We start from the raw sequence: 54,337 nt of genomic DNA, 5'->3' as shown, positions 1-54,337 counted from the left end.
GCGCGCGACTTGATGATCTTCCAGTCGATGCAACGCGGGAGCAGCGAAATCCTCGCGCTCGAACAGAACTATGATTTTTGGACGCTCGACCTGTTCGATCGAACCGAATTCCCGAAGCTGCACTTCATCGAGCACCGCTACGCCGACGATCCGACCAACTGGTGGATCCCGAACCGCGGCTGCATCGAGGCGATGCTGCGCAGCGCCGGCTTCCAGATCCTGCTTCACCCGGAAGACGAGGTCTACTTCTGCCGCGCGTCCGATGAGCCGGCGGGTGAAGGTGCGGTCTACCCGTCGAAAGGACGAAATGATGATTGAAGCCGCCATGATCTGGAACGAGCCCAACAACAAGTCGCATTGGGACCCAGAGCTCGATCCGGACTGGAGCCGCTTCGCCGGCATGACTATCCTGGCGGCGGACGCGATCGGGCTTGAAAACCCGGCGATCACCAGGGTGCTTGGCGGCATTTCGCCGATCGATGCCGGCTTCATGTCGCTGATCAAGGGATATGGTGTCCTCGACCATGTCGACGCCGTCGCCGTGCACGGCTTCCCACTCGACTGGAACCTTTGGCAGATCCATGAATGGCCGCAAAAGCTCGGCGAGATCGCCGAAGTCACCGATCTGCCGATTTGGATCAGCGAAGTCGGCGTGTCGAGCTTCGGCGCCGAGGAGGTCCAGGTCTGGGGCCTGCGGCGGACGGCGGAGCTTCTGCTTGGCAACGCGCCCCGCGTCCAATGGTATAGCCTTTATGATTTGCCGCATGCTTGGGGAGCGACCACACGGCATCGCGAGGTGGAAGGCTCCTCCTATTACCGTCATTTCTACATGGGTCTTCTGCGCGAGGATGGCTCGCCCAAGCCCGCGCTCGAAGAGTTCGTGCGGCACACTCCGGAAATGGGCCTCGTCCAGTGGTTCCATTTCGAGGACCACCGACTGGACGACGCCGTTGCCTGGATGAAGCGGCTGGGCGTCACCAGTCTGCGCACCGGCCTCTCTTGGGCCGACAGTTTCAGACCGAATGCCCTCGATTGGTTCGATCGCCAGATGGAAGCCCTGGCAGACTTCGACGTCACCATCACTTTCTGCTTCACGCCCGAGCACCGAGGCCTGCAGCCCCATCACACCAGCCCGCCACAGGCGCCCGAAGAGTTCGCCGAGTTCTGCGCGAAGATGGTGCGCCGCTACGCACCTGGCGTGCGCGACGCCGCGATGCCGATGCGGCGGGTCTCGGCCGCATGAGGTCACTTCGGCTCGATCAGCCATGACGCTTACCGTGCTCAACGTCGCCTATCCGCTTGCGCCTGTCGGCCTCGATGCGGTCGGCGGCGCCGAGCAGGTGCTGTCGATGCTGGATCACGCACTGGTCAGGCAAGGTCATCAATCCATCGTCGTCGCCTGCCGGGGCTCCAGCGCGGCCGGGACCCTGGTCGAGACGCCTGCCGAAACAGGCGCGCTCGACGAGACGGCAAAGAGCCGCGCCCAGGACGCGCACCGCGCGGCGATCGCAGCCGCGCGTGCGCGCTGGCCGATCGATGTCGTCCATCTGCATGGCATCGATTTCGATGCCTATCTTCCCGATGACGGCCCCACGCTCGTGACACTGCACCTGCCGCTTGCCTGGTATCCGGCCGGAGTGCTGAGCCCGGCCCGTGAAGACCTGTGGCTGCACGCGGTCTCGGAGGCGCAGCAAGAAACCGCGCCGGCCGGATCGGGACTGATCGCGCCCATCCCAAACGGGGTTGACGTCAATGCGCTTGCCGACCCCCGGTCGCATCGCAATTTCGCGCTCGTGTTAAGCCGAATATGCCCGGAAAAAGGCATCCACCTGGCGATCGACGCCGCGAAGCGCGCTGGAGTGCCGCTTGCAATTGGAGGGCAGATATATCCCTACCGGACACATGTTCAGTATTTCGCCGACGAGGTGGAGCCTCGCCTCGACAGGCGGCGGCGTTTCCTGGGACCGCTCGGGTTTTTCGCCAAGCGGCGGCTTCTCAACGCCGCCCGCTGCCTGGTCATTCCGAGCCTCGCCGCGGAGACGAGCTCGCTCGTTGCCATGGAAGCCCTCGCCTGCGGCACTCCGGTTGTGGCCTTCCCGAATGGCGCCCTGCCCAATGTCGTTGAGCACGGCAAGACCGGGTTCCTGGTCAATGATATCGACGAGATGGCGATAGCCATCGACGCTTCGGCCGACCTCGACAATGAAACATGCCGGGCCGAGGCGCGAGACCGGTTTTCGCTCGATCGCATGGTTTCGGCCTATATGGATGCCTATCGGGCATTGGCAAAGCTCGGCGATTCCCGAGCACGGTTGGGAGCCGCCGGGTGAGCGGCCTGCGTGCCGATGTCATCCGCGACCAAGAAGCGCTCGACGGTCTAGAGCAGCATTGGTGGCCGCTCTGGTCGCAATGCAGCTCTGCTACGCCTTTCCAGTCACCCGCCTGGCTCCTGCCATGGTGGCGGACATTCGCGCCGGGCGATCTCTCGGCGATCGCCGTGTGGAACGGAAACGATCTCGTCGGCCTGGCACCACTCTACCTCGAACGGCACGCTTCCGGTTTGCGCCTGCTTCCGATCGGAATATCGCTGAGCGACTATCTCGATATTCTTTGCGCACCCAAGTTCGAAGAAGCCGTCGGTACCTTGATTGCCGAGACTGTGCTTTCGCTCGAATGGTCGCAATGGATCCTGCCGGACCTTTCGAGTGAAGCCGCATCCCTGGAGCTTTTGCTGCCCGATATCGAAGAGAGCCGATCTACCGGCCATGCCGCCTGCCCCGTGCTTGCCTTGGCTGGCGACGAGACGCTTGCAGGGTGCGTTCCCGCGCGGCGAAGACGCCAGCTGCGTCGCGCGCTGCGAGCCGCGCAACGGAGAGGCCGGGTGACGATCAACCGGGCGGAGGCCGCGCCGGAGATATTTCTCGGTCAGCTGATCCGCCTGCACGACGCCCGCTGGGCCGGACAGGGCGGCGGCGTGCTGACCAAAAGCGCGATCGAGTTTCATCGCAATGCCTTGCCCCGCCTCGCCGCGAGCCATTTGGCGCGATGTTGGCTGATGGAAATCGACGGCGCCGTCGTCGGCGCCTATTACGGTTTTCATCACCGCGACCGCGCTTATGCCTACCTCGGCGGCTTCGACCCCTCCTATGCATCGGAGAGCCCCGGCGCCATTCTGATCGGCAAGGCTATCGCCGAAGCCGTTCAGGACGGCGCGCGAGAGTTCGATTTTCTACGCGGCCGGGAGAGCTACAAATACAGCTGGGGAGCAGAGGACCGATGGACGGTGCAAAGGGTCTGGACCCGGAGCGCCTCGCCATGACCACAGCAGAGCGAGTGAGGTCGACCGCGAGGCATATCCTCGAGAATTGCATGGCGACCGACCTGTCCGCCGAAGTCGCGGTCGCCAGATTGGCAGTCGAGACGGATATGCGCGCGCCAGAATTGGCGGACGTCGCATTGGACATGCGTACAAGCGCTGTCGAGCAAAGGGGCTGGCTCGAGGACATAGCCGTGCTTCTTTCAGGCAAGGCAGATGCCTTCGATAGTCTGAGGTCAACGGCAGCTTCGGTTTGTCATGACCGTCTGCGCGGCGAAACCGGTGAGATGACGATCCGCCGGCTGGCCGAGGGCTTTGACGAGGCGGTCGCCATCTCTCCGGCAGCCAGCGTCCAACTTTCGTCGCTTGGCGATGAGGAAAAGCTTTCGGCTGCAACGGCCGAAATCGTCGCTTGGCTGGAGCGACAGGATTTTACCGGCGCGGACAAGACAATACTCGATATCGGCTCCGGCATCGGCCGCTTCGAATGCCCGCTCCACGCCAGAGCTAAGCATATCGTCGGCATCGATATCTCGCCAAGGATGGTTGCCGTCGCGCGCCGACGCTGCGCCGGTCTTGGCAATGTTGAATTCCGCCGGACCTCCGGCCTCGACCTTGGCGAATTCGTCGATGCGGGTTTTGATGGCGTGTTGGCGGTCGATAGCTTCCCTTACCTGGTACTTGCCGGCGTCGCCGAGCGGCACTTTATCGAAGTGGCGCGCGTGTTGCGGCCAGGAGGGATGGTGGCAATCCTCAATTATTCATACCGGATGTCGCCCGCCGCCGATTCCTCCGACATCCGCCATCTCGCCCGAATATGCGCCATGGACGTCCTCATCGATGGCGAGATGCCTTTCCGTCGATGGGACGGCACCGCCTTTCTTATTCGTCGTACCGGCGGAACATAACCGACGGACCGAAGTTCGGCTCCCAGACCACTTGCGCAGAATCTGGAAGACCCAGGAGAAGAAGATGGCGTCCGGCGGTAAGAAACACATGGGACGCGGCAGTCAGGGCAAAGGTGCCGGGACCGGAGCGAAGACGACGGTTCCGAAAGACATGATTGGCGAAAATGACGTCCTGTCGAACCGGGATAAGAAGCAGCATACAAAAGAACGCGGCCTCGACAGCAATCGGATCAAGTCCGATCAGTATCAAGACCACGCGGCAAACCGGATTCCGGAAGACTGATCTTGCGGGGACTATCGCAAGACTTTGCCGGCTCGCAACGGATCAGTTCAGGCAAAGGGTTTTCGCTCCGCCACGATCTGCTGCGGGGCTGAAGCTGATCGGCGGCTGTAAGCGCCTTGCAAACTCCGGCCGTGTATGGTCTCAAGTGAATCTCGAAGGGGCCACATTTGCTAAGAGAATGCCATGTCTCGTCCGAGCCAGCGCGATCCCGTAAGCCAGGCAAGCCTGGGCATAGACCAAGAGATCGCGTCGTTGTTGACCGCCATTGAGCAGGAAAAAGTTCCTGATCGGCTGACCAAGCTCGCGATCGAGTTGCAGAATGCGCTGATCGAGAAGCGCCGGTGCAAAAAGGAGAACTGACGGCAAGCCTCATCGATGCCTGTCAGCGCTTCTGTCCCAGTGATCTTCCGCAACATGGTCGTGTCTTTCGACCAGCGCTTGCGATGAGCTTTCATCAAGGAATTCCAAGACGCTTGCACGCGCGCGGTTGAGACGGCTTTTAACGGTACCGACCGCGCAATCGCATATCTCCGCGGTTTCTTCATAGCTGACGCCCAGCACACCGATCAGCGTCAGCACCTCGCGCTGATGTATCGGAAGCTTCTGCATAGCGCGGTAGACTTCCTTGGTCCGAACGGACCAGTCCTGCGAGGCTTCCGAAATCGGCCGGCTGGAGGCGCAGTCAAGCAAACCGGGCGCCTCCCTAGCTGCCGCCTTGACCCGCGTATAATGCGTATTGCGCATGATGGTGAAAAGCCAGGACTTCAATCGCGTCCCCGGCTCGAACTTGTCCAAGTTCGCAAGCCCCTTGGTCAGGGTCTCCTGCACCAAATCGTCGGCATCATCGGGCAAGCGGCAAAAAGTGCGCGCAAAAGCACGCAAGGCAGGAATGAGGTCGACGACAGCGACCTCGCCCGGTACGCAGTCAGGCACGGCATGGCCTTTGGGTAACACGGTTCTCACCCCAGCAGAGAGAGTTGATGGGCATTGATTAGGGAGAATGCGTGACGATGATGATCGTTCCTGTTGTAAGCGAACTTGCTTGAACCTGGGCCAACCGATGGTGGCGTCGCGGTTCGAGCTAGAGGAACCAACTCCCACCAATCCCCTGGCGGCCGCAAAGATCACCGCGGTCGTACCCCCCGAACGATGTTGGTGTTCCCTATGACCTGGTCGGTCATGATCCTGCGATCGTTCGATCAACAGCAGCGGAGGAGTGGAAAAGCCTTGCACGATTCCAGCCCAGACCAGTGCCTGCATCGGATGTTGCGAAACGCTTGCAGGAGCCCGATTGCTACAGGCGAGAGCGCCGCGCGGCCTCGGTGCCTGCGCGCGCCAATCGCGCGACCGCCTCGATCAGCACTTTGGTCTCCACGGGCTTAGACAGCCTCGGCGAATCCCGGAACCGATCCGGAAAGACCGTCGCGCTGTCATAGCCGGTGAGGAAGAGGAACGGCACGTCTCGCGCGGCGAGGTGCTCGGCCAGCGGAAAGCTGCGTTCGCCCTGTAGGTTAACGTCGAGCACCGCGCCATCCAGCTCGACGCCATCGATCTGCTCGAGCGCCTGTTGGACCGAAGGCGCGGGCCCCACGACATGGCAGCCTGCATCGGTCAATTCGTCGGAGAGGTCGAGCGCAACCAGGAAAGCGTCCTCGACGACGAGGATTCGCAGGCCCGATAATGGAGCGCTCTTGTTCATGCGTAGCCGGGCAGCGGCTCGAAGGCTTCGGTTCGGGCAAGGGGGATTTCAAGCAGGCACTCCAGGCCGGTGGGCCGGAAGTTCAATTCGACACTCCCCCTCAGCTCGTACTCCAAACTCTGCTGGATGAAAGTGGTTCCAAAATTTCTGCGGGATGGCTCTTCCACGGCCGGACCGCCGAGTTCCTTCCAGCTGATCGAAAGCATGCCCGGCTTCACCACGTTCCAGGAGACCTCGACGCGTCCGGTCTCGGCGGAAAGCGCCCCATATTTGGCGGCGTTGCTGGCAAGCTCGAAGAACACCATGCCGAGTGCCGCCGCCGTTGCCGCATCGAGGTGGAACGGCCGGCCCTGAACGACTAGGTTCTGGCGTCCCGTGCTGCTGTAGGGGGAAAACGTCGCCCTCAGCAGTTCCTCGAGGTCGGCGTCGCCCCAATTGTGGGAAGACAGGACCTCATGCGTGCGCGCCATCGCGTGCAGTCGCTCATGGAATGATGTCGCGAATTCCCCCATTGAGCTTGACGAGCGGATCATGCGCGAGGTCAGTGCGGTGATCGTGGCTAGGATGTTCTTCACACGATGCTGCAGCTCGTGCAGCAGCCTCTCCTGAGCGCGCTCGGCCTCCTTATGGTTCGAGACATCGACCAGGGCCGCAATAGCGCCCCGAACCCTGCCGGACTCGTCAAACAGCGGATTGGCCGACATCATCACGTCGATGCTTGAGCCGTCCCCCTGCGCGATTCGGGCTTCGTAGCCGGGGACGGGCTTGCCCGTTCGCATCGCCTTCTGCAGCGGCTGCTCGTGCGTTTCCACCACGGAGCCGTTCACCATCAGCGGCAGGACCGCCGGCACAGTGCTGAGCTTGCCGTCCGCGGCGCGCCGGCCGGCGAGCTCGGCCGCGCGGCGATTGGCGCGGATGGCATCGCCGTCGTCGTCTTCGGCGATCAAGATGCCGACAGGCACAAGATCCAGAACAGTCTCCAGGCTTTCGAGGCGGTTGCGCAGGTCGTGCGACAGCGCGCCGATCTTTTCCTCCGCCTGCGCGATCTGGGTAATGTCGACGAAGGTGACGACGACGCCGGCGATGACATTGTCCACGGTGCGGTAGGGCATCACGCGCATGATGTAGCGCTTGGCGCTTTCGATGACTTCCACCTGCCTTTCTATCGTCCCCAGCCGCTGCAGCACCTGCTCCATGTCTGCCTGCAGCCGGTCCGCGGCAAAGCGCGGCCGCACATGCGCGAGCGGCCGGCCGACATCGCTTTCGACCAGCCTGAACAGGTCCCGCGCCGTCGGCGTGAAGTTCTTGACGCAAAGATCGCGGTCGAGGAACACGGTCGCGATCTGCGTGCTTTCGAGCAGGTTGGACATGTCGTTGTTGGCGCGGCTGAGCTCGTCGACGCGGATGTTGAGCTCGGCATTGACGGTCTGCAGTTCCTCGTTGATCGATTGCAGTTCTTCCTTCGAGGTTTCCAGTTCCTCGTTCGAGGACTGCAGCTCCTCGTTGATGGAGGACAGTTCCTCGTTGGAGGACTTCAACTCCTCGTTGGACGATTCGAGCTCCTCCGTCGTGATCTGGAGCCGCTCCTTGGTCTCCCGCAGCTCCTTTTCGAGCTGACTGACATTGGCGCTTTCGACATCGTCGGTCGTGTGGACGGGCTCGTCCTCGGTTTCCGCCTTGATACCGCCGATGTCCCGGAAGACCAGCATGTAGAGTGGGTCCGTCCCGCCCTCGGCCGGCAGCGGCTGCACGGCGAGGCTGATCGTCTGGCGGCCGCCATTGGTACCGACGTTGATCTTGTTCTGAACCGCCACCTGGCCGGTGCTGACGGCTTTGTGAAGCGCAGCCCTTAGATCCATGCGCAGCCCGCGCCGCGCCATGGAAAAAACGTTGTGGTCGGGAGCACCGGCCGCGAGCTCGAGGTATTTGCCCGTGCCTCCGGAACTGTGCATCAGTTCGCCCGCCGCGTTGATGACCACATAGGCCGGCGCATAGCGCTCGACGAGAAAACGCTCGGCGACTTCCTGCACAGTTCCTGTCGTCGTCCGTTGCCGCACGGCCGGCGCAGCCTGTCTGGCCGCGGCGGCAAGCGGGAATTCCGGCAGCCGTTGCGCAGCGACCCCGCTGCGCTTCTGGAAGATACGGCTCGCCTTGTCGACGGTCGAGAACAGGCGCGCATGGCGCGTGACGTTCTCAGAAGATCCGAGAAAGAGATAGCCGTTGCTGCGCAGCGCGTAATGGAAGATCGGGATGATCTTTTCCTGCAGTTCCGGCCCCATATAGATCAAGAGATTGCGGCACGCGACCAGGTCGAGCTTGGAAAACGGCGGATCGCGTAACAGATTGTGCGCCGAAAACAGGCAAGCCTCTCGCAAATCGGCGGAAACGCGGTAGGTGCCGTCCTCGCGTGAGAAGAACTCCTTTAGCCGCTTCGGCGCCACGTCGCTCGCCATCGTTGCCGGGTAGCGCCCGGCGCGCGCCACTTCCAGCGCGCGCTCGTCGATGTCGGTGGCGAAGATCTGCAGGTTGGGAGAAGCGGCGCCGCGCGGCGCGTTCTCCTTCAGAAGCATAGCGATCGAATAGGCTTCCTCTCCGGTGGCACAGCCAGGCACCCACACCCTGATCGTCTCGTCGGGCTTTCGGTTCTCGAAGAGCTTGGGGACGACGAAGCGTTCGAGCGCATTGAAAGCCTGCGGGTCCCGGAAGAAGCTGGTCACCCCGATGAGCAGGTCCTGGAACAGGAGATCGACCTGCTGCGGCTCGTCGCGCAACCTGTCGTAGAACGCGGTGGGATCGTCGATCTGGAGCACCTGCATGCGCCGCTGGATGCGCCTCAGGATGGTGTTGTCCTTGTAGCCGCTGAAATCATGGCCCGTGCGCACGCGAAGCAGCGCCGCGATGCGCGAAAGCTGCTCGGCCACGTCGCGCTTGCGTCGGTCGCGCTCACTTTCGTCGCGGGTGGCGTGGCTGAAATAACCAACCAGCTTCGTCGCCATTTCTTCCGCCGGAAGCACCATGTCGATCATGCCGCTCTGCACGGCGCTGCGCATCATGCCGTCATATTCGGCGCCTGCCTGCGCAAGCGTCAGCCCGCCGTGCTCCTTGATCGCCCTCAGACCGATGGTGCCGTCGCTGCCCGTTCCGGAAAGAATGATGCCGGCCGCATCCTCCCCTTGATCCTGCGCCAGAGACGTGAAGAAATCATCGATCGGCGTCCGTTTGGAGCGCATGGCGGCCATCTTGGCCACATGAAAATGCTGCCCCTCAGTGGTTACCGAGACACCGGGCGGCGTTACGTAGATGTGGTCGGGCTCGATCTCCAGGCCCTCGGCCGCGGTTTGCGTTTCAATCGCGGTGGAGCGCTGGATGATCTTGGCCAGAACGCTTTCATGCTCGGCGTCCAGATGCTGGATCACTACAAAGGCAAAGCCGCTGTCGGCCGGCACTTCCGGAAAGAACTTCTGCAACGCCGCGATGCCGCCCGCCGAGGCGCCGATGCCGATGATGGGGAATGGCGCGGCTTCCCTCGCGCCACCGCGTGAGCTAGCCTTCGCTTTCCTTGCCGTTGCCTTCGTCGCCGCCTGCGCCATTGTCTGGTACCCGTGCCCGCCTGCTTTCCAGGATGCGCTCGATCACAGCTGCATCCGCTTCGTATTCCTTCGCGCGCCGGCCAATTTCGCTGGCGAGTTTGGAGCGATTCTGCGCCTTTTCCCGCTCTGCTCTGCGCCTGGCAAACTCTGCCCGCTGCTGATGCGACCGCAGCAGGCTCCACAGAATCTCATCCGCCTCGCTGGCCTGCGCCTCCATCACCGCGTCGGCGGTGAAAGCATGCCCGGTATGGCACCGATAGCGCAGCATGTCACCGTCTTCGATCTCCCACAGCGGCCCATGGCATTCCGGGCATGTAAACACCGACAGTTCGCCAAGTCGATCTGGTTCTTTCATGGTGGAATGCTCCTGCGCGGCGATGGCCGCTTCCAACCGCACGCCTGACGGCGCCGGTAAGGTTTCGCCCGCCGGCTCGGCCGCCAGCTTCGTCAGCAGGCCGCCCAGTCTGGCGGCGGGTTCGCAATGATCGATTTCGACATAAAGCTGCGCGCTTTCCACCATGGACGGCACCAGCGCGTCTTTCGGGTGCTGGATCACCGCGAGACCGCCGACCGCCTTGATCGCCCGCAAGCCGGCGGTGCCGTCGGAAAGCGAGCCCGACAGCAGCACGCCAATGACGCTTGCGCCGAAGGTCAGCGCTGCCGAGCGGAACAACGGGTCGATCGATGGCCGGGCCAGGTTCTCACGCGGCCCACGCCGCAGCATCATGTGATCGCCGTGGAGGAGCAGGTGGAACCCGGGCGGCGCGACATAGATATTTCCCATCTTGAAGCACGCGCCGTTCTTGGCGACAGAGGCCTTCAGCGCTCCCGCGCGATCGAGGATTTCGGGCAGATAGCTGATCTGGCCGACATGAAGCACGATGAAGACGGCCGCCGGCAGATCGGCGGGAAGGTCGCTCACGATCTTCCTCAGCGGCTCGACGCCGCCCGCCGACGCGCCGATGACGATGATGCAGCGATTGCGCGCCTCTCCTTGCCGCGAACTCGTCTCGGCCTCGCGGGCAGGTGAGATTCGGTTTCGAAAGTCGGCCATGGCACCCCTATCGGGTCGCCCCCCGGCCCATAACACAATGGGCGAAGGCAGGACTCTGTTCCATGGGCGGCGCACGCAACGATCGCCGGATCGGCAACAGCACGAACGGGTCTCGGCCGAACATGCGCAATGGGGTGCCGGCCTGCTTCCCTCGGGCCTCCGCAAGGACCGGTCGCCTGTCCGGCTGTCATTCGAGCCCCACGGCGGAACATTTCCATGCCCTTCCGCCGCGCGAGATTTGAAGGAACCAATAACGCCAAGCATTTGTTTTCTCAGTTCAGGTTCGGCGGTGGGCTCCGCAACAAAGGGAGAGAGCCATGAAGGTCGGCAGTTGCATGACAAAGGACGTTGCCGTCGCGAATCCCGAACAGTCGATCCGCGAGGTGGCGCTGATGATGGGCAAGCTCGACGCCGGCGTCGTGCCTGTCGGTGAAAATGACCGGCTGGTGGGGATGATCACCGACCGGGACATGGTCATCCGCGGTATAGCGCTGGGCAAAGGTCCCGATACCAAGGTGCGCGATGTCATGAGCCAAGAGGTAAGATATTGCTTCGATGACGAAGACGTCGATCATGTTCTTGCTAACATGGGAGACTTGCAGGTGCGCCGGCTCCCGGTGCTGAACCGAGACAAACGGCTCGTTGGCATCATCTCCCTTGGAGACCTCGCAAGAAAGGGTGAGACACGGGACGCTGGAGAGGCTTTGAGCGGCATTTCGGCGCCAGGCGGTGTTCATTCGCAGACCGCCCATTGATGACAACGACGAAATCGAGGTCTGTTTGATCGTCGGTTGACGCCCGCCGGGCGTGACTGGGTTGCGGCGGCCACATTGCGGCTTCGCAACCTGATCACGTCCTGCGGACCGACCGGTGGCGATGTCAGCCTAAGCCAACGCTGTCTGGCCCAAAGCCTGATCTCTTTAGGCAGAGGGTCGCGCCTAGTGTTGCGTTCTCCGGCCATTGTTTGACGCTCACCTCTCCGTCTTTCCGACCTCCGGCTTCATAACCCGCCTGAGGTCGGCCCGGCTACCGCTGCTCACCGAATAGGCGCGCGTGATTTCGGCGCCGAACAGAAAGATCTGAGCCGAGTAGTAGACCCATAGCAGCACCACCATCAGCGCGCCGGCGGCGCCATAGGAAGTTGCGATCGAGCTGCTGCCGATGTACCAGCCGATCAGCGACTTGCCGATGGTGAAGAGAAGCGCGGTGACCAGCGCACCGACAGCGACATCGCGCCATTTGAGACTGCGGTCCGGCAGGACCTTGTAAATCGCCGCGAAGAGCAGCGCGATCAACGCGAACGAAACGATCGTATTGATCGAACTCACAATCAGTTCGCCGAACGGCAGGTGTTGGTTGATGACATCGGCCAACAGCGAGATGGCCGTGCTCGCCGCGAGCGACACGAGCAGCATGAAGCCGAGCGCGGCGACGAGACCAAGGCTCGCCGCCCTCGCCCGCACCAAACGCGAGAGCGACATGGCCCTTGGCTCGACCTTCCAGATCTCGTTCAGCGACTGCTGCATCTCGCCAAAGACGCCGGAAGCTGTGATCAGGAGCGTCACCAGCCCGATAATGGTGGCAAGCGCGCCGGACCAGGGACGCGAAGCGGTCTCGATCGTCGCCTTCAAGAGGTCGGCGCTCTGCGGACCCATCACGCCCGATATCTGGGCCGATAGCGCGAGTTGGGCGGCGTCCTTGCCGACGACGAGACCTGCGACCGCCACGACGATGAGAAGGATCGGCGCAAGCGAGGTGGTGGCATAGAAGGCAATCGCCGCCCCATGGCTCAGCGCGTTGTCATCCATATAACCGCTGACGCTTTCCTTCAGCAGAAGCCAGGCTTCCTGAAGCCAGCCGGTCTTCGATTTCCTGTCTTCCGCCATGCGCTCGACACCGAACTGAAGCGGGCCGGGTGGGACAAGAGCTCGACTGCCTTTTCGTTGGCCAGGATGTGAAGCCGGAAAAACCACCCTGTTCTCTTTGCCACCAGGTCCGGCTGACGCGGCCCGCAGAGATCAATGACGCCGCGGGCGGGAGGTTCCGATCTGTTCGATGTCTCGGCGGGACGTCACGCTGCTTGATTGCGATGTTCCACACTCGGACAGAAGTCGGAGAGGCTGACACCTCTAAACCTACGCTTTGCTGCATCATTTGATTGGGCCGGCGAGCATGGTCCCTTCCTTGCAGACCAGAATTAATAGCGCAAGTCCGGGCCAAGGTTGGCGAATCTAACGCCCTGAGCCGCCCGGTGCCATAAAGGTGGCGAAGTCACGTCCAGAGGACGGCAGGAAAATAGCCGGAACGCCTCGCCCGCCAGACCGTTATCGGCAATGGCCCTTGCAGATGACATTCAAATGGCACGACAGCACGTTCGACAAGGCCAGCGACACATCGCCGAGCAGCGGGGTCGTATTGCCGAACTGGAGCGCCTCGGGTTGTCGGCCGACAAAGCGCAAGAATTTCTAGAAGTCCTCGAAAGCTTACAGTCCTTCCACGACTTGCACCTGTCGAGGTTGCTGGAAACGGCACAAAGGGGTGGACGCAGCCTAGATGCGCCTCACTTCGTTGAGCCGTAGCCGCGCCTTCTGCTCTTCGGCGTAGCTGAGCGCATGGGCCTCCACATCAAAGGACCGAACGCGGTCACGCAGTCCCGTCTCTTCTATCAAAACGTGCCATTCGTCGCCGGCTTTCTTGATGGAAACGGTGCCGCGCTTGGCCCCGGGCAGCTTCGTGGCGAGTAGTAATTTTCTTGAACGGTCAATCGATGCTCTGGTTTGAGCAATCACGTTCCTGTCATGCTCGGATTGGAGCGGCCGTTCGTATATGGGATCGTCGGACATGGCAGGTCTCCGGCCTTTGCTGCAGACGGGAGCGCGGTAGCTGTTCTCTCAGGCCGGCTTCCTTTGCCAGTCGCCGGCGATGATTGTGATTATAGGAACGATGATAAAAAACGCCAAGGCCCTTGCTGGGCGGGACGCTGTTGCAGGCTGGTGGCCGACAACCGGTTTAATGAGCTCATGAAGGCCGCCGTCCTCCAGGAACAAACCCCGGATTGGTGCGTATTGGCTGAACAGCCCGGTCCAGATGGGGGCACAATGTCAACTCGCAAGAAGCGCCACACCCAAAATGCATTCTCGCTTTGTGGAGACTTGATGTTGGCACCCGCTGTCGTCGCCATGCGCCTTCCGCTGATTGCTTTGGATGCAAGCAGCCGCGCCCCGAAAGGGATCGAGGCAATGCTTGCGGTCAACGAGAAGGCGCTCGCCTTCGCCGAAGGCATGGCCGCCGCGCAATTGGTTATCTTACGATCGGCTTTAAGGTCTTGGCCTGAAGTTCTATCCGGCCGGAGCCCGTCTTTTCTAAGCGGCGGTGCGCTGAAAGAGTCCATGGTCGCAGCACTCAAACCTGCCGGCCGCCGCGTCCGAACAAATTTCAACCGGCTCTCCAAACCGGGCTGATTGGGGCCAGATTGATGTTCTGGCCCGAAGCGGTCGCGGACCGCCGGCAATCGAGCTTTCTGACGACGGCAGTTGAGGCTGCCGGCCGTGGCACACATGCCCGCATCGATCGGCGCTTGGAGTGTCCAGCCGTCATGTTGGCAATTGAAGGCAAGTTCGGCCTTTTGGCTGAATTTTGATTTATTAATAGATGCGCATATACTCGTTTGCCGGCATCGTGTTCCCTAAGCCCCTGCCGGCCAAGGCCCGGTGGCCACCCCATAGCCACCCAAGGCTACCGGGCCACCTGCCCCGTCCTCTAGGCGCCCAAGGCTGCCCTGCAATCGCCCTCGCTATGGCCAGCGAAATGGAAGACCCGGAACAACCCTCGTCGCTCCAAGTTCGGGTCGCTGTTTGGAGCGATCATGAAGACATACCGAGTTGAAGAGATGGCTGGCGACCAGGTGGTGGCTTATCACGTTGCCAATGCCCGTGCCCCTTGGGAGGCTGCTCAGAAAGTCACCGGCAAAGACGTCTTGGCGAGACGGGATGAACATTTCTGGGTGCGGGTGACCGATGAGGGAAACCGCGCAATTTATAAATATGCCTTCAGGCTTGACGCACCGGACTGCCTTTGAGGCTCCGTCCGGTCGGGCTTGGGAAAAGGAGGCGGCGCATTCGGGTCGGGGCAATCGACGCTTGGCACCTTTCCGCAGGGTGATGCGGGATCATTGCCCGCACCGCCATACCGCTCTACGAGTTTTGCAAACCCGTAGGCGAAGGCGGCGAGAAGCGCCAGGACAACCGCTATCCGAAAGGCCATTGGAGATTATACCCCGGTCGGCCCGCGGATAGTAATCACTACTGCTATCCCGGCGAGCCGCCGGCCAGGCTGAATTAGCCGGATCCGCAGAAGAGCCCGCCGCACCTCCTCCGCGAGCGGGCTCTTTGCGTCGGGGTCAACCCGACCAAGGCGCGCTCGACCGTCCCTGTTTGCCGGGAGCTGCGCCCAGAAGGCGAACTGCAGCGGCACAGAATTGTTCCAAGACAGACAAGAGAGCCCGGCCGCCTGGGGTCGAACGGGCTACGCCTCCGCGCGGCGCGGTGAACCTCGGCCGGAGACACACGCCGCGCGACCCAACCGGGACGATTGGCAGAATGTTCCCTTCCGCCGATGCGACAGAAGTCCGAGAGGCTGACGCTTTGGTCCCCATGCTGAAACTTAAGCCTCGCTGCATCATTTGAGAGAGCCGGTGAGGAAGTGCGTCACCTTCCTGGTCGGTAGCAGCTAGAGAGATGCCCGCCATTTCCTGCCTGGAGTGACGGGCATCGTCCTTATCGGGACGCTGCGCCGTTCACGAGCGAGACGACGATCACGGCCGTAACGGCGGACAGGCGGTCACGCTTGACTAGGACGGGCTTTTCATAAGTGCGCTTCATGGCGAATCCCCCTTGCTGAAGTTGGCTCGCCGATCTGGCTGAGGCAGCACCCGACCGTCATTTAAAAAAGATGTAGGTCCGGAAGTCGCGACGAAAGGGCCGAAGCACGAGGAAAGCGGCGCTGATCGACGACAAGGCCATACAGTCAAGGCCATAGAAAAGAAAAGCCCGCCGACCAAAGCCGACGGGCCATCTTCCCTCAAAACTGTGCGCCCCTTTCCCAGATGGTCCGCCCGATTCCGGGAACCCCGCACAAGCGTTTCCTAATACAGTCGCCCCCAAAGGGCTGTAGCCCAGCGGCAACAATGACGAACATTCACAAGGGGCGGGCGGCAGGCGGTCCAGTCCGTTCAGATCGTTACCTCCCTAAAGGTAGCCTGGATAGCGAAACCAGTTCATTCTCGTCCACAATACCCGCCATGAAGTTGGCGATGATGCGAGAGGCCAGCGCCTCACGCTGCTCCGTAGTTTGGCCATCATATTTCAACCGGTCGAAGACGCGGGCCAGAAATTCCAGCTCTTCCGGATCGAAAATTTCCGCTTCCAGTGCTCTTTGGCGGATCGCCATGGCGGTGAACTCCTATTCGTGCCTGGCTCTGCCGGCAGGCTTGCGCATGCGAACCCCAATGGGATACTCGACTTGATTCAATATGGAACTCCCGTGAGCGTTCCCTTAGCGCGAGATCTAAAAGAACGACCCGCCCCTGATGGGAGCCAGGGAGCGGGCCTGCGGAGAATGGGAGGCTCCGCCCGGCGGCTGTGCACGAGATCGGGAGGGAATTGCGCCGCCGCGCCCCAAACTTCTTCGAATGCGAGGTGTTCCGCGATGGCGGAACATTTTCTTGGTGATCCGTTTGTCTCGGGCAGGAGGAGTGTTTCCGTACCGGTTGTCATCGGCATAGGCTTTGCCATCGTTCAAGCCTGCGCACGCTGACACACCCCTGTTTCATTTCAGAACGGAATATGCTGGCATCAGCCTTGCAAATAGGATGATGCCGGTACCCTCCCGGGTCGGCACTCGTCGGGCTTGGGGCTGGGCTATGGGGCGGCGAGCCCGGCGAGTTCTCAAATACATTAGCAACTGCTTGTAGACAGAGCTGAACAGGCGGATAATCAGGCCACGCGCGTACGAGGAGCTTTGAGGGAGTTCCAGCCATGCGACCGATCCTGCTGATCGTCGCGGCCTTGCCGCGTTCTTCATCTGGGATGGCGTGGCGACCAAAGGCGCCGATCGAATCGCGCTGATGAAAAACATAGAGCAGGCCGAGCACTTCCAACGTCTAGTGCGGGTTTCTTTGAACCAATGATTTGAAAGCATTGTCGCTCCGGACGGAAGTCGGACATCCAAACGCATTGGTCCCGGTACTGAAACATTAAGCCCGTTCCGACATTTGGTAGGGCCGGCGGAATCCTTCAGTCGTCGGCGGAGAGAGGTCAGGTACCCGCCATACACTCCCCCGGGTGGCGGGTACCTGTTTGGTTTTGAACCCGCCAAGCCGCCTTCGTGGTGCTGCATTCGCACGTGGCGGGTATTGACCAAGTTCAGTGGACCAGAAAGCCCGTCGCGCAATGGCGCAAGCGCGACGGGCTTCTGTTGCTTACGGAGTAGAGCGGCCGCACCCTGAATGGGAGAAAACGAGTGCGGTCGCATGTTACCAACCCGACCGAACCTTTCGGGTTCCATCAGCCTGCTCGAATATTAGCGCCAGCTTGAAGCCGTAATATTGGCTGCACTGATCCGGCTCCGCTTTATCCTTATGAATGCGTTCCGGCTATACAATCAGGGGTATATGCTCATTGGTCAGCCGGCGCCGTGTTGCGATTCCGAGCCCCCGCCGGTCAGGCCCGGCTCAATTCTGGCCTTTGTCGGCCAGAGAGCCGGGCCGCTCCGGACACCGGCGCGGTGTACGCCTTTTGGAGAACTACTTTCTTTGCAGACAGCAATTAAAGTATCTTGCAGGAAAGGAGTGCTAAAATGCCGAATGAGAGCAAAAGGCTTATTGAAAAGAATTCCGAAAAGCTTGTATCAGAGGCCAACGCGCGCCGCGATTTTCTCAAGCAGGCTGGACGCTTTGCTGCGGTGACGCCTCCGGCCATTACATTGCTGCTCGGCACAAGCTTGAACTCCAAGGCGATTGCCAAATCGGGAGGAACACGTCCGGGCAATGGATGGGGTGACAAGAACCACGGTCACGTCGGTCCCAAGCCAAAGTTTCTTAAATCCGGCAACGGAGGGTCGCGGGGGGACAGCTATGGCGGCGGAGCCCATGGGGGCTCGAGGTCCGGCGATCCCAACTAGTGCCGTCGAGGAACGACCTCTTTCCGCTCGACTGAGGTTAGGCGGCCGGCGCATTGGTCGTTATGCTAGAAACAACTTGCCCGATGCATCATTTGGTAGGGCCGGCGAGGAAATGCGTCACCTTCTTCGTCGGCAGCAGTGAAATAGATGCCCGCCATTCCTGGAATGACGGGCATCTGTTGCGTCTCTCGGCTAGAGCGCTCTCCCAGTGCTGCATCGCCTGAGGATCATTTCACACAAGCTCTTCCGAACGCGCTCATTTTGCTCAGAACCCGTCTGCGCGAACTTCGGCTTTAGTTGACTTGTTCCAGCCGAGGGCACCAGGCTCGCTTTAGCGCACCTTCTCGAGTTCTTCCAGCAGCTGGTCAGCGTCAGTTACACCGCGTCCAAAAAGGCTCATGACTTTGACCGCGACGTTTTCGCGCTCGTCCTTGCGTTCGATTTTGTGACTGGAGCAGTAGTCACTCACCGCCTTGGCCAGAATGTTGACCTCTGCAGGTTCAACTATACCGCATCCAGCACTTTTGGGCGGGACAGCATTGCGATCGCTTCCACGCATCGTTTACCTCACCCCGATACGCCACAACGGGGAAAGGATACACCCAAAAAAAGTCAGCTACGAGTCAATTGGATCGGACTGAGGTCCCGGGCAAATGGCCGATTGCCTCCATGCTGCGCTACGGAGCAACGGCCGCCCACCGAACTCTTGTCCGGCGTCACTGCGCGGTCTGTGAATTTCGTCTCGGCAGGAGCCCTATCGGCTTGGTTCGCGCATGACATTATAGAGGAGCAGGCCGGCCAGTATCGACACGACTGCGCTTAGCATATCATCGCCGGTCAGCCCTGATGAATATGCGAAAGTTGATGCCAGTTCGGCCATCGTTCGACCCAAGGAGTGCGGGATTGCCCGAGGAGAACTTTTAGATGCCGCTAAAGTTCCTAGTGAGCGCTGGCGGGCTGTCTCCTCATGCCGCGAAGGTGTTTCGGGTCGTACCGGGTGCAGTGTGAACGCCGTCAGACGGCACATTTATGTTCGGCCGGAGATCCCATTCCCAAGCGGAGGAACGCTAGACCCGTTGCCGTGACCCGCCAAGGTAAGACAACGGGCCTAGCTATCGGTTCGCTTCGCAAGTCGGTGACACTGTCGCCGCAAACCGAACCCAACTCCAAAGCCCAGGGCAAAGCCCGCCCAGTCATCTACGCAGTTCATTAGCAGGTCCGCAGTAACAAATGTTAATGGTGCACTACTGGCTTGACGAGAAAGGCGCCGCTGGAGGAAAGACCGACGCAAGCGACCTTGGCCCGTCGCAGCGCCCAAGGAATCCGCGCAACGGGCCAAGTAACCCGGCCTTGGCTTTGTTGAGGCCGGTCCTCCCATCCTCCGCCGTGGCGGGCGGAGTGACGTTAATCCTGCACGAGCCAGCAGTCCGTTTTCGATAACTTTTGTTAGTCCTGGCTAAAATTGCCGCTTGCCACGCCTGGAACATTCCTGCGCGGCCGCTGTTATTCCCTGCCGGAGGAACAAGCGATGGCAGACGACAAGAGCAAGCGTGGTGGTAGTGACCGCACCCGGGTATCAGCGGACGATGACTACGAAGTCCGGCATTTCGCCAACAAGGTCGGGCTGACGGCGCAACAGGTTCGCGATCTCATCAAACAGCACGGCAACGACCGGAAGACCTTGGAACGCGAGGCCGAAAGGCTTCGCGGATGACCAAGAGCTCCAACGCAGCGGCGATCGCCGGGATCCACGCCAAATCATGAGCAGCGCAGCACGAGCCGCTTGAACTGGACGCTGAATAGCCGGTCAATCATCGTCATCGCTTGTTACGCGACGATATCGGAAGCGATTGCGGATGTCGCGTTGAAAAAGCGTCCCTTGGCAAAGGCTGATCGGAATGCCGCGAACGTCTCCGGCGGCACCCCCTCGAACTCGTAGCGTTTCCCGCTGGCCACAAACCATACGGAAAGAATCCCTTTGGCCGGATCATATTCTGTTTTCTTGATCGAGGTGGATGGCATGGCACGGCACCCGGTGATCTGGCATAGAGCGAACGATCCGGCCGGCCTTTTGTTTCCGAAGCTAGTGAATGAGAGCCAAGTCTCGCAGCCGACGCCGCCGTCCCAGATGCGGACGGGCAGCGGCAGCGCGAGCGCCGCATTCCATGGCATCGAAAAAGCCCGCAGACCGGAGCCTGCGGGCTGAGTATTCTGGAGGTTGGTACCTGAGTGCGCAAACCTGGCAACGTGCGCAGCAGGCATCCAATCAACAAAATCCGACAGCGACCGTTCCCTAAAATTCTGGACCTCGGCCACCGGTCCCAGCGAATTCGGACAAATGTCGTACGGGCCAACTCAAAGGTCGGGGGCAGGAAACATCTTGCCAGAAACTTCATTGGGTCGCGACTGGCGAGGATGAGCCCCTGCCACCCTCGAGGTCATCTCAACAGACGGAGAGTTCGCAAAGGTTGCCAGGCAGGCCGAGCGGCTGGGCGATAGCAGGCAAATCAGTCTGTTCATCGGCCCCGCACTGTTCGAGGCTCTTATCCTCGGTCTGGCACTTAAGATTGGAACAACGGAGGCAATTATGATCGAAACATCCAAAGTCTTGGCCACCAAGTTGACGGGTCTCCAAGAGAGGCTGCGGGCGGCCAACGTGAGCATGGATGACATGCAGGCATTTCAAAGGGTCGCCGACCATATGGACAACGGTCGCGGCGGCATCGACGCCGACGATCTGATCGCGCTCTCCTTTGTCATGTCGGATGAGGCTGAGCGATCGCAGATGGAAACAGCGCCGGCGATCGAGCCTGCAGCCCAGAGGCAGCATCGGTCTGTCAGCCGATCCCGCGGCGCGAAAGGGACGGGCTACATCGTTCCGCGCAAGGCGGGCTGAACGCGCCCCTATCCGGGTTAATTGCTGGCTGCCTTGGCTTTCAATCGGACTTGCCCGAGTCCTCAAGTCCGACGATTGCAGCCAGTATGGCATCGTAAGCGCTCCCGATCTCCTCTTCAATCTCATGCTCGGAAACACCTGCGGCCTTCGCATCTGCAAAGAGCTTGGTCGTCAATTCCGCGACGGAAATGATGTCAGCGCCGACGCTGCCGCGCATCACGTTGTTGGTAATCCATTCGCCAAAGAATTCGGCCCCGCGTTCGCTCATAGGCGATGCCGCGCCTTCAGAAAATGAGCCTCTCGAAGCAGGGAATTCCAATCGGTCCCGATCAACTCGATCAGTTGGCGGGCTTGCTCTTCGGAAATATCTGTCTCCCTGGCCAATCGGCCGGCCAGGATCTCAACGGCACCGTCATGCGAGTCGCCTTTGTCGGTGTGCTCGTTCATCGAAACCTCCTAGCCTTGAAAACTGCCGAAAGGCCGACAGGTTCAGGCTTGTGCCGAAAAATCTGAATTCCTTCGGACTCTTCCCGGCGTCTGCGACTGCCTGGCCGGCCGTTTGGCTAATCAGGTTGTCTGCGGCAGCCGTCAGGCCGGATTACCAAGACGGCCGGCGGATCGAGAACCGCCTTCTTCACGAAGACCTTCATATAGGCGGCCGCGGTCAATAGCCCCCAATGATCGGCAGGATCTCGCCGGTGATGTAGCTGGAGCATTGCGGCGAAGCGAGAAATACATAGGCAGGCGCGATCTCTTCCGGCTGGGCTGGCCGTTTCATCGGGGTCTTTGCCCCAAACTGCGAGACCTTCTCCGCTTCCTTCTCCGACGGGTTCAGCGGCGTCCAAACCGGCCCCGGCGCCACGGCATTGACGCGAATGCCCTTGCTGATCAGGTTACCAGAGAGCGCCCGGGTGAAGGCGTGAATGCCGCCCTTGGTCATCGAATAATCGACGAGCTCCTTCGAGCCTTCGATGCCGGTGACCGACCCGGTGTTGATGATGGCCGAACCCGGCTTCATGTGCGGAACGGCTTCCTGGGCCATGTGGAAGTAGCCGTAGAGATTGGTCTTCAGCGTGGTGTCGAAGTGCTGCTCGGTGAGGTCGGCGAAATCGGTCGAATGCACCTGGAAGGCAGCGTTGTTGACGAGCACGTCGAGCCTGCCGAAGGCCTTCAGCGTCCGCTCCACCGCTTTGTGGCAGAAGGTCCGCCTGGCCACGTCGCCGCGCATGATGATGCAGCGCCTGCCTTCGGCCTCGACTGCCTGCTTTGTCGCCTTCGCGTCGCGATCCTCGCTGAGATAGGCGATGGCGATATCCGCCCCTTCCCGGGCGAACAACACGGCAACTGCGCGGCCGATGCCGGAATCGCCGCCGGTGATCAGCGCCACCTTGCCTTCCAATTTGTTCGATCCCTGCCAAAACGGCGCGTCGTAGAGCGGCGCGGGCTCGATCGCCCATTCCTCGCCGGGTTTCGGATGATGCTGCTTCGGGAAAGGCGGCACTGGGTATTCCCGTGCGCCGGCCTGCATGGCGCCTTGTGATTTGGATTTGCCATTCGACTTGGCGCGATCGGTCGCGTCGACCTTGCGTTGCACGCTCCGCTGCTTGCTGGCCGCCTGCTCGGAGGTGGATTTGATCCGCGGGGCCGATTTCATCGGTGTGGCGGAGTCGGTCATCCTGGCGGATTTCGTCGGCATCGGTGTCTCCTTCGATTCGAGGGACAACGCACGCGAACAGAAAAGGTTGGCCTCGCTCCGAAGCTGCCGGCTCTCAATCCGGACATCGGTCGCGACGTCCGTCGGGACCTCAACCACGGCCGCCACCGCCTCCGGCGCTGCTCACCCGGACGGCGATCAGTCAGGAGCACGTTTTTTGTCCGCCACGGGCCGGCTGAATGCAACTACCCGGCGGCAGCTTCGTTTTATGCGATCTCAAACAGGCGGTAGCACCGTGAAATCCTTTCGACCGATGATCCCCTGGCGGCGGCGCCGACCGCGGCCTTTGTCGTCGGGCCCCGCCTCGGGGCCCGCCCGGCCTGTGTGCGAATGGCTAGGACGGTGAAAGAGCCTTGAGCAGATTCCTGCCCCTCACCATCCACTTCGTCAACGGCGGCACGATGATGGTGTCGTCGATCGCTGACGCCAAGAAGGCGCTTGGCCGGAAATGGAAGAGCAAGGACTCACCAGCCTACCGCAAGGCGGTCCGGCTGGTGGAAGACGCGACCAACGGGATTTGCCGGCCGGCGATCGCCTTTGCCGCCTTCAAGAAGGCGGCCGCCGAGCAGGGTCTGCTGGAGCATGCGGGGCCCAGTGCAGCGCTCAGCATGCTCGACCAACTTTCGTCCCGCAACGGCAAGGGCACGCCGAAGTAACGCTCGCGCACCTCGGCGCGTCGTCGCGGCTTCAAAAAATATTTCGCGGGAACATCGATCGATCCCACCGGTTTTGTTTGGTCAAGAAAGTCGAACGAAGGAGACGTCGATGGCAAAGAGAAGTTCGTCCGGCGCGGCGAACGGCTTGGAAAGCCTGTTCGTGGATGGCCTGAAAGACCTTTATTATGCAGAGAAAAAGATCCTGAAGACGCTGCCTAAGATGGCCAAGGCGGCGCAGTCACAGGAAGTGGGCGCGGCCTTCGAAAAGCATCGCACCGAGACTGAAGCTCAGGTCGACCGGCTCGAGCAGGTTTTCGAAATGCTGGGCAAGCCGGCGCGCGGCAAGACGTGTCCCGCGATCGATGGCATCATTGAAGAGGGTTCGGAGATCCTCGAGGAATACAAGGACGAGCCGGCGCTCGACGCGGGCCTTGTGGCTGCCGCCCAGGCGGTCGAGCATTATGAAATAGCGCGCTACGGCACGCTGATTGCCTGGGCGGAGCAACTGGGCCTGAAAGACGCCCTCCCCTTGCTGCGCGACACCCTCAAGGAAGAAGCCGCCACCGACGAGACACTTAGCAAGCTCGGCGAAAGCGGTGCGAACAAGCGGGCCATGCAGGCGGCCGCGTAAGGCGCCCGATAAACGCTTATTCGCATGCCAAAAGTCGACTGGCGACGCGGCCCCGGTCTCTTTAACCGGGGCCGCGATTAGTGAGGGGCCCGCCTCCTCGCGAAACGCTGAGCGGTCGCCTTCTTGGCGTCGCGCCGCCTTCAGTTGACTTCTTGCCGGTACCCAGCGCCGACCGACAGGATAGACCGCTCCACCTCGGTGCAGTTCATCCGGTACGATATCGTCAGGCTGGCTTGGCGGGAAATTTCGTCAGGGTGAAAGTCCGGAGTTCAACATTGGAACAAGCATTCAATCGGTTCGCGGAGAATGTCGCCCATGCCGCGGGCCGTGCATGGGCCTTCGTCTTGTGCGTGGTTTCGGTGGTCGTCTGGGCCATTGCCGGCCCGGCCTTTCATTATTCCGAGACTTGGCAGCTGATCATCAACACCGCGACGACGATCGTTACTTTCCTGATGGTTTTCCTGATTCAAAATACCCAGAACCGCGACGGCGTGGCCATTCAGGCGAAGCTCGATGAGCTCATTCGCTCAGGCCGCGCAAAAAACGACTTCATCGGCATCGAGCATCTCACGGAAGCGGAGGCCCAAGAATTCAGAACCAGGTGTGCCCAAACCAAGACCGCCAGCAAGGGGACGATCGCATCTCACGCCGAAAGCCGCCCTGCCTAAAACATGTCTTCCGAAAGTGGAAACCGGCTTCGGGACCAAAACATGCGTGACGCGCTTTAGTCGCCACGATGCTTGTTGTGGCCGCTTTCCTGATTCTTGCCGCGAAGCATGTTGCGATCATCGGGGTCGACGAGGTCGGGCGTGTCGCTCCTGAGGTCCGAACCTTTCCGCCGCGCTTCGCGCTCCGCGGCCGGCTGCTTCAGCTCCGCCTTGGCGTCGAATTCCTTGGGCGCGTTCTTCGTGTTCTCACGTTCTTCCAGAATGCGCACTTGCTGGTCATGGGTTCTGCGTCCGCTCACCGGTTCCTCCTGTTCTTTTGTCGGTAACGGCAGTTGGATTCGATCGTTCCGAACATGCGCAAGAGCGACCCGTCTGATCCTCGTTGTAACCGCTCAGACGTAAGACGCGGCAACGCAAGCTCCGCCAGAGGAACATTGGCAGACGGCGGCCGTTCTCAGCTCGAAGGAGGCGGCCCATGAGTGCAACCAAGGAGTTCTTTCGAAGCTGGCTCGAGGAGAACGTCGGGAACTTGCCTGCCGACACGCAAGTCAGCGTTCCGGTGCTTGTGCGACAGTTCGAGCAGGACGCCGACGCCGCGGGCTACGGGCACGAGGTTCGCGAGGAGGAAATCGGCAATATCGAAGATGCAATCGAACGGGCGCTCGACATGACCGCCGAGCAGGAGGACCCGACAGAATCAAATCCGCGGAAAGAGACCTCGCTTGCCCCGGTCATTGAAGCTCTCGAGGAGTCGGAACCGGCACAGGCGGAAGACCATGAGGATCGGGACTGACCAACTGCCGCACGGATGGCCGGAACAAAGAGACAGCTCGCCTGTTGGGCTGCTTCTGAACAGATCGGCACGTGATCCGCCGACGTGGCAGGCCAGATAGGTAAGTAAGCCAATGACGAAGCATTCTGCAAAGGACGATCCGTCCAAACTGGGATCGGACCGTGACCGGGCGAGCGAACAAGGCACAAAGCGAACAGATAAGCGTTTGCCGCAGGAAGATCCTGTCGAGGGCGCGCGCGACACGGTGGAACGCGAGCTTGAACGGCAAGATCGACCGGTCGACGCTGAGGGAAGAGAGCGCGAACGCAGGGCTCTCCAGGAACAGGTCGATGAGGAGACGAAGCTGCCTCAGAAGGGCTCGGCCTGAAAGCTCCTTCTTTGGAAGCCAGCGCCTGGGTACATCCGCCGCTTCTCTCAACAGCGGCGTGTGCCAATGGCTCCGTAGCAGCACGGGATCATGCCTGACATCGCCACGTTCAACGACGTGGTCCTCCTCCTCGCCGCGGCAGCGGCCGGGCTTGCCCTCTACAATGGCCTGCGAGCGCGGCGGGCGTTACGCGGCCGCCGTTTTGGACGCTTCGTCGAAGTCGACGGAGCGCGGCTGCACCTGATCGAGGACGGCCAGGGCATGCCGCTGTTGTTGCTGCATGGCAACGGCTCTTCGGCCGAGGATTTCACGACAAGCGGCATCGTCGACAAAGCGGCCGCAAACTATCGTGTTCTGGCTTTCGACAGACCAGGCTTCGGCAGGAGCTCGCGCCCGATCGGCAGGATCTGGTCGGCCGCCGCGCAGGCCGATCTGATCGATGCCGCGGCCGCCAAACTCGGAATTGGACGCTATATTGTTCTTGGCCACTCTTGGGGTGCCGCCGTTGCGCTCGAGATGGCGCGACGGCACCCTGGGCGCGTTGCCGGGGTCGTGCTTGTCTCCGGCTACCACTATCCATCGCCAAGGTTCGAACTCGCCTTGTCGGGGTTGCCGATCTTGCCTTTGATCGGAACGGCCTTCCGCCACACCTTGCTGCCGCCGCTGGTCAGGCTTGGCTGGGCTTGGTCAATGCGAAAGATATTTGGCCCGGCGGCGATCTCGGCGGCATTCACCGCAACGACGAGGGAGTTGGCGAGCCGCCCCTCGCAACTGCGGTCGATCGCGGCGGAGTCCTTCCTGATGTGGATCGCAGCGGCGTTTGTGACGCCTCGGCACAACGACATTTCCGTTCCTGTTGGGATAATCGCCGGCGCCGGCGATCAGCTTTTCGACGCGCCGGCCGAGGCGTTTCGGCTGCACGTGGATCTCGCAAACTCGGTAGTCGATATCGTCTCCGATGCCGGGCATATGGTGCACCTGACAGCCCCGCAGGCGGTGCTCGCCATGATCGACAAGATCGCCGCTCTTTCGACCACCGAGGACGCGCAGCGGAGCGACCGATGAGCGGCAGTGCCGTGCAACCGGCCTTCGACGGGGAACCTTCCGATCGGCGCCGCTTTATCTCCATGTTCGAAGCAGCAGCAGTGAGAGGAAGCATTGCGCAGCATTGCTCGGCGGAAACTGCCTTTACTGCAGGTGCTTGCACTGACACTTGCTTCCTGCTCCTCGTCTGAAACCGTCGAACAGCAATCGAAGCGTGCCGCCTCGACCGCGCAGGCGGCGGTGCTGGTCACCGATGCCTGGCTCTCCGGCGCCGCGCCGTCCCACTACGCGTCCTCTGCCCTACAATCCTTCGCCGAGACACTCGCCGATGCCGGCCGGCAAGTCGAATCGGCCTCCCCGTCCGATCCTGCAAAGCGAGACACGCTGAAGGCGGCGGTCAGCCGGCTGTCCACCGCGGCAAGCGGGGCCGAGAGCGCGGTCGAGGCCGAACAGGAGGCGCAGGCCAGCCGGGCACGCAATGAGCTTCGCGCCGCGCAGGCGGATCTCGCCACGGCCTATCGCGGCTATTTCGCGCCGCAACGATGAAGAAGCTGCTGGAAATTTCGCTTGGCGTCGTGACCAGCGTCGGTGGTTTCCTGGAGGTCGGTTCGATGGCGACGGCGGCGCAGGCCGGTGCCCTGTTCGGCTTCCAACTCATCTGGGCGATCGTGCTCGGCACCATCTGCATCATTTTCTTGGTCGAGATGGCCGGTCGCTTCGCCGCCGTGAGCCACCACACCATCGCCGACGGCATCCGCGAACGCTTCGGCTTCAATGCTTTCCTTTGGCCGCTGCTTGCAGTCCTTCTGGTCAATTTCCTGGTCCTCTCCGCAGAAATAGGCGGGGTTGCCATCGCTGCCGAGCTTGCCACCGGGATCAGCTTTCAATGGTGGGCATTGCCAGCGGCTTTCCTCGCGTGGCTGCTGCTGTGGAAAGGCACGTTCGGCCTCATCGAGAAAGGCGTATCGATGCTTGGCTTGATCACGCTCTGCTTCGTCGTCGCAGCGGTGATGCTGAAGCCCGAATGGAAACAGGTGGCTGCCGGTGCCGTGCCCAGCCTGCCGCAACACGATACGGCGAACTACTGGTTCATGGCCGTCAGCATCCTCGGCGCTTCCATCTCGCCCTACCTTTTCATGTTCTATTCCTCGGGCGCGATCGAGGATCAATGGGACAAGAGCTACCTCGGCACCAATCGGGCGATTGCCGGTCTCGGCATGAGCTTCGGAGGAACGATCTCCGTGGCCGTGCTGATCGTGGCCGCGCTTGTGCTCGGCGCCCACGGCGTGAACCAGGTGGACGACTACAACCAGCTCCCGCTGATGCTGATCTCGGTGTTCGGCTTCTGGGGCTTCGTCCTTTTCGTCGCATCGCTCGGCATCGCCTGTTTCGGAGCCGCTCTGGAAGTGGCGCTGCAGCAGGCTTATCTCGTCGCGCAAGGGTTCGGCTGGACCTGGGGCGAGGATCTCAAGCCGCGCGACGATCCCGGCTTCAGTCTCGTCTACACGCTCACACTTTTTTTTGCAGCCGTTCCGATAGCGCTTGGTCTCGACCCGCTGAGGCTCACCATCTTCTCAATGGCGTTGACCGCCGCCAGTCTGCCGCTGACGGTCGTGCCGTTCCTCTTCCTTCTGAATGACGAGCGCTATGTCGGCCAGCACCGCAACGGCGTCGTCTCTAATGCCGCCGTGATCTTCGTCATCGCGCTCGGCTTCGTGCTGGCGGTGGTGACTATTCCCCTGCAGATATTCGGAGGCACCTGATGCAGCTGCTGCGCGATATCCTGGACAAGCAGGTCGTCGACCGCGAGCAGGTCAAGATCGGCAAGGTGGATGGACTGGTCGCCGAGCTGAGGCAGGGCAAGCCGCCGAGGGTCGTTGCGGTCGAGCTTGGCGCGATTGCGCTGGCCCGACGGCTTGGCGCTCGGCCTGGTCGATTGAGCGCGCGGCTGGCCGCAAGGCTGAGCGGGAAGCAGCAGGCACGGCCGCATCGCATCGCCTGGACCAAGGTGCGCGACATCGGCGTCGACATCGAATTCGATATCGACGTGCGCAGGACCAAGATCTTGGCCTGGCAGAGCTGGCTGCGCGATCGCATCGTCGGCCGAATCCCGGGAGCCTGAGGATGGCAAATGTGAATCTCGAGCATCTGGCTGGCCGGCGCGTTCTCTCGCAGGGCGGCAGGAGCATCGGCCATATCGAGGAGGTCATCGCCGAGCAGGACGGCGACGACCTCGTCGTCACCGAATTCCATGTCGGCATCTTCGCAGCTTTTGAACGCCTGTCGGCCTCGGCCATCGGCACTGCATTGCTCGACCTCTTCGCGCTGCGCCGCCGCGAGGGCCTCTACCGCATACCTTGGGACAAGCTCGATATCTCCGATCCGGCGCAGCCGCGGCTGCTCTGTTCGGATGACGAGCTTGCCGGCTTCGGAGGCGCCGATCGGGGTAAGTAGCTACTTACAAAAAATCCTGGTCACGGAAGGGAACATCGCGGCGGGCGCGAAGTTGGAACAGGCAAGGAGGAGCCTGCGCCATGAACAGTGTCATCTATCTTATCGGTCTCATCGTGGTTGTGCTCGCGATACTCTCCTTTCTCGGCTTTCATTAGGAGGCGTCATGCAGCGCGAAAATAATCAGGGCCGCGAGCCGGCCGACTTCGGCAAGGCGAAGAACGAAGTTTCCGATCGAGTTAAGAAAGAAACCCAAAGCGCCGGCGAAGCGCTCCACGATGCCCGCGACGAGGTTGCTCGCAGGGCAGTCGACTATGCGTCGGAAGCACAGGAGGCCCTGTCGGAAAGGGCCGAGGAAACGCAGCGCGACATCGGATCGAGCCTGGCGGCATTCGGCGGCGCTCTGCGTGCGGCAAGCGACCATCTGGCAAACAGCGACCAGAGCTCGGCGTCGAATTTCATGCGGGATGCGGCAGGCGGACTGGAGAGGCTGTCCTCCTCGTTGAAGCAGAAGCCCTTCGGCGAGGTGCTTGAGGAAATTCAGAACTTCGGCCGCCAAAATCCCGGCACTCTGATCGCTGGTTCGGTGCTGGCAGGACTGGCGCTCGGACGGTTCATAAAGGCTTCTCCCCCGGAAACACGCCGCGCGGGGCAGAGCGCAGCGACGCCACGGAAGACTGGGAAGACTGGTAGGGAAACGAGCAGGCAGACTGGTGCGCAGGCGAGCGAGCCATGGGATGACGCGACGACCAATTGGGGCGTCGACGGCGGCGCTCCCAGGAAGGCAGCGGAGCTAAAGAAATGAACACTCAAGACAACCAAAGCCTCGGCACTCTGGTCGCCGACCTGGCACAGCAGGTGAGCACGCTGGTGCAAACGGAGGCCAGACTCCTGCGGGCGGAGCTATCCGAGAGCGTGACTAAAGCGGAGGCCGGCGCCGTCGGGGTTCTGGGCGGCGCGGTATGTCTTCTCGCCGCGCTGATAGTGCTGCTGCAAGCGCTCGTCATTGCCCTGACCCGCCTCGGCCTGGGCGCCGGCTGGTCCGCTTTGCTCGTCGGAGTGGTCGTTGCCGTGCTGGGTGTCATCCTCCTGCGGACCGGCATGGCAAGCATGTCGCCCTCCGAGCTGGCGCCGGACCGTACGCAGGAGCAACTGAAGCGTGACGCGAACGTAATCAAGGAACAAGCGAGATGAGCGACAAATCCGCAGCCGAACTCGAACGCGAAGCCGAGGCCACGCGAGCAAGGGTGGTGGCGACCGCCGAGTCCATTCGAGGCAAGATGACGCCCGGCCAGCTCTTCGATGAGTTCACCGGTATTTTCAGCGGCGGTGCAGGCTCCGACATGCTCCACAACCTGAAGGCTCAGGTGCGAGACAATCCTCTGCCATTGACCGTAATCGGCGCCGGTCTGGCCTGGCTGATGCTGGGCAGCGGCGCTTCCGCCGCAACCGCCGCGCCCGGCTACGCGACCCGTCGCGGTTCCGACGGGCATGACGGCACATCCACGGCGGGAACCGGAGCCATGACTTCGGACACCTATGCCTCTGTCGGCGACATGGCCAGCGGTGCGGCCGGCACTGTCTCGGGAATGGCCACCAGTGCGGCCGGCACCATGTCGGACATGGCCAGCAGCGCAGCCGGCAGCGTATCTGGCATGGCCAGCGGCGCGGCGGAGACGCTGACGAACTCGGCGACAGCCACGGCCGACATGGCGACGAGGGCCACTCGTTCCGCGCAGCAGTTGATGGAGGATCAGCCTCTGGCAGTTGCTGCTGTCGGTCTCGCGATCGGAGCGGCGATCGGCGCGATGCTGCCCCACACGCAACTCGAAGACGAGCGGCTCGGCGGCTATCGCGAACAGCTTCGCGAAAGGGCCGAGGACGCGCTCGAGAAGGGCGTCGACCAGGTGAAGCAGGTTGCAGCCGAAGCCTACCAGGCGGCCAGCGACGAAGCAGGACGGCAGGCGTCGAGCGAAGGTACGCTCGCTGACAAGGTCAGCGATGTCGTCAAGTCCGCCGCCGACAAAGCCGATGAGGCGGTGCACCGGAGGCTGTCCGATACCGAACCGTCGACAACGAACAAGTCCTGATCTGAACAGACCGGATCGATTTGCAAGAATCGCGTTCGAGGAACATTCGCGTCGGGCCTGGTGAACCATTCGAGCCCGACCCGTTGGATGGCTGCGGGTAGAAGCCGCGCCACAGGCTCGGCCGCGCTATCGCGGCTCTCTCGCCGGAGGGAGCCTTTTTAGCTTTTTGGGGATGGCTCCGCGAAACTTCCCCTGCAGACAGCGTAAATCCTCGCCAAGATTCCTGCAGCATCGCCACCAACGCACACCGACTGGACTGGACGCTGATCCCATTTGTTCGGTGAATAACTGGCGGCGCCCAGTCTCTGCACGGTCATACCTGCCGCCGGGCCGTCCTCCAATACGACGATCGAACCGGATCGGGTGGCGAATAAGTGCGGGTCGGTCAGGTAGACGGCGGCGCTGCAGTCGTGCACGAGCATACCCGCTTCGCCCCATTGCAGGTAGAAGTCGATGTAGCCTTGCGACAGTGCGGCTACCATTTGCATGGCGGCATCGGCACCTTCCGAGACCGCGGCGAGATCCTGTCGCGTCATCACCGTTTGATTTGTGAGATTGAGCGGAACCGCGGTCACTTTCCACGAGGCTGCAAACACTCGATCGGCTGCCTTCGGATCTGCGTAGATATTGGCCTCGGCAACGGGCGACACATTGCCAGGGACTTCGAACGCGCCGCCCATAACGACGACGTCCTGCACCAGATCTGTTATCGCCGGATCAACCTCCAGTGCCCGCGCCAAGTTGGTCAGGCCTCCGACAGCAAGCAACCGCACCTGACGCGGATTCTGCCGGATGGTATCGACAATGAATCGCGCGGCAGTGTCCTTCTCCTCCCGCGCTTCCTGGGCGATAGGATAATCCCCCAGCCCGTTCGCGCCATGAACATGGACAGGATAGGGGTGCGGCGCCCCGGACCAGTTTAGCGGAACGGAAGCACCGGCGTGAACGGGCGCTTTGATCCCCCAAGCCTCGGCGAGGAACCTGGCATTGCGCGTTGTAACCGATATCGATGCGTTGCCGAAGACGGTTGTGATGCCGAGCAGTTCGATGTTCGGATGACGGTGCAGGTAAAGCAGCGCAAGGGCATCATCTACGCCAGGATCGGTATCGAAAAGAATTCTCTGCTTTGTCATGTCTCTATGGTCACGCTCTTTCCCACACTGCCGCCAATTGTCTTAGCCAGCCTTCTTCGAGAAGCGAGGCCGACAGAATCGTGGCTCCGAGTGTCACCACCGAAGAGTATCGTGAATATGTCGCCGGGTGACGCGCGTGACGTGTTTTCCGTCGGCGCGTCGTCTCTCGCCGCCCGGTGTGGACCGCGAGGCCGACATCGCTGTCCTCAAAGGCCGCTGCGGTCCACCCAGGGAGATGACACGGCGTCCCGCCTCAGCGGAGGAGCCCGTCGCTCTCGAAGTCTTCCCAGCCGCGCAACTTGGAGTGGACTGCCTCGCTTTGGCTGTCGTCGGTTTCGGCCGCGCCGCGGCTCTTTTGCGAGCGCTTGAGCGCCGCCTTTGCAGCGGCTCGGCGTCGGTTCTCGGCGGCTCTCGCAGCGTCTTCCTCGCGCCAGACCGCTACAAGGTCACGGTCGAGCACATCCTCGATCAGGCGCGGATCAAAAACGTGGAAGGTGATCTTCCTCGCGCGGCCACGCAGTTTCACCGTCCGCGTCCCGGCGCTCTGCAAGCGGCCGGCCTTGAGCCAGCGGTGACGCTCGCCCGCCGAGATCGTCAGAATGTCCTCGACCTCGCGAGGCATGACGGGCAGGTCTTCGATGTCCTGCATGGCTTTGGACACGATCGCCGATGCGGCCTCAACATTGGCATGGGAGCCCTCCGGCAGACGCAAGGTAAGAACCCGGGACTCGCTATGGAGCAGGCTTCTCAAGTCCGTCGGAAGGCGAGCGCGCATTTCAAGAAAAATGCCCCTCGCCCGCACCGACGATCCAAGCGTCGCCGCCGGGGATAGCGGCCACTCTGCAACCAGCCTTGCAGTCGAATCGATTTTTCTGCTCGCGGGCATCCCCTTAAGTAGGAGTCCTGCCCTGCGAACTCAACGCGAAGCGAGCCTGCACCGGTCTGCAGCAACCGCTGTTGCATCGGGCAGGATCGCCGGACAAGGCGCTCGTTCGGCACTCTGGACAGCGGTGAAATGGAGCGAATTGCCAAATAGCGAGTTAGGCTGCCTAGACGGGAGAGACAACAATGAATCCCAAAGCCGCCCCAGAGGACCAGGGCTACGCCACTCCGACCACGCCGGCGGCGGAAGGCCTCGCCCCTGCCCTGGCGCGGAACATCGAGGCACTGGTCGAGAGGCGGAAGCGCGATGCCAAGACAGCATCGCTGGAGCAGCGCGCGGCGGCGGCAATCAGCAGGTTTGCCGGCAGCATGATGTTCGTCTACATCCACCTCGTCTTCTTTGGCGGCTGGATCGGCCTAAATTTCGGGATCGTGAACTTTATAAAACCCTGGGATCCTTCTCTGGTTATCCTGGCCATGTTCGCCTCGGTCGAGGCGATCTTTCTCTCAACGTTCGTACTGATCAACCAGAACCGCATGGCCGCCCAGGATGATGCGCGGGCAGACCTCGATCTGCAGGTGAGCCTGCTCAACGAGCATGAGACGACCAAGCTCATCAAACTGGTCGAGGAGATCGCGAAGCGCCTGGATGTTCCGACGGAAGCAGACAATGAGTTGAAGGAGCTGAAGCGCGACGTGGCGCCTGAAGCGGTCTTGGACAAGATTAAGGAGGCAACGGGTCAAGCGACGGTCGGCTGACCGATCCGTATCCACCGGACGCCAGCAGAAGCTGCAGAAGGCCTATCGTGCACTCCATGCTCCCGCCGGGCGCCGCCATCATCCCGCCTGCGCAAATAGCTGGGAGACGCCCGAACGGGCCATTTGCCAGAGCTGGTTTATACCGCATGGGGAAGTCATGGCGGACGCGCTCGCACTGAGTGTGCCCCATCTCAATCGGTAGTTCAGCAACTGCGTGTCGAACAGCTCATCACCAGCAACTCGCGCGTCCTACATTTGCCTGACCTCGCGGGCCTGCAAAGACTCGCTCAGTACGAGCCGATGGCTCTTACCCCAATCCCAATCCTGAAGCACCAGATCGACGCCCCGAGCGCGTCATTGGGCGTGACTCACCAATGGATTTATTACAGCCGCACAGGCATACTATGGATCGGGCGCGCAGTGGTTGAAAATGATTGCGCCGCGTTATGTTATTTACAGGCTGCGCCGGTCCCTGTCGCTATCGTTTGTGGCGTTGGCATCCGGCTGGAAACGACTGCGAAAAAGGAGGCAGCTCTGGTCCCATAAGAACGGGACATCCTTTGCGTCATTGATTTTGCGATTTGAGGCCGGCGACGGGCCCATCATTTGCCCGCTTGCCGAACAGGGAGGAAAGCAATGGACGGAGAATCGCGTTCCCAATCAAGGCGAAAATTTTTGAAGACGAGTGGACTTGTCGCTGGGCTAACGGCGACGGCGGTCACCGCGCCCTGGGTTCGAAGGGCCGGAGCCGCAGACGCAATCACCTGGAAAATCCAAACCTCGTGGCCGGCGGGTGTCGGACTTGAAACCTTCCAAAACTGGTGTGGCACCATCAAGGAAAAAACCGGAAGCCAACTCGAATTTCAGCCGTTCAAGGCAAAGGATATCGTTGGTGACTTCGAACTCCTCGACGGGGTGAAGAACGGGGTTCTGGAAGCGATGAACTCGTTTTCACTTTATTGGGCCGGCAAGCTTCCCGCTACGGCGTTCCTGTCCTCTTACACGTTGGGGCTACGCTATCCGCACGAATGGGATATCTTTTTCTATTCAAAAGGTGGTCTGCAGGCCGCGCGCGACCTTTATGCGAAACAAGGCCTTTACTACGTCAACCGCATTCATCACGGCCCGAACATCATCCACTCAAAGACACCGATCCGCTCAATCGAGGATTTTAGGGATCTGAAACTGCGCGTACCGGGCGGCATGATCGCCGAAACCTTCGCGAAAGCCGGTGCCAAGACGACGTTGCTGCCGGGCGGCGAGGTGTTCTCCGCGCTGGAAAAGGGCACGATCGATGCCGCCGACTACACCGGTCCGGCCGTAAACTGGGCCCTCGGTTTCCAGCAGGTGACCAAGTACATTTCCATGGGTCCAGCCGGTCTGATGTCCGTATACCAGCCCGTCGACCTGATGGACTTTGCCGTCAACATGAATGTCTGGAACCAACTCCCGGACAACCTCAAGAAGTTCGTGGAAGACGAGATCCAAGTCTATTCCAATGCCCATTTCGGCTCGATCCAGAAGGCCGACATGGAGGCTTGGCAAAAATTCCTTGATGCCGGCATTGAAATCAATCGGCTTGGACCGGAGGACCTCCAGAAGTTCCAGGAAATTGCGGTGCCCATCTGGTTCGAGTGGGCCAACAAGGACAAGGACGCAGCGCGCATCTTCAAGTTGCAGCTCGAGGTCATGGAGAACCCGACAGTCGGTTATGTCACTCCGGACATGTACCAGGGGCTGACCATCAAACTGTGAACCCTCTTTTCGCCCGTCCTGAGCCGGACGGGCGCTCTCTCCTGCAGCAGGCGTTCGCCGATGCCTTCCCTAACATTTGTGCTGCCGCACTGGCTCTACTGGTTAACCCTCGCGGTCTTTCCGCTGGCCGCCGTTCATTTTGTCCATCGAGAACGGGCACAACGTGATCCCGGCCGTCCAAACCTGTTTCTTGCCTATCTGTTCCTGGTCACAGCCGGCTTCCTCGGCATGCACCGCTTCTATCTGAAGAGCAGGTGGGGATTCATTTTTATCCCGTTCTTCATCGCGGTACTTTGGACAAGCACCCAGGTGCGCGATGGACGCGAGGCAGTTTCACTCGCGCGATCCCAGAGCGAGCACGCCGAGAGACTGTTGCCGCGTGCCAAGGCAGATATGGCAGCCAACAAGCAGGGGGCTGCCGATCGACTTGCAAAAGCTGAGGCTGAGGCCGCGGCGGCGCGCAACAATCTGACGGCGGCCGTTCACGGGCTCGAGTGGGACAGCAGCATCAGCCGGATTGCGGGACTTCTGCTCGGTCTCATTATCGTCGTCGACGCCCTTCTCATACCCGGTCTTGTGCGGCGCGCCCGCGCCCGTGAGACTGGGCGCGCCGCAACCCACCATGAGATCGTCGTCGATGTGCCCGCGACGCCCGTCAAACAGCCTCTTGCGCCATTTAGGCCGGTCGACTGGCTTGTAAGAGTGACAGGCGAGTTCGTCGCCTATTGGTCGGTCCTCGCGGTCATGGCGTACTATTACGAGGTGGTCGCCCGCTTCGTTTTCAACTCCCCGACCAACTGGGTGCACGAGAGCATGTTTCTGATGTTCGGCATGCAATACATGCTGGCTGGGGCCTATGCCTATCGCGATGAGACCCATGTCAGGGTCGACATCGTGTACAGCCACCTCTCCGAACGTGGCCGGGCGATCTGCGATATCATCACCTCGGCATTCTTTTTCCTGTTCGTGGGTACAATGCTCGTTGCCGGCTGGCGTTTTGCCAGTGACGCGATGGCGGTGGGCGAGAGTTCTTTCACCGAGTGGGGTATTCAATATTGGCCGGTGAAGCTGGCGATTCCTGTTGGCGCCGCGCTGCTGCTGCTTCAAGGCGTGTCTCGCCTGATGCGTGACATCGCGACCGCAACAAGAAGGCTCCGCTAAGCCATGGGTCTCGAGCTTCCAATCCTGTGGCTGAGCATCCTGATGTTCGGCGGACTGGGCGTGCTTTTATTGCTCGGGCTGCCAATGGCCTTCTGCACGGGCAGCCTCGCCGTTCTCTTCCTCTTCTTATTCGGTAATGCGGCCATGCTGAACATGCTGCCGTCGCGGATTTTTCCCTTCATGACGGATTATCAGCTCTCGGCGGTGCCGCTGTTTATCTTCATGGCCGCGATCCTTCAGAAAGCGGGGATCATCGAGGAGCTGTTTGACGTCGTCTATAAATGGCTGGGTGGGCTGAAAGGCGGACTTGCCTCGGCCACCATAATCTCGTGCACCCTGCTCGCAGCAATGGTTGGGGTCGTCGGTGCGACGGAAGTGACAATGGGCATGATCGCTCTGCCAGCGATGCTCCGCCGCAACTACGACGCAAAGCTCGCCTGCGGCTCGCTGCTCGCCGGAGGAACGCTTGGCATCCTCATACCGCCTTCGGTGATGGCGATCGTCTACGCCGTCGTCGCGCAACAGTCGTTAGGCGAGCTTTTGATCGGGTCGGTATTCCCAGGGCTGCTGCTGTCGGGGATGTATGTCGTCTACGTCACGGCGCGCTGCTACATCAACCCCAAGCTCGGCCCGGCTTTGCCGCCGAGCGAGCGCATCGGCTTTGGGGAAAAGCTGAGGCTTCTGCGCCGCACGTTCATGCCCATTCTGCTCATCCTGCTTGTGCTCGGGGTCATCTTCCTTGGCATAGCAACGCCTGTTGAAGCCGCCGGCATCGGCACATTCGGTGCTTTCATCGTCTGCGCCGCCCATCGCCGCTTGACTTGGGACACGATCCGGGAAGCCGGCGTGGCGACCCTCAAGGCGACTGCGATGGTGATGTGGATATTCTTCGGAGCCACCATGTTCGTCGGCTTCTTCATCCTGAAGGGCGGGCAGAACTTCGTTGCCGAATCCATTCTCGGAACTGGATTCGCGCCTTACGGCATTCTTGTTCTGATGATGATCATCCTGTTCGTCCTGGGCATGTTTCTGGACTGGGTGGGCATTCTCCTTCTCACCGTACCGATATTTCTGCCCATCCTTAAGTCCCTCGAATTCGGCGGTACGTTCGGCTTAGCCGGTGTGGCTCCTGAAGACGTGCCGCTGTGGTATGGCGTCATTTTCATGGTCAACATGCAGATGGCGTTCCTGAGCCCACCGTTCGGCTATTCACTGTTTTACTTGAAGAGTGTCGCGCCACCGGAGATATCGATGGCGACGATCTTCCGATCCGCCGTTCCCTTCTTATTCCTGCAGGCGATCGGAGTAGGGTTGTGCATCGTGTTCCCCTCGATCGTCATTTGGCTGCCGAAGCTCATGTACGGAGGCGGTTGACCGCACACGTCTTTGGCGGTTCGACGCCGACGCAAAAATCGAAGGTTCAGCGCTTCAGAGGCGCCGCTCGCCTGCAGAAGCTGCTGATCTTGAGGCCTGTCCGCGCACTCCATGCTCCTGCCGGGCGCCATCATCCCGCCCGCGCAAATAGCTGGGAAACGAGACATCCCGCTTTCGATTGCGTATCTTGACGTTCAGCTTTTCCTGGTCCTGCCGTCTGGTCGACTTGGTGTCTGGACAAACTGAAGAGCGACAGAGTTGTACGGCCCCAATGAGTGGGTGGTCAGCGGGGACCCCGCCGGCTTCGTGTCCTCATTTGCAACGCAGAGCAGTTTAGCACCCGAGGATAGCGCTATATCGATCGGCACGGGGGTCAGGTTGGCCGCCAGCACGCGGATCGTGTTGCCGAGGCGAAAGGCAATCGCTGCCACGCCTGGCCAATCACTCGAAATCCCATAGCGTTCGACGCCGGCGGCCTCAGCGATTTGGGCATGGACGGCTTGCAAAGGTCGTCGGGAGCCGTCCTCGTTCAAGAGACCGAAGGGGCCAGTCGGTTCTGCCAATATCAACTGCTCGGCGGCTGTCTCAGCGGCCCGGGCCGCGACGCCGACGGCAAAGGCGGCACCGAACAATGCCCGCTGACGCGGGTCGGTGCCGGCGGCGGGCACCCGGTTATTTCCGGGATTGGCTGCGACCGCCTCACCATAGGGATTGTGCCGCAAGCCGATCGTGCAAGGCCCAAGCCAGATCGGCTTTCCGGGACACAATTGCCGTGCTGTCTCCATGACTGCAGGATAAACGGTCAGGGTTTCCATGACCGACTGCTCATCGGCGGCATGCACGATGGCGCTGTTGCCGAAGAAGACGAAATCCGCATTGCCGGTCGGCGGGTTGCGGTTGAATTCGGTGAATAGGGAGGGCGTACCAGCCCCTATCGGGCAAGCGAGACCGACAGCCCGCAATGCCTGCACGATCTCGTCAATCGATCGCTCACCGTTCGGCAAATGGTTCGAGGGGCGTGTCTTGAATTCGCGCCGTGGTGAAACCAGAATGGCGCTCGGTTCGACGCCCGCCAAGCGAACCATAGCTGCAAGGGTCTGGGCCTCGGCCCCGGGGTGGATCGCATCAAAGATCGCCTCGAGCGCCAGCCGGGCGCCAAGCGCGCTCGCAAGCTCGGCTGCCTTTTCCAGCACGCGCCGATCATGCCCGCGCGCGCTGTCGAAGCGCAGTATGATCTCCGGCACCGGGCCAAGCGAAGCCGCGCCGACGATGGCTGCCGGCAGTTGGTCGGGATCGACGAACAGCGCTATCGACGGCATCCGCCCGGCAGGTCCGCCAAGGGTCAGAGTTGCTGGACTGCTGACGGCCGGTCCAGGCGCCGATGTCTCGGCGTGCACGGAAACCGTGACGCGCTGTATGTCCTTCACACCTTTGCCGATGACATAAGGTCGGGGCTTTGAGAGCGGCCGCACATAAGTCTTGAACGAGGCGTCCGTCCAGTTGCGCTGGTCCTCCATCTCGAAGGCATCGCCTTCCATGGCGACGGCGCAGACCAAGCCGGGTGCTGGCTCGTGCGTCAGCGCTGAAATGTCGAAGGCAGGCTGGTCCGGGCTGATCAATTTGGGAAATGTCGTCTCCTCGATGCTTCCGTCGCTATGCCGGATGGTCAGCCTTTTGCCCGCCGCCTCTGAAGGATGAAGCACCACGAAACCGGTGCGGTTGGTAGGAAAATCGGTGAGCGCCACGCCATCCGCTTGCAAGGTCAGCTCGCCCGACGCGTCGCCACGAATCTTCATGCGATAGGCGAAACGTCCCTGCGGGCCGGCGCAGAGTCCGTCATAGCGAAGCTCGAACGACGTGCCGTCCTCGGAAATTCGCATGTTGGAAAGCTCGGCCTTGTAAGTCCCCCAGGACGCATCGCGCGCAAGATAGTTGATCGCCCGAACCACCTCCACGCCGGCAAAACAGATCGTCCGCAGATTGCCGTCCTCGAGAACGGCGGTCAGCGGTCCGGCGGCAAGAAGCTTCCGTTGCGGAAGCGGCTCGTCGGTGCCGTAAAGCGCAAGGAGATCGGCATTGGCGGTCATGCCACCGCCTGCTTGGAATTCTCGTCCACCCTGTAGGTGACGACAGTCTTGCGGCTCACCATGTCACGCGTGTTGGCATCGAAGCTCAGATAGTGAGCCGAAGCGAGGTGCAGGTCGAAGGCAGCCCGATCGCGATAGATCTCGTACAGGAATATCTGGGACGGCTTTTGCGTGCCTAACGGCGTCAGCACATCGAAGCGCAGACATCCCGGCTCGAGTTCCACCGACAGAGACGCGTTCTGCGAAACGAGCCGGTAGAATTCGGGAAAGGTCCCTTCGACAAGATCGAAAACGACGGTGAGGGCAAAGGCCGCTTCGGCAGGCGAAATGCTCATGGCCGCTCTCCGCCATTGGCTAAGCCATGGTTCCAACGCTTAGGTTCGACCGCGCGCCGTTCGCTGGCGGCGCGATAGGCGGCATCGACCAACGCGTATGTCTTGAGATTGTCCTCACCGCTGGTTTCGGGCGGAACGCCGCGCTGCAGGCTGTCGAGGAAATGGCCGCATGCACCGATCACGCCTTGCTGGGCGACATGCCAGGGATAAGCGGTCCAGGACAGGAGCGGCGAGCTTGCGTCTTCGGTCCACGTCGCGCCGTCGCTGGTCACCGTCATGCTGCAACCGGCATCGAGCGAAATGGCTCCCCTCGGACCTTCGATGACGAGCAGCGTTTCAGGGAAATGATCCGGCAATCGGCGCGACTCGTAGGTGCATTCCACGACCGACACCGCGCCGCTTTGATGCCTGAGCAGCATGGTCGCCGTGTCCTCAGCGCGGATGCGTGGATTGCGCTTCTGTTTTTCGCAGGAGATGTGCTCGACCTCGCCGAGGAAGAAGCGGGACAGGTCCAGCATGTGGATACCGACATCGGCAATCGCGAGCCGCTCCTCGTCATAGAAATAGGGCTGGGTCTTGTAGACGTCGAAGCCGGTCCTGAAGCGAATCCTTGCCCAGTTCGGTGTTCCGATCGCGCCGCTGTCGATTACCTTGCGGACGGCGCGCATCGGCCCCTGAAACCGAAAGTTCTCATGCACGGCAAGCCACGCATTTGCCTTCTGCGCAGCTTCGACGATCGCGATGCAATCTTCCCATGTCGATGCGAAGGGCTTCTGCACGATTGTGGCCACGCCGTGCGCGAGCGCCATTTCCGCCAACGGCCGGTGCGTGTCGTGGCGTGTCACGATATCGGCCACGTCGAGGCGCTCAGCCTCGAGCATCTTTGCGGCGTCCGAATAATACGGCACACGGAATGTCTCGCCGGCGGCGCGCGCCTTGGCGGCATTCACGTCGCAGACGGCGGCAAGCTGGGCGCCCTTTTCGGCGAGGTCGCTCCAGGAATGCAAATGGTTCTGCGCGAAGAAGCCGCAGCCGATCACGCCGATGCGCAGGGACCGGTCCATGCCCTCTATCCGGCCACGATGGGGGTTCTAAGCACACCGATGCCGGCGGCCTCGATTTCCACGACGTCGCCAGCCTTCATGAATATCTGCGGCTTCTGGAAGGCGCCGACGCCCGCCGGCGTTCCGGTCGAGACGAGGTCGCCTGGTTCCAGCGGCACGTAGTGCGAAAGGAAGGATATCAGCCGCGGCAGCGGGAACAGCCAGTCCGACGTGCTGCCGTTCTGCAAAAGCTTGCCGTTCAGCCTTGTCTTGAGCGTCACGTCGTCGGGCCTGGTCAGTTCATCAGTGGTGACGATGCATGGGCCTATCGGTGCGAAGCCCGCGAAATTCTTGCCGATGGTGATCTGGTTGTCCTTGAATTGGACGTCGCGGGCCGAGATGTCGTTGAGCAGCGTATAGCCGAAGATCGCCGGCATCACGTCGGCTTCGGAAGCCTTGTGCAGATGTTTGCCGATCACGGCCGTGAATTCGACCTCATAATCCATCTGCTCCGTCCGGACCGGCTTTTCGACCCGCACATCGGGCCCGACCACCGATGACGGCAGCTTGGCGAAAAAGAACGGCTCGGTCGGCATCTTGGCATTCGGGTTTTCCTCGGCATGACCTTTGTAGTTGATGCCGGAGCAGAGCACTTTGCCGGGACGAATAGGCGCTTCGAGGATAGTATCGGCAAGCGCATAGCGCGGCGCCTTGGCAAGTCCCGCGCGGACTTTCTCCAGCGCCGCCCCGCCGCCTTGCACGACCTCGAGCACCGACGCTGCCAGTCCTGCTTCGGTCAGGCAGGCGACCTGCTCGCCGTCCAGAATGCCGGCGTGCTGGCGATGCCCGGCCTGCCTGTGAGAGAAAGTGACGAATTTCATGCGGCCTCCGGGATGAAGACGGCCTTGTGCAGGGCCATCGGATTGTCAGCGAGTGTTTTGAAGACGGCGGGCGCCTCGGACAGCGCAAAGCTGCTGGCGATTTTGGGGTAATGGATCTTGCCCGACGCAAGCAGGTCGAGCGCCTCGGGAAAGCAATCGACGGACGCGCGCGAACCGAGGATGGTGACCTCCTTGCGGGTGAAATCCAGCCCGGGCAGCGTGATGCCTTGTCCTTTCTTGACGAGACCGAGAATGACGACGCGGCCGCCCGCGGCAACGAGATCGATGGTCTGCTCCATCGCCGGCGCCGCCCCCGTAGCCTCCAGCACCACGGGCATGCCTTCGCCGTTCGTGATCTCCGTCACCCGTTCAAGCAGCCCTTCACCGCCGGCCACAGGGATTGCGCCCAGATCGGCGGCGGTGGACAGCCGCTCCGCCGACAGATCCGTGGCATAGACCTTTGCGCCATGGGCCCGCGCGACCTCGACGATCGCCAGCCCGATCGGACCCGCGCCAAGGACGAGGACCGTGTCCTCGCCCGTGACCATGCCGCGCCGGCAGCCCTGCACGCCGATCGCGACGGGCTCGGCGAACGCCGCCTCAAAGTCGGAGAGCCCCTCCGGCACGACGTTCAGATTGTCCGCGGGCGCGGTGACGAATTCAGCAAAGCCGCCTTCGCGATGCACCCCGATGATGGTGAGATTGGCGCAGCAATTGCGTTTGCCGATCCTACAGGGATAGCAATGGCCGCAACCGATGAAGGGGTCGACGACGACACGCGTCCCGACCTTCGGACCGGCCGCTCCTGGCCCGTAAGCCTCGACCCTGCCGGCGATTTCGTGACAGCCTATCCGAGGATAGGTCACATAGGGGTTCTTGCCGGTATAGATATAGAGATCACCGGCGCAAAGGCCCGCGGCCCTGACGCGCACCAGCACTTCGCCCGGCCCAGGAACGGGCTTCGGCGCATCGGCGATGCGGATCGACTGCGGCTGGTCGAAAATGGCGGCCCGCATCATGCCGCCTTTGCGGGGCGCACGACCCTGCCATCGGCATCGAATTCGATCCAGTCGCCGGCCCGCAGCAGATAGGGATCGGCAATGGCCTCGCCGCGAGCCCTGGCCGCGCCGTGATGTTCCATGTAGGCGGCGACGTCCTTGTCGCCATCGAGCGTGATGTAGTGGCACGGCAGGACAGTCTCGAGTCTGAGCCACTGCGTCGCCAGCACACCTTCATAGGGACTCATCTCGCCCGTCAGCATTTCTCCCGGCATCGGATTGAGATGCAGGATCTCCTGCGGATTGGCGATGCCGATGCAGCCGACATTGGGTTTATACAGTTCGCCCTGCAGTTTCAGGTCGGAGAAAATGGCGGTATCGCCATAGTGATAGAAGCGCAGCCCGTCGGCATAGACGATGAAGGCCATCGGCACGCCGGAGATGAAGGAGTTGTCCATCAGCCTGATCTGCGACCAGTGATGGCACTCCAGCGGCTGGATCTCAATGCCGGCCACCTTGACCCGGATGCCCCAGGTCGTCGCGCGGATCTGGCTGGCCGGGATGCCGCGATCCATCAGCCAGGCCTTCACCTCGCCGCCGCAGACAACCGGACAGCCGTACGCGGCGGCGATCTTGTCGGTATCGCCGAGATGATCGAACGCCGCATGGCTGACGATCACCAGATCGACATGGTCGAAGTCGGTGGGTTTGATCGCGGCTCCAGGATTCTGGTCGAGGAACGGGTCGCAAAGGATGCGCAGCCCGTTGCTCGTCACGATCTCGTAGGCGGCCACGCCGTGGAAGCGGATGCGGGTGGTGGGTTGAAGCGTCATCTTCGGTTCGTCTTTCTCGTGTCGATTGTGAGCGGCAGTCGAGCGAGCCCGCGCCGGTCGCCGCGTGTCTTCCAGCGAAGCTCTTGCTCCGATCCCGGTGCGAGCCTTGCGCCGGTCTCGATCAGCGTTTCGAGCGTCACCGCCATTTCCATGCGCGCCACGCCGGCGCCGGCGCACAGATGCGGGCCGGCTCCGAAGGTGAGATGCTTGTTGGGACTGCGATCGAGGCGCATCTCGTCCGGCGCATCGAATACCGACGGGTCCCGGTTCGCCGCGCCGAAACCAAGGGCCACAATGTCGCCCCGCCTTATATCGCGACCGTGCAGGCACAGATCATGCGAGGCATTGCGGCCGAAAATCTCGATCGGCGAGGAATAGCGCAGGAACTCCTCCACCGCGGTCGGAACAAGCTCCGGTTCGCTTGCAAGCCGATCCAGTGCCTCCGGATGCTCGGCCAGCCAGTGCAGCATGACCGAAAGGGCGTCCGCCGTGGTCTCGAAACCCGCGCCGAACACGACCGTCATGAACGAGCGGATCTGAATGTCGTCGAGCCTTTCGCCGTCAATCTCGGCCGTTATCAGCATGCTGACGAAATCGCCCGTCGGCTTGGCGCGTCGCGCGGCAATGAGGGTCTCGATATAGGTGTTGAGTTCGCGGCTTGCCGTCGCTCCAGCGCTCGGGTCCTTCACGTTGAACATGCTGGTGATCCAGCCGACCCACTTGTCCGAGTCTTGCAGCGGCACGTCGGTGAAGGCCGCGAGCGACGTGATCGCAACCGGCACGCAGAATTCGGCAACGGCTTCGGCCTTTCCCGCAGCGGTCATCTTTTCGAAGAGCGACCGGGCCAGCATTTTTACGCGAGGTGTGATCGCGGCAATTCGCTGCGGCGCGAAGACCGGGTTGACCAGGGCGCGATAACGCGAATGCCGGGGCGGATCGATTTCGATCGGCAGTTGAGGTTCGGTCCGCGGCGTGATCACGGGAATGGCCGTCACGCCGGGAACGCTGGACGTGTAGTCGCGCCAATTGATTGCGGCGCTCCGTACATCGTCGTAGCGGCTCAGCAACCAAAAGCCCCCGTATTTGTTCGAGCGTGCTACCGGACATTCTCGGCGCAAATGCTCGAAAGCCGCGAATGGATCGGCAACGAACGCCGGATCGTGGATGTCCACCTCGTCCGGGATGCTCGGTTCGTCCGTTGTCACCATTGCGGCCATGGGCGCGACTTCTGGGTTGGCTGGCTTCGATGCTGCCTCCGGCGGCCAAGGAATGAAACGCCGGAGGCGAGAGGGCAGAGCCCTCAGGGTGGTGGTCGATTACTTGACGCCGAGCGCGGCCGTCACCTTGTCGACATTGTCCTTGGTGACGAGCAGCACGCCGGTGTCGAGCGTGTCCGGAACCGGGCGGCCACCGTCGCTGGCGCCTAGGCCGGCGGACTTCAGTCCGTTGTGGTTGTAGTCGTGCAGGATCTTGACCGCGTAGTAGATGAACAGTTCGCGGTTCTGCACCACTATGCCGTCGACCCAGCCTTCCTTGGCGGTCTTGAAGAAGTCCGGCGTCTGCTCCATCGCCGTCACCTTGATGTCGCCCGGATTCTTGCCGGCCTCACGCAACGCGGTCACGATGCCGGCGCCCGACTCCGAATCGAAGCCCGCTAAGCCGGCGATGTCGGGATGGGCAGCGAGGATCGCGGCCGTCACCTGCGCCGCCTTCTGCGCATCGCCGCCGTCGTCCTCGTTGGAGACGATGTTGTATTTGCCGCCGCCATTGGCCTCGATATAGGCCTTGAAGCCGGCGACTGCCTCCCGCATGTTACCGGCGTTGATGATCGACATCATGGCCAGCTTGCCGCCATTGGGCAGCTTCTCCATCATCTTCTTGGCCTGAGCGACACCGACCTGCGTCCAGTTCGTGCCGATGTAGGCGAGACGTCCGGAGTCCGGCAGGTCGCCGTCATCGACGACGGTGGGGACGCCCTGCTCCAGGCACTTCTTGACCGATTCCGTCAGCGACGGATCCCAGCCGCCCACCACGGACACGCCGTTCGGCTTCTGGGCGCAGACCTGATCGACCGCGGCGATGAAGCCTGGCAGGTCGAAATCGGTCGGGCCGGCCACAACCACCTTGACGCCGAGCTCCTCGGCGATCTTCTTCATGCCGACATAGTCGTATTGCACGAAGAGCGGCAGGTTGGCCTTGTTGGAGATCCAGTAATAGGTTTCCTTCGCGTCGGCTGGGCCGAAAGACGATTCCTGCGCGCGCGCCGGTGCCGTCACGGCTGCCGCGAGCGCCGTTATCCCCAAGGCGACCAATGTCGATTTCATCATAAAGCGCATTCCCGTTTCCTCCTGATTGGGTTCTGTTCCCAGTTTTTTGCAGTCCACCGGCCTTGCCGGATTCCCCTCGGTTCCCGCCGGCCTAGCCGCGGCCCGCGGTCTTGAAGCGGTCGAGCGAAACGGCGAACAGCAGGACAAGCCCCACGACCAGTCCCTGCCAGAAAACGCCAACCGCGTTGATGATCATGGCGTTCTCGATCAGCGCTATGAAAAGCACGCCGAGAATGCCGCCCAGAACGGTGCCCTCGCCGCCCTTGAGGCTGGCGCCGCCAAGGACCGTTGCGGTGATGACCTTGAGTTCGATGCCGACGCCGGCATTGACAACAGCGCTGTTGAGCCGCGCCGCCCCGAGCACACCGGCGATGCCTGCCAGCGCACCCATTGTGATGAAGCCGATGAGGATCAGCCTGTCGACGCGGATGCCGGACAGTTGGGCCGCGCGCGGGTTGCCGCCGACGAAATAGAACTGGCGGAAGAAGCGGGTGCGCGCGACCAGCCAGCCGCCGACCAGCACGAGGATCAGCATCGCCCAGAACGGCGACTGGATGCGCAGGATCGGATCGGCGGCGCGGCCATATTCGGCGAAGCTGTCGGAGATCGGCGTGACGCCCGTTCCGGCCGTCACATAGGTCAGGCTGCGATAGATGGTGAGCGTGCCGAGCGTCGCGATCAGCGCGTTGATGCCGATGCGCGTGACGATCAGCCCGTTGATCAAGCCGGCAACCGCACCAACCAGAACGCCGACGAGAAGAGCTGCCTCTGCCGGCCAGCCCCACCAGCCGGCAACTACACCTGCCCAGACCCCGGAAAGCGCGAGCGTCGATCCGACGGACAGGTCGAATGTGCCGGCGATCATCAGCAGCATCATGCCGCAGACGAGAATGCCGACGGGTGCCAGATTGAGCAGCACGGCGCGCATGTTGGGCCCGGTAGGAAAGTTGTGCGGATAGACGATGGTCATCGCCAGCGCGAGCAGCACGACGAGCACGAACAATGTCAGCTCACGCGAGTTGGCCAGGCGGCGCACAATGCGCAGCGGCAGGGCCTCGCGCTGTTCGACCGGGGCCTGCGCTTCGTTCTCGGATATCTGTGCCACGCTCATGCTCCAACCGCTTCCTCGCGTACGTTCGCGACCGACGACGTGAACCGGGTCGCCAGCCGCAACACCTGCTCTTCGGTCGCCCCCTCGCCCGGCAGTTCCCCGACCGTGCGGCCCTCGGCCATCACGACGATCCGGTCCGCAAGCGCCAGCACCTCGGGCAGCTCGGACGAGACGACGAGCAGCGCCACGCCCTTCTCCGCCAGTCCGCGCAGCAGGCGATAAATTTCGGAACGAGCGCCGACATCGACGCCGCGCGTCGGCTCGTCGACGATGAGCAGGCGCGGCTCCATGGCCAGCCATTTCGCGAGCAGGACCTTCTGCTGGTTGCCCCCCGAAAGCTCGCCGACGATCTTGCGCACGCTGGGGGTGGCGATGCGCAGCTCTTTGACGAAATCGCCTGCGAGCCGTTCGGCCTTGCTGTTGGAGAAGTTGGCGCCGGACGAGACCTTCGAAAGCACAGTGGCGGCGATGTTGTTGACGAGGTCCATCCCGAGGAAGAGACCCGACGTCTTGCGATCCTCCGGAACCATGCCGATGCCGGCGTGCTTGGCGTCCCACGGGCCCTGAGGGTCGACCGGTGCGCCTCCGATCCGGATGTCGCCGGCCGTGCGGCGCCTGGCGCCAAAAATGGCCTCGCAGAATTCGCTCCGCCCGGAACCGATCAACCCGGCAAGACAGACAACCTCACCGGCGCGCACGGTGATCGAAGCCGAGCGCACAAGCGGCGGCGCGGAGACCCCGTCGGCTTCAAAAACGATCGGTCCCGCTTGCCGCGCCGAAGCCGCGCGGGTGAGATGAACCTCGCGCCCGACCATCAGCCGTATCAACTCGTCCGTCGTCGTCTCGGCGACCTTGCGCGTACCGGCGAGCCGCCCGTCCTTGAGCACCGTGACGGAATCGCAGAGCGCGAAGATCTCGGCTAGGCGGTGGGAGACATAGATGACCGAAACGCCGTCCCTGGCCAGCCGGCGCACGATCTCGAAGAGCTTTTCGGTTTCGGTCAGCGTCAGCGCCGCCGTCGGCTCGTCGAGGATCAGCAGCCTCAGTTCGCGCGACAATGCCTTGGCGATCTCGACGATCTGCGCCTGGGCTGGCGACAGGAATGCCACTTTCATTGCCGGATCGATGGCGACGCCGAGCTGGGCGATGAGAGCGTGCGCTCTTTCGCGCATCAGCCGGATATCGACCTGGCCGAACCATTTTGTCGGCTGACGGCCGGCAAAGATGTTTTCCGCGACCGACAGCTGCGGCACCAGCGAGCCTTCCTGATGGACGATGCCGATGCCCAGCTCGCCCGCGGCCTTCTCGTCGAGGTCGCCGAGTACGGCGTCGTCGAGCCGCACCTCGCCGCTGGTGCGGCTGTAGACGCCGGCAACGATTTTTCCCAGCGTGGACTTGCCGGCACCGTTCTCGCCAAGCAGTGCCCGGATTTCACCGGGCTCGACCGATATCGACACGTCGTCGAGTGCCCGAACGCCGGGGAACGTCTTGCAAAGCTGCGAGATGTGGAGGCGCGGCGCCATGTCGACCTCAAGCGCTGACAAGTGCGGCCGGCATGGCTATGCCTTGGCCTGAAGGTAGTGAGCTTGCTTGGCCTGGATCATCCAGACCATGGTTTCATTCACCGGCGTGGCCACGCCGGTGCGCTTGCCGGCGTCGACGATGGCGCCGTTGATGACCTCGATCTCCGTCTGGCGCCGCGCCTCGACGTCCTGGAGCATGGAGGCCTTGCCGCCCACGGCCTTCTCCAGCAACCCCGTTATGGCGGCCCAGCGCTCGTCATAATCGAGCGAAATGCCCTGCGCTTTGGCAACCGCCACGACTTCCTTCAGGATTGCCGCCATCAGCGACTTGGCGCCGTCGAAGGCGACCAGTTCGTGCGACATGAGATGCAATAGGCCGGCGACCGGCAGCGTGCAGGCGTTCAGCGCCAGCTTCTTCCATACCTCATCCAGGATGCGCTCGGACCTGGTGGTTTCGATCTGCGCGGCACGGAAGGTCTCGACCACCTTGTCCAGGCGAGGTGTCGCCTTGCCGCTCAGTTCGCCGATATAGGTCATCCCGACGCCGGGATGCTTCACCCTGCCGGGGCCGAGCAACGTGCCGCCGTGGTAAGTCAGACCGACCAGAACCTTGTCTTCGCCCACAATGCCGGCGATGCGCGGCGCGTTACCCCAGCCGTTCTGCAGGCTGAGCACCGCCGTTTCCCCCGCGATCATCGGGGCCGCCGCGCGGACCGCAGCATCGGTGTGATAGCATTTGACGAAGTTGATGATCAGGTCGACCGGTCCGACCTTCGACGGCTCCGTTGTTGCCGGAACGCGGATAACCGGCCGGGAGCCGTCCTTCTCCTCGATCGTGAGGCCGTTGTCGTTGATCGCTTGCACCGCCGGCTTCGAGACGTCGATCAGCGTCACGTCATTGCCTGCTCTTGCAAGATAGCCGCCGAAAATGCCGCCCATGGCACCGCCGCCGCCCAGAATGGCGATCCGCATGTCTTTCGCTCCCTGTCCCACGACGGGTTGTTTTCGGCAAAGTCGGGGCGCCGTTTCCGGGATCTTGTGGAAACGCGCTTTCGGCGAGCGAAGCCGCTAGCCGATCCGGCCTTGTCTGGTTATGTTCCGGTCATCCTTGCAAGCAGTTGCATGGTTGTCAAGTATGATGGTATGAAAGGTCTATGGTCGATCCTCTCGTTATAGAACGCAAGAAGCTCTTCGAGCACGTGGCCTCGCATCTCGAGGCGCAGATCCTGTCGGGCAAGCTGAAGCCCGGAGACCAGCTGCCGCCGGAGCGCGACCTGCAGACGCGCTTCGGCGTCGGCCGGCCCGCCATCCGCGAGGCGCTGATCTCGCTGCAGAAGGCCGGGCTGGTCGAACTCACCAACGGCGCGCGGGCCAAGGTGCTGATGCCGACCGCCTCGCACATCTTCACTGGCATGGCGCCGGCCGTGCGCCAGATGCTTTCGACCGAGGAGGGACATCGCTACTTCCAGGGCGCGCGCCTGTTCTTCGAAGTTGGGCTGGCGCGCGAGGCCGCCCGGCACGCGACGGCCACGGACCTCGAGGCGCTGGCGACTGCGCTCGAAGCCAACCGGAAAGCGATCGGCGACCGCGAGCGCTTCACCTCAACCGACATCGCCTTCCACTTCGAACTGGCGAAGATGGCGCGCAATCCAGTCTTCATCGCGCTGCACGACCAGATCTCGGAGTGGCTGAAGGAACAGCGCACGGTGACCCTTGCGGCAAAGGGGCAGGAAAAGACGGCGTTCGAGGCGCACAAGGCGATCTATGACGGCATCGCGGCCCGTGATCCCGATCGCGCCGAGCAGGCCATGCGCACGCATCTCGAGCAGCTTGCCGTCACCTTCTGGCAGCAGCGCACGCACGATTGAAAGCTGTGTGGATCGGCGTCTTAGGTGACCACTTCACCCGCAGGCGCCGGCATGCATCGACCTGAACTGATCTCACGCAGAAATTGCGAGCGCTGAGTACAGCAGATGCAAATCTAGAGCTCGACAACTGCGACGAATTCGCATTGCACCAGGGAAGCGCTGTCCGGTGTCAACGGCCTAATGTGCCTGGCCGGACGCGACTCGGAATCTGGAAACATCCGCAGCCATTCTTCATTGACGGCGACCCTGTCGCTGCTGTCGCGGAGATAGATATCCACCTTGATGATGTCCTCCGCGCTGCCGCCGGCGGCCTCGATGACGGCGCGCATGTTGGCGAACACATTGGCCGACTGAGCCGCCATTCCGGCCGGCAATTCCTGCGTCGTCGGACTGACGCCATGAATCGCCCCCGAGAACACCATGTTGCCGATCCGGCAGGCATTGGGAACTGGATGCCTGTGGCTCAGTCCTTTCACCGAAATACTTTTGCGCATGGTTCTGCTGATCCTTCGCGATCTGTAGCGGGAAACTCGTGAACGGCTGGTCTGAATGCCTAGCGCACGAGTGCGGCTGGAAGGACCTATCGTCTCGCGCGCAAAACCGAGGCTTGCGCGGGTGGCGAGGAAGCGCCGGTGTCGGGACGCGGCGCGGGCGGTTCATAGCCGGACGTCAGCTGAATTCCCCGCGTCTCGGGCAGCATCAGGGTCGCGGCGAATGCGATGCTGTAGCCCAACAGCGCGACAAGGCCGATCGCCTCAGCCAGGCTGATATGTTGCGCCAGTATTCCGATGCTGGATACGGCGGCCGCACCGGCCGCCTTACCGAAATTGTAGGCGAAGCTCTGACCGCTGGCGCGGATGGCGGAGGGGAAAAGCTCGGTGAAGAATGGGCCGAGCGCGGCATAGTTTCCGATGGTGAAGAAGCCGAACGGCGCACCCAGGATAATCAACGACCAGCCGGAGAGCGGCAAGAACATATAGGCGATGGTGATCAGCCAGGAACATACGAGAAAAAGCTGAAACGTCCGCCGCCGCCCGAGACGATCGGCCAGGTATGCGCTGGCCAGAAATCCGAAAAACGAGCCGCCGGTCACCACGAACAGGTAATATCCAGATGCGCTCGGCGACAGTTCGCGCACCGTCTTCATGAAGGTCGGCAGCCAGTTGACGATCGCACCGCCGACTCCGATCACGCCGAATGCCAGCAATGAAGAAAGGATCGTCACGCGCAGGGCGTCAGGCTGAAATATCGCACCCAGCCCGGGCCGAACGCCGCTCTTCTCGACCAGCTCGCGCGTTTTGACGAATATCTCCGGCTCCTCGATCTTGCGGCGCAGATAGAGGACCAGCACGCCGGGGAGCACACCGATCATCAGCAGCACGCGCCATCCGTAATCCTGGGGCAAATGCGCCAGGACCACGCCCGCCAATATGGCGGCGGCGCTCCAGCCGATGCCGAATCCGCTCTGGACGGTGCCTACGGCTTTGCCGCGATGTTCGGCCCGGATGATCTCGCCCATCAGGACCGCACCGGCCGCCCACTCGCCGCCGAAGCCCAGCCCCTGCATGATGCGCAAGACCATAAGCTGCTGGAAGTCCTGGGCGAACCCGGCAAGGAAAGTGAAGGCGCAGAACCAAAGGATCGTGAACTGCATGATGCGGGCCCGACCGAAACGGTCGGCGAGATAACCGCAGAGCCATCCTCCGATCGCCGCGGAGAGCAGCGTCGCGGTGGCCAGATAGCCGGCCTGCGCCGTCGTCATTCCCCAGGCCGCGATGAGGATCGGCAGCACGAAGCTGAAGAGCTGCGCATCCATCGCATCGACGGCCCAGCCGGCGAAACAGCCCCAGAAGGTGTTCCGCTCGCGCGACGTCAACTCCCTGTACCAAGTGAACATCTCTTCCTCCCGTTTTGTCGATGCGACGCCGGCTAGACAACCAGTGGCGTAAGTCCTCCGTCCATGGTCAGCGAAGCGCCCGTCACGTAGGAGGATCTTGCGCTGGCGAGGAAAAGCGCCGCATCGGCCACCTCTTCAGGATTTGCGTAGCGCCGCAGCGGAATTCGCTGCTCGTTCAGCCGCAGCAGTTCTTCCGGCGTCTTGCCCGTCACCCTGGATTCGACTTCAAGCGACAATTGCAGGCGTTCGGTCATGGTGGCGGCCGGATTGATCACGTTCACCCTTACGCCTGCATGCCCCCACGCCGCTGCCAGCCCCGCCGAGGCGAGCATCAGCGCCGCGTTGGCGGCGCCTCCCGGCAAATGCATGGGTGACGCGATCTTGCCGCCGGTGCCGACTATGTTGACGATCGTGCCGGCGCCCCGCGCCACCATCAGCGGCAGGACGTAGTCGGTGACGTTCATGTAGGTGAAGAACTTCGCGTCCATCGCGACACGCCATTTGTCCGGCGTCAGTTCGTCGGGGGCAACTCTCCTGGCGCCACCGGCCGAATTGACCAGGGACGCGATCGGCCCCACCTGCTCCTCGAGCGCGGCGACCATTTCCTTTGCCGCAAGCCCGTCCGACAGATCGGCGGCGAAACTCGTTGCCGACAGCCCCTCGGCGGCCAGCTTTTTCTTGGCGTTGTCGAGGTTCTCCTGGCTGCGTGACACAATCACCACGCGGGCCCCTTCCCTGGCAAAGGCGCGTGCGCAGGCCAGCCCTATTCCCTTGCTGCCCCCGGTTATCAGGACAATTTTCCCGTCGAGCTCGAGGTTCATTTCAGTGATCCTGTTTCTGGCCGCCAGCGGAGTGGACATTGATCGGGGTTCCGCCCGCGAAGGCTACGATCTGGTCGAACGCATTGCCGTACGCGAACTCATAGTTGTCGCGCTCGACATAGCCGAGATGCGGCGTGCACAGGGCGTTTGGAAGCCTGAGCAGGGCGTCGTCCGGATTGGTGAGCGGCTCGCGTTCGAACACGTCGACCG

61 protein-coding genes (2 of these 61 only partly in view) are annotated in these 54,337 nt (G+C 61.9%); 31 read left to right on the top strand and 30 right to left on the bottom strand.

Translation table 11 applies throughout. The annotated features are described in order from the left end of the window. The 7 genes from CK215_RS16830 to CK215_RS31320 all read left to right on the top strand — a co-directional run. A protein-coding gene (locus CK215_RS16830) for a TIGR04290 family methyltransferase (protein WP_095831587.1) crosses the window boundary here: on the top strand, positions 1–318 show its 3' portion. Its footprint begins 444 nt before the window's first position; the window shows 318 of its 762 coding nt (coding positions 445–762); its start codon lies off the left edge, out of view; the stop codon is at positions 316–318. Continuing rightward, positions 311–1,243: a beta-xylosidase gene (locus CK215_RS16825; RefSeq protein WP_095831676.1), complete on the top strand. Its 933-nt coding sequence runs from the start codon at positions 311–313 to the stop codon at positions 1,241–1,243. The genes CK215_RS16830 and CK215_RS16825 overlap by 8 nt, the downstream gene beginning before the upstream one ends. Before the next feature lie 22 nt (positions 1,244–1,265). Continuing rightward, on the top strand, positions 1,266–2,330 hold the full coding sequence (locus tag CK215_RS16820) for a glycosyltransferase (protein ID WP_095831586.1): 1,065 nt from the start codon (positions 1,266–1,268) through the stop codon (positions 2,328–2,330). Beyond that, positions 2,327–3,319, top strand: a complete 993-nt coding sequence (locus CK215_RS16815) for a GNAT family N-acetyltransferase (protein WP_095831585.1) — start codon at positions 2,327–2,329, stop codon at positions 3,317–3,319. The genes CK215_RS16820 and CK215_RS16815 overlap by 4 nt, the downstream gene beginning before the upstream one ends. A 50-nt stretch (positions 3,320–3,369) precedes the next feature. Continuing rightward, the gene (locus CK215_RS16810; protein ID WP_245418713.1) at positions 3,370–4,224 is read left to right on the top strand and encodes a methyltransferase domain-containing protein; all 855 of its coding nucleotides are present in this window, start codon (positions 3,370–3,372) and stop codon (positions 4,222–4,224) included. Between the two features lie 64 nt (positions 4,225–4,288). Continuing rightward, positions 4,289–4,507, top strand: coding sequence for a hypothetical protein (locus tag CK215_RS16805; RefSeq protein ID WP_066992288.1), 219 nt, complete (start codon positions 4,289–4,291; stop codon positions 4,505–4,507). Positions 4,508–4,690: 183 nt separating this feature from the next. Further along, a complete protein-coding gene (locus CK215_RS31320) occupies positions 4,691–4,867 on the top strand; it encodes a hypothetical protein (RefSeq protein WP_082980368.1) in 177 nt (58 codons plus the stop codon). 9 nt (positions 4,868–4,876) lie between these two features. On the opposite strand, the gene CK215_RS16795 is transcribed toward CK215_RS31320, so the two are convergent. The 4 genes from CK215_RS16795 to CK215_RS16780 form a co-directional block, all read right to left on the bottom strand. After that, the gene (locus CK215_RS16795; RefSeq protein WP_066992285.1) at positions 4,877–5,440 is read right to left on the bottom strand and encodes a sigma-70 family RNA polymerase sigma factor; all 564 of its coding nucleotides are present in this window, start codon (positions 5,438–5,440) and stop codon (positions 4,877–4,879) included. A gap of 361 nt (positions 5,441–5,801) precedes the next feature. After that, positions 5,802–6,206, bottom strand: a complete 405-nt coding sequence (locus CK215_RS16790) for a response regulator (protein ID WP_066991949.1) — start codon at positions 6,204–6,206, stop codon at positions 5,802–5,804. Further along, entirely contained in the window at positions 6,203–9,796 is a 3,594-nt protein-coding gene (locus CK215_RS16785) for a CheR family methyltransferase (protein ID WP_095831583.1), read from the bottom strand. Before CK215_RS16785 ends, CK215_RS16790 begins: the two co-directional genes overlap by 4 nt. Beyond that, positions 9,750–11,114 carry a chemotaxis protein CheB gene (locus CK215_RS16780; protein ID WP_245418712.1) on the bottom strand — a complete coding sequence of 455 codons (1,365 nt, stop codon included), beginning with the start codon at positions 11,112–11,114 and terminating at the stop codon, positions 9,750–9,752. Before CK215_RS16780 ends, CK215_RS16785 begins: the two co-directional genes overlap by 47 nt. Positions 11,115–11,167: 53 nt before the next feature. Between CK215_RS16780 and CK215_RS16775 the strand changes: the two genes are divergently transcribed. Further along, positions 11,168–11,605: a CBS domain-containing protein gene (locus CK215_RS16775; protein WP_066994866.1), complete on the top strand. Its 438-nt coding sequence runs from the start codon at positions 11,168–11,170 to the stop codon at positions 11,603–11,605. A 216-nt stretch (positions 11,606–11,821) separates the two neighbouring features. Here CK215_RS16775 and CK215_RS16770 read toward each other — a convergent pair whose 3' ends face one another. Both CK215_RS16770 and CK215_RS16765 read right to left on the bottom strand, forming a co-directional pair. Continuing rightward, complete coding sequence (locus tag CK215_RS16770) at positions 11,822–12,736, bottom strand: YihY/virulence factor BrkB family protein (protein WP_095831581.1); 915 nt, start codon at positions 12,734–12,736, stop codon at positions 11,822–11,824. Between the two features lie 663 nt (positions 12,737–13,399). Next, positions 13,400–13,693: a hypothetical protein gene (locus tag CK215_RS16765; RefSeq protein ID WP_066994860.1), complete on the bottom strand. Its 294-nt coding sequence runs from the start codon at positions 13,691–13,693 to the stop codon at positions 13,400–13,402. Between the two features lie 177 nt (positions 13,694–13,870). Here CK215_RS16765 and CK215_RS16760 point away from each other — a divergent pair, with 177 nt between their 5' ends. From CK215_RS16760 to CK215_RS16755, 3 genes are all read left to right on the top strand, one after another. Further along, a complete protein-coding gene (locus CK215_RS16760) occupies positions 13,871–14,311 on the top strand; it encodes a hypothetical protein (protein ID WP_245418711.1) in 441 nt (146 codons plus the stop codon). Between the two features lie 14 nt (positions 14,312–14,325). Continuing rightward, positions 14,326–14,490: a hypothetical protein gene (locus tag CK215_RS31315; protein WP_156752636.1), complete on the top strand. Its 165-nt coding sequence runs from the start codon at positions 14,326–14,328 to the stop codon at positions 14,488–14,490. A 225-nt stretch (positions 14,491–14,715) separates the two neighbouring features. Continuing rightward, positions 14,716–14,928, top strand: a complete 213-nt coding sequence (locus CK215_RS16755) for a hypothetical protein (protein ID WP_095779495.1) — start codon at positions 14,716–14,718, stop codon at positions 14,926–14,928. 1,160 nt (positions 14,929–16,088) lie between these two features. On the opposite strand, the gene CK215_RS16750 is transcribed toward CK215_RS16755, so the two are convergent. Further along, positions 16,089–16,298 carry a hypothetical protein gene (locus CK215_RS16750; protein WP_066994857.1) on the bottom strand — a complete coding sequence of 70 codons (210 nt, stop codon included), beginning with the start codon at positions 16,296–16,298 and terminating at the stop codon, positions 16,089–16,091. 1,407 nt (positions 16,299–17,705) lie between these two features. On the opposite strand from CK215_RS16750, the gene CK215_RS16745 reads away from it, so the two are divergent. Beyond that, complete coding sequence (locus CK215_RS16745; protein ID WP_245418710.1) at positions 17,706–18,029, top strand: hypothetical protein; 324 nt, start codon at positions 17,706–17,708, stop codon at positions 18,027–18,029. A gap of 331 nt (positions 18,030–18,360) precedes the next feature. On the opposite strand, the gene CK215_RS16740 is transcribed toward CK215_RS16745, so the two are convergent. Then, positions 18,361–18,588 (bottom strand): hypothetical protein, encoded by a 228-nt coding sequence (locus CK215_RS16740; protein WP_066994854.1) that lies wholly within the window; start codon positions 18,586–18,588, stop codon positions 18,361–18,363. Positions 18,589–19,557: 969 nt separating this feature from the next. Here CK215_RS16740 and CK215_RS16735 point away from each other — a divergent pair. Continuing rightward, on the top strand, positions 19,558–19,743 hold the full coding sequence (locus CK215_RS16735; protein ID WP_095827608.1) for a DUF3606 domain-containing protein: 186 nt from the start codon (positions 19,558–19,560) through the stop codon (positions 19,741–19,743). Positions 19,744–19,856: 113 nt separating this feature from the next. On the opposite strand, the gene CK215_RS31810 is transcribed toward CK215_RS16735, so the two are convergent. Continuing rightward, on the bottom strand, positions 19,857–20,345 hold the full coding sequence (locus CK215_RS31810; protein ID WP_245418709.1) for a KTSC domain-containing protein: 489 nt from the start codon (positions 20,343–20,345) through the stop codon (positions 19,857–19,859). Between the two features lie 271 nt (positions 20,346–20,616). On the opposite strand from CK215_RS31810, the gene CK215_RS30790 reads away from it, so the two are divergent. Next, a complete protein-coding gene (locus CK215_RS30790; RefSeq protein WP_141245489.1) occupies positions 20,617–20,925 on the top strand; it encodes a hypothetical protein in 309 nt (102 codons plus the stop codon). 40 nt (positions 20,926–20,965) lie between these two features. Here the strand turns inward: CK215_RS30790 and CK215_RS16720 are convergent, their stop codons facing one another. From CK215_RS16720 to CK215_RS16710, 3 genes are all read right to left on the bottom strand, one after another. Beyond that, positions 20,966–21,193: a DUF768 domain-containing protein gene (locus tag CK215_RS16720; RefSeq protein ID WP_095779498.1), complete on the bottom strand. Its 228-nt coding sequence runs from the start codon at positions 21,191–21,193 to the stop codon at positions 20,966–20,968. Continuing rightward, positions 21,190–21,372, bottom strand: a complete 183-nt coding sequence (locus CK215_RS16715) for a hypothetical protein (RefSeq protein WP_095831580.1) — start codon at positions 21,370–21,372, stop codon at positions 21,190–21,192. Before CK215_RS16715 ends, CK215_RS16720 begins: the two co-directional genes overlap by 4 nt. Before the next feature lie 217 nt (positions 21,373–21,589). Further along, positions 21,590–22,579: an SDR family oxidoreductase gene (locus CK215_RS16710; protein WP_095831675.1), complete on the bottom strand. Its 990-nt coding sequence runs from the start codon at positions 22,577–22,579 to the stop codon at positions 21,590–21,592. A gap of 413 nt (positions 22,580–22,992) precedes the next feature. On the opposite strand from CK215_RS16710, the gene CK215_RS16705 reads away from it, so the two are divergent. From CK215_RS16705 to CK215_RS16695, 3 genes are all read left to right on the top strand, one after another. Continuing rightward, positions 22,993–23,295, top strand: a complete 303-nt coding sequence (locus CK215_RS16705; RefSeq protein ID WP_066994825.1) for a DUF982 domain-containing protein — start codon at positions 22,993–22,995, stop codon at positions 23,293–23,295. Between the two features lie 109 nt (positions 23,296–23,404). Next, a complete protein-coding gene (locus CK215_RS16700) occupies positions 23,405–23,926 on the top strand; it encodes a ferritin-like domain-containing protein (RefSeq protein ID WP_095831579.1) in 522 nt (173 codons plus the stop codon). A gap of 275 nt (positions 23,927–24,201) precedes the next feature. Beyond that, complete coding sequence (locus CK215_RS16695) at positions 24,202–24,594, top strand: low affinity iron permease family protein (RefSeq protein WP_095831578.1); 393 nt, start codon at positions 24,202–24,204, stop codon at positions 24,592–24,594. Positions 24,595–24,650: 56 nt separating this feature from the next. On the opposite strand, the gene CK215_RS16690 is transcribed toward CK215_RS16695, so the two are convergent. Continuing rightward, positions 24,651–24,893: a hypothetical protein gene (locus tag CK215_RS16690; protein ID WP_095831577.1), complete on the bottom strand. Its 243-nt coding sequence runs from the start codon at positions 24,891–24,893 to the stop codon at positions 24,651–24,653. 176 nt (positions 24,894–25,069) lie between these two features. On the opposite strand from CK215_RS16690, the gene CK215_RS16685 reads away from it, so the two are divergent. From CK215_RS16685 to CK215_RS16640, 9 genes are all read left to right on the top strand, one after another. After that, positions 25,070–25,387, top strand: a complete 318-nt coding sequence (locus CK215_RS16685; RefSeq protein ID WP_095831576.1) for a hypothetical protein — start codon at positions 25,070–25,072, stop codon at positions 25,385–25,387. 457 nt (positions 25,388–25,844) lie between these two features. Next, positions 25,845–26,819 (top strand): alpha/beta hydrolase, encoded by a 975-nt coding sequence (locus CK215_RS16675; protein ID WP_095831574.1) that lies wholly within the window; start codon positions 25,845–25,847, stop codon positions 26,817–26,819. Positions 26,820–26,912: 93 nt separating this feature from the next. Beyond that, positions 26,913–27,344 carry a hypothetical protein gene (locus CK215_RS16670; protein ID WP_141245488.1) on the top strand — a complete coding sequence of 144 codons (432 nt, stop codon included), beginning with the start codon at positions 26,913–26,915 and terminating at the stop codon, positions 27,342–27,344. After that, positions 27,341–28,561 carry a divalent metal cation transporter gene (locus tag CK215_RS16665; protein ID WP_095783911.1) on the top strand — a complete coding sequence of 407 codons (1,221 nt, stop codon included), beginning with the start codon at positions 27,341–27,343 and terminating at the stop codon, positions 28,559–28,561. The genes CK215_RS16670 and CK215_RS16665 overlap by 4 nt, the downstream gene beginning before the upstream one ends. Further along, positions 28,561–28,920, top strand: coding sequence for a hypothetical protein (locus tag CK215_RS16660; RefSeq protein WP_095783910.1), 360 nt, complete (start codon positions 28,561–28,563; stop codon positions 28,918–28,920). The genes CK215_RS16665 and CK215_RS16660 overlap by 1 nt, the downstream gene beginning before the upstream one ends. A gap of 2 nt (positions 28,921–28,922) precedes the next feature. Further along, positions 28,923–29,252 (top strand): hypothetical protein, encoded by a 330-nt coding sequence (locus CK215_RS16655; protein ID WP_095783909.1) that lies wholly within the window; start codon positions 28,923–28,925, stop codon positions 29,250–29,252. Between the two features lie 163 nt (positions 29,253–29,415). After that, on the top strand, positions 29,416–30,054 hold the full coding sequence (locus CK215_RS16650) for a hypothetical protein (protein ID WP_095831573.1): 639 nt from the start codon (positions 29,416–29,418) through the stop codon (positions 30,052–30,054). Next, positions 30,051–30,443 carry a phage holin family protein gene (locus tag CK215_RS16645; RefSeq protein ID WP_066994794.1) on the top strand — a complete coding sequence of 131 codons (393 nt, stop codon included), beginning with the start codon at positions 30,051–30,053 and terminating at the stop codon, positions 30,441–30,443. Before CK215_RS16650 ends, CK215_RS16645 begins: the two co-directional genes overlap by 4 nt. Further along, positions 30,440–31,339, top strand: coding sequence for a DUF3618 domain-containing protein (locus CK215_RS16640; protein WP_066994790.1), 900 nt, complete (start codon positions 30,440–30,442; stop codon positions 31,337–31,339). Before CK215_RS16645 ends, CK215_RS16640 begins: the two co-directional genes overlap by 4 nt. Positions 31,340–31,497: 158 nt before the next feature. Here CK215_RS16640 and CK215_RS16635 read toward each other — a convergent pair whose 3' ends face one another. After that, complete coding sequence (locus CK215_RS16635) at positions 31,498–32,472, bottom strand: nucleoside hydrolase (protein ID WP_095831572.1); 975 nt, start codon at positions 32,470–32,472, stop codon at positions 31,498–31,500. A 253-nt stretch (positions 32,473–32,725) separates the two neighbouring features. After that, complete coding sequence (locus CK215_RS16630; RefSeq protein ID WP_095831571.1) at positions 32,726–33,358, bottom strand: hypothetical protein; 633 nt, start codon at positions 33,356–33,358, stop codon at positions 32,726–32,728. A gap of 182 nt (positions 33,359–33,540) precedes the next feature. On the opposite strand from CK215_RS16630, the gene CK215_RS16625 reads away from it, so the two are divergent. The 4 genes from CK215_RS16625 to CK215_RS16610 all read left to right on the top strand — a co-directional run bounded on the left by CK215_RS16625 (position 33,541) and on the right by CK215_RS16610 (position 38,403). After that, complete coding sequence (locus tag CK215_RS16625) at positions 33,541–34,113, top strand: DUF1003 domain-containing protein (protein ID WP_095783904.1); 573 nt, start codon at positions 33,541–33,543, stop codon at positions 34,111–34,113. A gap of 636 nt (positions 34,114–34,749) precedes the next feature. Continuing rightward, complete coding sequence (dctP, locus tag CK215_RS16620; RefSeq protein ID WP_095831570.1) at positions 34,750–35,868, top strand: TRAP transporter substrate-binding protein DctP; 1,119 nt, start codon at positions 34,750–34,752, stop codon at positions 35,866–35,868. A 60-nt stretch (positions 35,869–35,928) separates the two neighbouring features. Beyond that, the gene (locus CK215_RS16615; protein WP_095831569.1) at positions 35,929–37,029 is read left to right on the top strand and encodes a TRAP transporter small permease subunit; all 1,101 of its coding nucleotides are present in this window, start codon (positions 35,929–35,931) and stop codon (positions 37,027–37,029) included. Between the two features lie 3 nt (positions 37,030–37,032). Further along, on the top strand, positions 37,033–38,403 hold the full coding sequence (locus tag CK215_RS16610; RefSeq protein ID WP_066994770.1) for a TRAP transporter large permease subunit: 1,371 nt from the start codon (positions 37,033–37,035) through the stop codon (positions 38,401–38,403). Positions 38,404–38,597: 194 nt separating this feature from the next. Here the strand turns inward: CK215_RS16610 and CK215_RS16605 are convergent, their stop codons facing one another. From CK215_RS16605 to CK215_RS16555, 11 genes are all read right to left on the bottom strand, one after another. Further along, the gene (locus CK215_RS16605) at positions 38,598–40,490 is read right to left on the bottom strand and encodes a hypothetical protein (RefSeq protein WP_210201674.1); all 1,893 of its coding nucleotides are present in this window, start codon (positions 40,488–40,490) and stop codon (positions 38,598–38,600) included. Continuing rightward, positions 40,487–40,825, bottom strand: coding sequence for an antibiotic biosynthesis monooxygenase (locus CK215_RS16600; protein WP_095831568.1), 339 nt, complete (start codon positions 40,823–40,825; stop codon positions 40,487–40,489). Before CK215_RS16600 ends, CK215_RS16605 begins: the two co-directional genes overlap by 4 nt. Continuing rightward, complete coding sequence (locus CK215_RS16595; RefSeq protein WP_095831567.1) at positions 40,822–41,889, bottom strand: Gfo/Idh/MocA family oxidoreductase; 1,068 nt, start codon at positions 41,887–41,889, stop codon at positions 40,822–40,824. Before CK215_RS16595 ends, CK215_RS16600 begins: the two co-directional genes overlap by 4 nt. Before the next feature lie 5 nt (positions 41,890–41,894). Further along, positions 41,895–42,749, bottom strand: coding sequence for a fumarylacetoacetate hydrolase family protein (locus CK215_RS16590; protein WP_095831566.1), 855 nt, complete (start codon positions 42,747–42,749; stop codon positions 41,895–41,897). Further along, positions 42,746–43,768: a zinc-binding alcohol dehydrogenase family protein gene (locus tag CK215_RS16585; protein WP_245418708.1), complete on the bottom strand. Its 1,023-nt coding sequence runs from the start codon at positions 43,766–43,768 to the stop codon at positions 42,746–42,748. The genes CK215_RS16590 and CK215_RS16585 overlap by 4 nt, the downstream gene beginning before the upstream one ends. Continuing rightward, complete coding sequence (locus CK215_RS16580; RefSeq protein ID WP_095831565.1) at positions 43,765–44,580, bottom strand: MBL fold metallo-hydrolase; 816 nt, start codon at positions 44,578–44,580, stop codon at positions 43,765–43,767. The genes CK215_RS16585 and CK215_RS16580 overlap by 4 nt, the downstream gene beginning before the upstream one ends. Continuing rightward, on the bottom strand, positions 44,577–45,797 hold the full coding sequence (locus CK215_RS16575; protein ID WP_095831564.1) for a cytochrome P450: 1,221 nt from the start codon (positions 45,795–45,797) through the stop codon (positions 44,577–44,579). The genes CK215_RS16580 and CK215_RS16575 overlap by 4 nt, the downstream gene beginning before the upstream one ends. A 99-nt stretch (positions 45,798–45,896) precedes the next feature. Further along, positions 45,897–46,916, bottom strand: coding sequence for a substrate-binding domain-containing protein (locus CK215_RS16570; RefSeq protein WP_095779522.1), 1,020 nt, complete (start codon positions 46,914–46,916; stop codon positions 45,897–45,899). An 82-nt stretch (positions 46,917–46,998) separates the two neighbouring features. Beyond that, entirely contained in the window at positions 46,999–48,012 is a 1,014-nt protein-coding gene (locus tag CK215_RS16565; RefSeq protein ID WP_245418707.1) for an ABC transporter permease, read from the bottom strand. 2 nt (positions 48,013–48,014) lie between these two features. Next, on the bottom strand, positions 48,015–49,541 hold the full coding sequence (locus CK215_RS16560; RefSeq protein ID WP_095831563.1) for a sugar ABC transporter ATP-binding protein: 1,527 nt from the start codon (positions 49,539–49,541) through the stop codon (positions 48,015–48,017). Between the two features lie 36 nt (positions 49,542–49,577). Continuing rightward, complete coding sequence (locus tag CK215_RS16555) at positions 49,578–50,513, bottom strand: 2-dehydropantoate 2-reductase (RefSeq protein ID WP_095831562.1); 936 nt, start codon at positions 50,511–50,513, stop codon at positions 49,578–49,580. A 182-nt stretch (positions 50,514–50,695) separates the two neighbouring features. Here CK215_RS16555 and nanR point away from each other — a divergent pair, with 182 nt between their 5' ends. Further along, the gene (gene nanR / locus CK215_RS16550; RefSeq protein ID WP_095779524.1) at positions 50,696–51,409 is read left to right on the top strand and encodes a transcriptional regulator NanR; all 714 of its coding nucleotides are present in this window, start codon (positions 50,696–50,698) and stop codon (positions 51,407–51,409) included. A gap of 113 nt (positions 51,410–51,522) precedes the next feature. Here nanR and CK215_RS16545 read toward each other — a convergent pair whose 3' ends face one another. The 4 genes from CK215_RS16545 to CK215_RS16530 form a co-directional block, all read right to left on the bottom strand. Continuing rightward, the gene (locus tag CK215_RS16545) at positions 51,523–51,903 is read right to left on the bottom strand and encodes a RidA family protein (RefSeq protein WP_095779525.1); all 381 of its coding nucleotides are present in this window, start codon (positions 51,901–51,903) and stop codon (positions 51,523–51,525) included. Positions 51,904–51,989: 86 nt separating this feature from the next. Further along, positions 51,990–53,306 (bottom strand): MFS transporter, encoded by a 1,317-nt coding sequence (locus tag CK215_RS16540; RefSeq protein ID WP_095783894.1) that lies wholly within the window; start codon positions 53,304–53,306, stop codon positions 51,990–51,992. A 32-nt stretch (positions 53,307–53,338) separates the two neighbouring features. Then, positions 53,339–54,127, bottom strand: a complete 789-nt coding sequence (locus CK215_RS16535) for an SDR family oxidoreductase (protein WP_066994728.1) — start codon at positions 54,125–54,127, stop codon at positions 53,339–53,341. Position 54,128: 1 nt separating this feature from the next. After that, a protein-coding gene (locus tag CK215_RS16530; protein ID WP_348628603.1) for a D-2-hydroxyacid dehydrogenase family protein crosses the window boundary here: on the bottom strand, positions 54,129–54,337 show its final stretch. It continues 778 nt past the right edge of the window; only the last 209 of its 987 coding nucleotides appear in the window; the start codon falls outside the window, past its right edge; the stop codon is at positions 54,129–54,131.

The organism is Mesorhizobium sp. WSM3864 (assembly GCF_002294955.1).
Lineage (GTDB): Bacteria > Pseudomonadota > Alphaproteobacteria > Rhizobiales > Rhizobiaceae > Mesorhizobium.
The sequence above is the reverse complement of the archived record's forward strand: the minus strand, read 5'-3'. Positions and strand labels throughout refer to the sequence as shown.

What these genes read in the sequence shown, in the direction of transcription:
- CK215_RS16820 (WP_095831586.1), top strand. Translation starts at nt 1,266, where the DNA reads ATGACGCTTACCGTGCTCAACGTCGCCTATCCGCTTGCGCCTGTCGGC.
- CK215_RS16720 (WP_095779498.1), bottom strand. Translation starts at nt 21,193, where the DNA reads ATGAGCGAACGCGGGGCCGAATTCTTTGGCGAATGGATTACCAACAAC.
- CK215_RS16710 (WP_095831675.1), bottom strand. Translation starts at nt 22,579, where the DNA reads ATGAAATCGGCCCCGCGGATCAAATCCACCTCCGAGCAGGCGGCCAGC.
- CK215_RS16635 (WP_095831572.1), bottom strand. Translation starts at nt 32,472, where the DNA reads ATGACAAAGCAGAGAATTCTTTTCGATACCGATCCTGGCGTAGATGAT.
- CK215_RS16625 (WP_095783904.1), top strand. Translation starts at nt 33,541, where the DNA reads ATGAATCCCAAAGCCGCCCCAGAGGACCAGGGCTACGCCACTCCGACC.
- CK215_RS16755 (WP_095779495.1), top strand. Translation starts at nt 14,716, where the DNA reads ATGAAGACATACCGAGTTGAAGAGATGGCTGGCGACCAGGTGGTGGCT.
- CK215_RS16775 (WP_066994866.1), top strand. Translation starts at nt 11,168, where the DNA reads ATGAAGGTCGGCAGTTGCATGACAAAGGACGTTGCCGTCGCGAATCCC.
- CK215_RS16760 (WP_245418711.1), top strand. Translation starts at nt 13,871, where the DNA reads ATGAAGGCCGCCGTCCTCCAGGAACAAACCCCGGATTGGTGCGTATTG.
- CK215_RS16570 (WP_095779522.1), bottom strand. Translation starts at nt 46,916, where the DNA reads ATGCGCTTTATGATGAAATCGACATTGGTCGCCTTGGGGATAACGGCG.
- CK215_RS16655 (WP_095783909.1), top strand. Translation starts at nt 28,923, where the DNA reads ATGGCAAATGTGAATCTCGAGCATCTGGCTGGCCGGCGCGTTCTCTCG.
- CK215_RS16600 (WP_095831568.1), bottom strand. Translation starts at nt 40,825, where the DNA reads ATGAGCATTTCGCCTGCCGAAGCGGCCTTTGCCCTCACCGTCGTTTTC.
- CK215_RS16735 (WP_095827608.1), top strand. Translation starts at nt 19,558, where the DNA reads ATGGCAGACGACAAGAGCAAGCGTGGTGGTAGTGACCGCACCCGGGTA.
- CK215_RS16790 (WP_066991949.1), bottom strand. Translation starts at nt 6,206, where the DNA reads ATGAACAAGAGCGCTCCATTATCGGGCCTGCGAATCCTCGTCGTCGAG.
- CK215_RS16810 (WP_245418713.1), top strand. Translation starts at nt 3,370, where the DNA reads ATGGCGACCGACCTGTCCGCCGAAGTCGCGGTCGCCAGATTGGCAGTC.
- CK215_RS16740 (WP_066994854.1), bottom strand. Translation starts at nt 18,588, where the DNA reads ATGCGTGGAAGCGATCGCAATGCTGTCCCGCCCAAAAGTGCTGGATGC.
- CK215_RS16745 (WP_245418710.1), top strand. Translation starts at nt 17,706, where the DNA reads ATGCCGAATGAGAGCAAAAGGCTTATTGAAAAGAATTCCGAAAAGCTT.
- CK215_RS16700 (WP_095831579.1), top strand. Translation starts at nt 23,405, where the DNA reads ATGGCAAAGAGAAGTTCGTCCGGCGCGGCGAACGGCTTGGAAAGCCTG.
- CK215_RS16675 (WP_095831574.1), top strand. Translation starts at nt 25,845, where the DNA reads ATGCCTGACATCGCCACGTTCAACGACGTGGTCCTCCTCCTCGCCGCG.
- CK215_RS16535 (WP_066994728.1), bottom strand. Translation starts at nt 54,127, where the DNA reads ATGAACCTCGAGCTCGACGGGAAAATTGTCCTGATAACCGGGGGCAGC.
- CK215_RS16605 (WP_210201674.1), bottom strand. Translation starts at nt 40,490, where the DNA reads ATGACCGCCAATGCCGATCTCCTTGCGCTTTACGGCACCGACGAGCCG.
- CK215_RS16595 (WP_095831567.1), bottom strand. Translation starts at nt 41,889, where the DNA reads ATGGACCGGTCCCTGCGCATCGGCGTGATCGGCTGCGGCTTCTTCGCG.
- CK215_RS16805 (WP_066992288.1), top strand. Translation starts at nt 4,289, where the DNA reads ATGGCGTCCGGCGGTAAGAAACACATGGGACGCGGCAGTCAGGGCAAA.
- CK215_RS16825 (WP_095831676.1), top strand. Translation starts at nt 311, where the DNA reads ATGATTGAAGCCGCCATGATCTGGAACGAGCCCAACAACAAGTCGCAT.
- dctP (WP_095831570.1), top strand. Translation starts at nt 34,750, where the DNA reads ATGGACGGAGAATCGCGTTCCCAATCAAGGCGAAAATTTTTGAAGACG.
- CK215_RS31320 (WP_082980368.1), top strand. Translation starts at nt 4,691, where the DNA reads ATGTCTCGTCCGAGCCAGCGCGATCCCGTAAGCCAGGCAAGCCTGGGC.
- CK215_RS16575 (WP_095831564.1), bottom strand. Translation starts at nt 45,797, where the DNA reads ATGGCCGCAATGGTGACAACGGACGAACCGAGCATCCCGGACGAGGTG.
- CK215_RS16685 (WP_095831576.1), top strand. Translation starts at nt 25,070, where the DNA reads ATGAGTGCAACCAAGGAGTTCTTTCGAAGCTGGCTCGAGGAGAACGTC.
- CK215_RS16615 (WP_095831569.1), top strand. Translation starts at nt 35,929, where the DNA reads ATGCCTTCCCTAACATTTGTGCTGCCGCACTGGCTCTACTGGTTAACC.
- CK215_RS16630 (WP_095831571.1), bottom strand. Translation starts at nt 33,358, where the DNA reads ATGCCCGCGAGCAGAAAAATCGATTCGACTGCAAGGCTGGTTGCAGAG.
- CK215_RS16560 (WP_095831563.1), bottom strand. Translation starts at nt 49,541, where the DNA reads ATGGCGCCGCGCCTCCACATCTCGCAGCTTTGCAAGACGTTCCCCGGC.
- CK215_RS16750 (WP_066994857.1), bottom strand. Translation starts at nt 16,298, where the DNA reads ATGGCGATCCGCCAAAGAGCACTGGAAGCGGAAATTTTCGATCCGGAA.
- CK215_RS16580 (WP_095831565.1), bottom strand. Translation starts at nt 44,580, where the DNA reads ATGACGCTTCAACCCACCACCCGCATCCGCTTCCACGGCGTGGCCGCC.
- CK215_RS16645 (WP_066994794.1), top strand. Translation starts at nt 30,051, where the DNA reads ATGAACACTCAAGACAACCAAAGCCTCGGCACTCTGGTCGCCGACCTG.
- CK215_RS16640 (WP_066994790.1), top strand. Translation starts at nt 30,440, where the DNA reads ATGAGCGACAAATCCGCAGCCGAACTCGAACGCGAAGCCGAGGCCACG.
- CK215_RS31315 (WP_156752636.1), top strand. Translation starts at nt 14,326, where the DNA reads ATGTTCTGGCCCGAAGCGGTCGCGGACCGCCGGCAATCGAGCTTTCTG.
- CK215_RS16715 (WP_095831580.1), bottom strand. Translation starts at nt 21,372, where the DNA reads ATGAACGAGCACACCGACAAAGGCGACTCGCATGACGGTGCCGTTGAG.
- CK215_RS16650 (WP_095831573.1), top strand. Translation starts at nt 29,416, where the DNA reads ATGCAGCGCGAAAATAATCAGGGCCGCGAGCCGGCCGACTTCGGCAAG.
- CK215_RS16660 (WP_095783910.1), top strand. Translation starts at nt 28,561, where the DNA reads ATGCAGCTGCTGCGCGATATCCTGGACAAGCAGGTCGTCGACCGCGAG.
- CK215_RS30790 (WP_141245489.1), top strand. Translation starts at nt 20,617, where the DNA reads ATGATCGAAACATCCAAAGTCTTGGCCACCAAGTTGACGGGTCTCCAA.
- CK215_RS16545 (WP_095779525.1), bottom strand. Translation starts at nt 51,903, where the DNA reads ATGCGCAAAAGTATTTCGGTGAAAGGACTGAGCCACAGGCATCCAGTT.
- CK215_RS16590 (WP_095831566.1), bottom strand. Translation starts at nt 42,749, where the DNA reads ATGAAATTCGTCACTTTCTCTCACAGGCAGGCCGGGCATCGCCAGCAC.
- CK215_RS16665 (WP_095783911.1), top strand. Translation starts at nt 27,341, where the DNA reads ATGAAGAAGCTGCTGGAAATTTCGCTTGGCGTCGTGACCAGCGTCGGT.
- CK215_RS16780 (WP_245418712.1), bottom strand. Translation starts at nt 11,114, where the DNA reads ATGCTTGGCGTTATTGGTTCCTTCAAATCTCGCGCGGCGGAAGGGCAT.
- CK215_RS16555 (WP_095831562.1), bottom strand. Translation starts at nt 50,513, where the DNA reads ATGCGGATCGCCATTCTGGGCGGCGGCGGTGCCATGGGCGGCATTTTC.
- CK215_RS16540 (WP_095783894.1), bottom strand. Translation starts at nt 53,306, where the DNA reads ATGTTCACTTGGTACAGGGAGTTGACGTCGCGCGAGCGGAACACCTTC.
- CK215_RS16765 (WP_066994860.1), bottom strand. Translation starts at nt 13,693, where the DNA reads ATGTCCGACGATCCCATATACGAACGGCCGCTCCAATCCGAGCATGAC.
- CK215_RS16770 (WP_095831581.1), bottom strand. Translation starts at nt 12,736, where the DNA reads ATGGCGGAAGACAGGAAATCGAAGACCGGCTGGCTTCAGGAAGCCTGG.
- CK215_RS16785 (WP_095831583.1), bottom strand. Translation starts at nt 9,796, where the DNA reads ATGGCGCAGGCGGCGACGAAGGCAACGGCAAGGAAAGCGAAGGCTAGC.
- CK215_RS16585 (WP_245418708.1), bottom strand. Translation starts at nt 43,768, where the DNA reads ATGATGCGGGCCGCCATTTTCGACCAGCCGCAGTCGATCCGCATCGCC.
- CK215_RS16610 (WP_066994770.1), top strand. Translation starts at nt 37,033, where the DNA reads ATGGGTCTCGAGCTTCCAATCCTGTGGCTGAGCATCCTGATGTTCGGC.
- nanR (WP_095779524.1), top strand. Translation starts at nt 50,696, where the DNA reads ATGGTCGATCCTCTCGTTATAGAACGCAAGAAGCTCTTCGAGCACGTG.